At 66.8% G+C, this 55,609-nt stretch carries 56 protein-coding genes (2 of these 56 running past the window's edge); 39 read left to right on the forward strand and 17 right to left on the reverse strand.

Annotation, left to right across the window (positions count from 1 at the left end):
• A protein-coding gene (locus tag U5798_RS12865) for a pyridoxamine 5'-phosphate oxidase family protein (RefSeq protein ID WP_322082229.1) crosses the window boundary here: on the forward strand, window positions 1-38 show its final stretch. 556 nt of this gene lie to the left of the window's left edge; 38 of the gene's 594 nt are visible here — the last part of the coding sequence; its start codon lies off the left edge, out of view; its stop codon occupies window positions 36-38.
• A gap of 130 nt (window positions 39-168) precedes the next feature.
• Here the strand turns inward: U5798_RS12865 and U5798_RS12870 are convergent, their stop codons facing one another.
• The gene (locus tag U5798_RS12870; RefSeq protein ID WP_322082230.1) at window positions 169-1,062 is read right to left on the reverse strand and encodes a LysR family transcriptional regulator; all 894 of its coding nucleotides are present in this window, start codon (window positions 1,060-1,062) and stop codon (window positions 169-171) included.
• Window positions 1,063-1,271: 209 nt separating this feature from the next.
• Between U5798_RS12870 and U5798_RS12875 the strand changes: the two genes are divergently transcribed.
• Window positions 1,272-1,544 (forward strand): DUF4148 domain-containing protein, encoded by a 273-nt coding sequence (locus U5798_RS12875; protein ID WP_322082231.1) that lies wholly within the window; start codon window positions 1,272-1,274, stop codon window positions 1,542-1,544.
• Between the two features lie 134 nt (window positions 1,545-1,678).
• Window positions 1,679-2,845, forward strand: coding sequence for an MFS transporter (locus U5798_RS12880; RefSeq protein ID WP_322082232.1), 1,167 nt, complete (start codon window positions 1,679-1,681; stop codon window positions 2,843-2,845).
• A gap of 94 nt (window positions 2,846-2,939) precedes the next feature.
• Here the strand turns inward: U5798_RS12880 and U5798_RS12885 are convergent, their stop codons facing one another.
• Window positions 2,940-3,842 carry a LysR family transcriptional regulator gene (locus U5798_RS12885; RefSeq protein ID WP_322082233.1) on the reverse strand — a complete coding sequence of 301 codons (903 nt, stop codon included), beginning with the start codon at window positions 3,840-3,842 and terminating at the stop codon, window positions 2,940-2,942.
• A gap of 127 nt (window positions 3,843-3,969) precedes the next feature.
• Here U5798_RS12885 and U5798_RS12890 point away from each other — a divergent pair, with 127 nt between their 5' ends.
• The 4 genes from U5798_RS12890 (at window position 3,970) to U5798_RS12905 (ending at window position 6,422) form a co-directional block, all read left to right on the forward strand.
• Window positions 3,970-4,380 carry a cupin domain-containing protein gene (locus U5798_RS12890; protein WP_322082234.1) on the forward strand — a complete coding sequence of 137 codons (411 nt, stop codon included), beginning with the start codon at window positions 3,970-3,972 and terminating at the stop codon, window positions 4,378-4,380.
• Window positions 4,381-4,463: 83 nt separating this feature from the next.
• Window positions 4,464-4,862: a cupin domain-containing protein gene (locus U5798_RS12895; protein ID WP_322082366.1), complete on the forward strand. Its 399-nt coding sequence runs from the start codon at window positions 4,464-4,466 to the stop codon at window positions 4,860-4,862.
• A 91-nt stretch (window positions 4,863-4,953) separates the two neighbouring features.
• Complete coding sequence (locus U5798_RS12900; RefSeq protein ID WP_322082235.1) at window positions 4,954-5,655, forward strand: carboxymuconolactone decarboxylase family protein; 702 nt, start codon at window positions 4,954-4,956, stop codon at window positions 5,653-5,655.
• Window positions 5,656-5,684: 29 nt separating this feature from the next.
• Window positions 5,685-6,422, forward strand: a complete 738-nt coding sequence (locus U5798_RS12905; RefSeq protein WP_322082236.1) for an SDR family oxidoreductase — start codon at window positions 5,685-5,687, stop codon at window positions 6,420-6,422.
• An 84-nt stretch (window positions 6,423-6,506) separates the two neighbouring features.
• Here the strand turns inward: U5798_RS12905 and gcvA are convergent, their stop codons facing one another.
• Window positions 6,507-7,400, reverse strand: a complete 894-nt coding sequence (gene gcvA / locus U5798_RS12910) for a transcriptional regulator GcvA (RefSeq protein ID WP_322082237.1) — start codon at window positions 7,398-7,400, stop codon at window positions 6,507-6,509.
• A gap of 134 nt (window positions 7,401-7,534) precedes the next feature.
• Here gcvA and U5798_RS12915 point away from each other — a divergent pair, with 134 nt between their 5' ends.
• Together U5798_RS12915 and U5798_RS12920 are read left to right on the forward strand one after the other, a co-directional pair.
• A complete protein-coding gene (locus U5798_RS12915) occupies window positions 7,535-8,239 on the forward strand; it encodes an SDR family oxidoreductase (RefSeq protein ID WP_124451476.1) in 705 nt (234 codons plus the stop codon).
• Window positions 8,240-8,441: 202 nt separating this feature from the next.
• A complete protein-coding gene (locus U5798_RS12920; protein ID WP_124451474.1) occupies window positions 8,442-9,719 on the forward strand; it encodes an epoxide hydrolase family protein in 1,278 nt (425 codons plus the stop codon).
• A gap of 105 nt (window positions 9,720-9,824) precedes the next feature.
• Here the strand turns inward: U5798_RS12920 and U5798_RS12925 are convergent, their stop codons facing one another.
• Window positions 9,825-10,658, reverse strand: coding sequence for an alpha/beta fold hydrolase (locus U5798_RS12925; protein WP_322082238.1), 834 nt, complete (start codon window positions 10,656-10,658; stop codon window positions 9,825-9,827).
• A gap of 108 nt (window positions 10,659-10,766) precedes the next feature.
• Between U5798_RS12925 and U5798_RS12930 the strand changes: the two genes are divergently transcribed.
• From U5798_RS12930 to U5798_RS12975, 10 genes are all read left to right on the forward strand, one after another.
• On the forward strand, window positions 10,767-11,303 hold the full coding sequence (locus U5798_RS12930; RefSeq protein ID WP_322082239.1) for a MarR family transcriptional regulator: 537 nt from the start codon (window positions 10,767-10,769) through the stop codon (window positions 11,301-11,303).
• A gap of 91 nt (window positions 11,304-11,394) precedes the next feature.
• Window positions 11,395-12,348 (forward strand): LysR family transcriptional regulator, encoded by a 954-nt coding sequence (locus U5798_RS12935; RefSeq protein WP_124451468.1) that lies wholly within the window; start codon window positions 11,395-11,397, stop codon window positions 12,346-12,348.
• A gap of 208 nt (window positions 12,349-12,556) precedes the next feature.
• Entirely contained in the window at window positions 12,557-13,486 is a 930-nt protein-coding gene (locus U5798_RS12940) for a TauD/TfdA family dioxygenase (protein WP_124451466.1), read from the forward strand.
• Entirely contained in the window at window positions 13,483-14,958 is a 1,476-nt protein-coding gene (locus U5798_RS12945; protein WP_322082240.1) for an AMP-binding protein, read from the forward strand. Before U5798_RS12940 ends, U5798_RS12945 begins: the two co-directional genes overlap by 4 nt.
• Window positions 14,959-14,971: 13 nt before the next feature.
• Window positions 14,972-15,598, forward strand: coding sequence for a thermostable hemolysin (locus U5798_RS12950; protein WP_322082241.1), 627 nt, complete (start codon window positions 14,972-14,974; stop codon window positions 15,596-15,598).
• A gap of 57 nt (window positions 15,599-15,655) precedes the next feature.
• Entirely contained in the window at window positions 15,656-16,846 is a 1,191-nt protein-coding gene (locus U5798_RS12955) for a multidrug effflux MFS transporter (RefSeq protein WP_124451459.1), read from the forward strand.
• On the forward strand, window positions 16,843-17,277 hold the full coding sequence (locus tag U5798_RS12960) for a DoxX family membrane protein (protein ID WP_322082242.1): 435 nt from the start codon (window positions 16,843-16,845) through the stop codon (window positions 17,275-17,277). The genes U5798_RS12955 and U5798_RS12960 overlap by 4 nt, the downstream gene beginning before the upstream one ends.
• 166 nt (window positions 17,278-17,443) lie before the next feature.
• Window positions 17,444-18,541, forward strand: coding sequence for an efflux RND transporter periplasmic adaptor subunit (locus tag U5798_RS12965; protein ID WP_415859494.1), 1,098 nt, complete (start codon window positions 17,444-17,446; stop codon window positions 18,539-18,541).
• Entirely contained in the window at window positions 18,538-21,624 is a 3,087-nt protein-coding gene (locus U5798_RS12970; RefSeq protein ID WP_322082244.1) for an efflux RND transporter permease subunit, read from the forward strand. The genes U5798_RS12965 and U5798_RS12970 overlap by 4 nt, the downstream gene beginning before the upstream one ends.
• Window positions 21,625-21,671: 47 nt before the next feature.
• Window positions 21,672-23,153, forward strand: coding sequence for an efflux transporter outer membrane subunit (locus U5798_RS12975; RefSeq protein WP_322082245.1), 1,482 nt, complete (start codon window positions 21,672-21,674; stop codon window positions 23,151-23,153).
• A gap of 72 nt (window positions 23,154-23,225) precedes the next feature.
• Here U5798_RS12975 and U5798_RS12980 read toward each other — a convergent pair whose 3' ends face one another.
• On the reverse strand, window positions 23,226-23,420 hold the full coding sequence (locus U5798_RS12980) for a hypothetical protein (RefSeq protein ID WP_322082246.1): 195 nt from the start codon (window positions 23,418-23,420) through the stop codon (window positions 23,226-23,228).
• Window positions 23,421-23,502: 82 nt separating this feature from the next.
• Between U5798_RS12980 and fabI the strand changes: the two genes are divergently transcribed.
• From fabI to U5798_RS13055, 15 genes are all read left to right on the forward strand, one after another.
• Window positions 23,503-24,312, forward strand: coding sequence for an enoyl-ACP reductase FabI (gene fabI, locus U5798_RS12985; protein WP_322082247.1), 810 nt, complete (start codon window positions 23,503-23,505; stop codon window positions 24,310-24,312).
• A gap of 61 nt (window positions 24,313-24,373) precedes the next feature.
• Complete coding sequence (locus U5798_RS12990) at window positions 24,374-26,722, forward strand: DUF3141 domain-containing protein (protein ID WP_322082248.1); 2,349 nt, start codon at window positions 24,374-24,376, stop codon at window positions 26,720-26,722.
• Window positions 26,723-26,741: 19 nt separating this feature from the next.
• Window positions 26,742-27,680 (forward strand): phosphate acetyltransferase, encoded by a 939-nt coding sequence (locus tag U5798_RS12995; protein ID WP_322082249.1) that lies wholly within the window; start codon window positions 26,742-26,744, stop codon window positions 27,678-27,680.
• A 4-nt stretch (window positions 27,681-27,684) separates the two neighbouring features.
• The gene (locus U5798_RS13000; RefSeq protein ID WP_322082250.1) at window positions 27,685-28,863 is read left to right on the forward strand and encodes an acetate/propionate family kinase; all 1,179 of its coding nucleotides are present in this window, start codon (window positions 27,685-27,687) and stop codon (window positions 28,861-28,863) included.
• Between the two features lie 33 nt (window positions 28,864-28,896).
• Window positions 28,897-29,151: an RNA-binding protein gene (locus tag U5798_RS13005; protein WP_185658158.1), complete on the forward strand. Its 255-nt coding sequence runs from the start codon at window positions 28,897-28,899 to the stop codon at window positions 29,149-29,151.
• A 279-nt stretch (window positions 29,152-29,430) separates the two neighbouring features.
• Entirely contained in the window at window positions 29,431-30,474 is a 1,044-nt protein-coding gene (locus U5798_RS13010) for an alpha/beta hydrolase (RefSeq protein ID WP_322082251.1), read from the forward strand.
• Complete coding sequence (locus U5798_RS13015) at window positions 30,474-31,016, forward strand: cytochrome P460 family protein (RefSeq protein WP_322082252.1); 543 nt, start codon at window positions 30,474-30,476, stop codon at window positions 31,014-31,016. The genes U5798_RS13010 and U5798_RS13015 overlap by 1 nt, the downstream gene beginning before the upstream one ends.
• Window positions 31,017-31,295: 279 nt before the next feature.
• Entirely contained in the window at window positions 31,296-31,643 is a 348-nt protein-coding gene (locus U5798_RS13020; RefSeq protein ID WP_124451432.1) for a DUF4148 domain-containing protein, read from the forward strand.
• 89 nt (window positions 31,644-31,732) lie between these two features.
• The gene (locus tag U5798_RS13025) at window positions 31,733-32,524 is read left to right on the forward strand and encodes an alpha/beta hydrolase (RefSeq protein ID WP_322082253.1); all 792 of its coding nucleotides are present in this window, start codon (window positions 31,733-31,735) and stop codon (window positions 32,522-32,524) included.
• 76 nt (window positions 32,525-32,600) lie between these two features.
• Window positions 32,601-34,001 (forward strand): amidase family protein, encoded by a 1,401-nt coding sequence (locus tag U5798_RS13030; RefSeq protein WP_322082254.1) that lies wholly within the window; start codon window positions 32,601-32,603, stop codon window positions 33,999-34,001.
• A 378-nt stretch (window positions 34,002-34,379) separates the two neighbouring features.
• Window positions 34,380-34,850, forward strand: coding sequence for a rhodanese-like domain-containing protein (locus U5798_RS13035; protein ID WP_322082255.1), 471 nt, complete (start codon window positions 34,380-34,382; stop codon window positions 34,848-34,850).
• Window positions 34,851-34,879: 29 nt separating this feature from the next.
• Window positions 34,880-35,821, forward strand: coding sequence for a serine O-acetyltransferase EpsC (epsC, locus tag U5798_RS13040; protein ID WP_124451424.1), 942 nt, complete (start codon window positions 34,880-34,882; stop codon window positions 35,819-35,821).
• Window positions 35,822-35,829: 8 nt separating this feature from the next.
• Window positions 35,830-36,051 carry a helix-turn-helix domain-containing protein gene (locus U5798_RS13045; protein WP_011356215.1) on the forward strand — a complete coding sequence of 74 codons (222 nt, stop codon included), beginning with the start codon at window positions 35,830-35,832 and terminating at the stop codon, window positions 36,049-36,051.
• Window positions 36,052-36,187: 136 nt separating this feature from the next.
• On the forward strand, window positions 36,188-37,120 hold the full coding sequence (locus tag U5798_RS13050) for a family 2A encapsulin nanocompartment shell protein (protein ID WP_006479760.1): 933 nt from the start codon (window positions 36,188-36,190) through the stop codon (window positions 37,118-37,120).
• Window positions 37,095-39,104 carry a family 2A encapsulin nanocompartment cargo protein cysteine desulfurase gene (locus U5798_RS13055; RefSeq protein ID WP_124451422.1) on the forward strand — a complete coding sequence of 670 codons (2,010 nt, stop codon included), beginning with the start codon at window positions 37,095-37,097 and terminating at the stop codon, window positions 39,102-39,104. Before U5798_RS13050 ends, U5798_RS13055 begins: the two co-directional genes overlap by 26 nt.
• Window positions 39,105-39,167: 63 nt before the next feature.
• Here U5798_RS13055 and U5798_RS13060 read toward each other — a convergent pair whose 3' ends face one another.
• The 8 genes from U5798_RS13060 to U5798_RS13095 form a co-directional block, all read right to left on the reverse strand.
• Window positions 39,168-40,061: an acetylglutamate kinase gene (locus U5798_RS13060; protein ID WP_322082256.1), complete on the reverse strand. Its 894-nt coding sequence runs from the start codon at window positions 40,059-40,061 to the stop codon at window positions 39,168-39,170.
• 48 nt (window positions 40,062-40,109) lie between these two features.
• Window positions 40,110-40,631 (reverse strand): PTS sugar transporter subunit IIA, encoded by a 522-nt coding sequence (locus U5798_RS13065; protein ID WP_322082257.1) that lies wholly within the window; start codon window positions 40,629-40,631, stop codon window positions 40,110-40,112.
• Between the two features lie 132 nt (window positions 40,632-40,763).
• Complete coding sequence (locus tag U5798_RS13070; protein ID WP_322082258.1) at window positions 40,764-40,982, reverse strand: hypothetical protein; 219 nt, start codon at window positions 40,980-40,982, stop codon at window positions 40,764-40,766.
• A 58-nt stretch (window positions 40,983-41,040) separates the two neighbouring features.
• Window positions 41,041-41,412: a DUF6697 family protein gene (locus U5798_RS13075; protein WP_322082259.1), complete on the reverse strand. Its 372-nt coding sequence runs from the start codon at window positions 41,410-41,412 to the stop codon at window positions 41,041-41,043.
• A gap of 546 nt (window positions 41,413-41,958) precedes the next feature.
• Entirely contained in the window at window positions 41,959-42,573 is a 615-nt protein-coding gene (locus U5798_RS13080) for a LysE family translocator (RefSeq protein ID WP_124451414.1), read from the reverse strand.
• 168 nt (window positions 42,574-42,741) lie between these two features.
• Window positions 42,742-44,382, reverse strand: coding sequence for a chaperonin GroEL (gene groL, locus U5798_RS13085; protein ID WP_322082260.1), 1,641 nt, complete (start codon window positions 44,380-44,382; stop codon window positions 42,742-42,744).
• A 12-nt stretch (window positions 44,383-44,394) separates the two neighbouring features.
• Window positions 44,395-44,685: a co-chaperone GroES gene (locus tag U5798_RS13090; protein ID WP_011356207.1), complete on the reverse strand. Its 291-nt coding sequence runs from the start codon at window positions 44,683-44,685 to the stop codon at window positions 44,395-44,397.
• Window positions 44,686-44,827: 142 nt separating this feature from the next.
• Window positions 44,828-46,111 carry a lipase family protein gene (locus U5798_RS13095; protein WP_322082261.1) on the reverse strand — a complete coding sequence of 428 codons (1,284 nt, stop codon included), beginning with the start codon at window positions 46,109-46,111 and terminating at the stop codon, window positions 44,828-44,830.
• Between the two features lie 378 nt (window positions 46,112-46,489).
• On the opposite strand from U5798_RS13095, the gene U5798_RS13100 reads away from it, so the two are divergent.
• Complete coding sequence (locus U5798_RS13100) at window positions 46,490-47,170, forward strand: class II aldolase/adducin family protein (protein ID WP_322082262.1); 681 nt, start codon at window positions 46,490-46,492, stop codon at window positions 47,168-47,170.
• Window positions 47,171-47,290: 120 nt separating this feature from the next.
• Window positions 47,291-48,409 (forward strand): sigma-54 interaction domain-containing protein, encoded by a 1,119-nt coding sequence (locus tag U5798_RS13105; RefSeq protein ID WP_322082263.1) that lies wholly within the window; start codon window positions 47,291-47,293, stop codon window positions 48,407-48,409.
• Here U5798_RS13105 and U5798_RS13110 read toward each other — a convergent pair.
• Genes U5798_RS13110 through U5798_RS13125 form a run of 4 tightly spaced genes read right to left on the reverse strand, consistent with a single transcriptional unit; the run spans window position 48,400 to window position 52,240 of the window.
• Entirely contained in the window at window positions 48,400-49,188 is a 789-nt protein-coding gene (locus U5798_RS13110; protein WP_322082264.1) for an ABC transporter permease, read from the reverse strand. The genes U5798_RS13105 and U5798_RS13110 overlap by 10 nt on opposite strands.
• 22 nt (window positions 49,189-49,210) lie before the next feature.
• Window positions 49,211-50,026, reverse strand: a complete 816-nt coding sequence (locus U5798_RS13115) for an ABC transporter permease (RefSeq protein WP_322082265.1) — start codon at window positions 50,024-50,026, stop codon at window positions 49,211-49,213.
• The gene (locus tag U5798_RS13120) at window positions 50,026-51,132 is read right to left on the reverse strand and encodes a PhnD/SsuA/transferrin family substrate-binding protein (RefSeq protein WP_322082266.1); all 1,107 of its coding nucleotides are present in this window, start codon (window positions 51,130-51,132) and stop codon (window positions 50,026-50,028) included. The genes U5798_RS13115 and U5798_RS13120 overlap by 1 nt, the downstream gene beginning before the upstream one ends.
• Before the next feature lie 31 nt (window positions 51,133-51,163).
• Window positions 51,164-52,240, reverse strand: a complete 1,077-nt coding sequence (locus U5798_RS13125) for an ABC transporter substrate-binding protein (RefSeq protein ID WP_322082267.1) — start codon at window positions 52,238-52,240, stop codon at window positions 51,164-51,166.
• A 440-nt stretch (window positions 52,241-52,680) separates the two neighbouring features.
• Here U5798_RS13125 and U5798_RS13130 point away from each other — a divergent pair, with 440 nt between their 5' ends.
• The 3 genes in view from U5798_RS13130 to U5798_RS13140 are tightly spaced (at most 50 nt apart) and all read left to right on the forward strand, a layout consistent with a single transcriptional unit that may run on beyond the window.
• A complete protein-coding gene (locus U5798_RS13130) occupies window positions 52,681-53,853 on the forward strand; it encodes an LLM class flavin-dependent oxidoreductase (RefSeq protein WP_322082268.1) in 1,173 nt (390 codons plus the stop codon).
• 50 nt (window positions 53,854-53,903) lie between these two features.
• The gene (locus U5798_RS13135) at window positions 53,904-54,950 is read left to right on the forward strand and encodes an ABC transporter substrate-binding protein (protein ID WP_322082269.1); all 1,047 of its coding nucleotides are present in this window, start codon (window positions 53,904-53,906) and stop codon (window positions 54,948-54,950) included.
• 33 nt (window positions 54,951-54,983) lie between these two features.
• Window positions 54,984-55,609, forward strand: partial view of a TonB family protein gene (locus tag U5798_RS13140; RefSeq protein ID WP_322082270.1) — the 5' portion only. It continues 208 nt past the right edge of the window; the window shows 626 of its 834 coding nt (coding positions 1-626); it begins with the start codon at window positions 54,984-54,986; its stop codon lies off the right edge, out of view.

Genomic DNA, 55,609 nt, shown 5'->3' on the forward strand with positions numbered 1-55,609 from the left:
GCGAAAGCGGCTACGAAGGCCGCTGGATTGCGCCCTGAACAGGGTGCTCGGGGTTGTCCGTGGCCGTCGTCCTTCATGCGTCGCGCTCGGTGAGATTGGCCGATTCTGCGGCGATTTTGCACCGTGGTGCGTTCTGCCGACAGGGTGACGAGTCAGCGGTAACGAGGGCTATGACCGATGCTTCAAGGCATCCATGACAATGGAAAATGCACGCGAGGTCTGGCGGCGGCTCGGATAGTAGGCGTGGTAACCGGGAAACGTCGGGCACCAATCGTCGAGCATCGTGCGCAACATGCCGCTGCGAACATAGGGCAGCACCGCATCCTCCGGCAGGAACGCCAATCCGAATCCGTCGAGTGCGGCTTGCAACATCTGAGGCTGGGTATTGAAAGTCAGTTGACCGTCTATGCGCGCCTGGATTTCCCGCTTCCCCTTCTTGAGTTCCCACGCATAGACGCCTTTTGCCGAAGCAAGACGAAGCGTGATGCAATTGTGATCGACGAGATCAGGCGGTGTCTTCGGCATTGCCCGAAGATCGAGATATGAGGGCGCGCCGACAATTGCCATCGGAACATCCGGACTGATGCGCACGGCGATCATGTCTTTCGCGACCTGATCGCCGAATCGAATGCCGATGTCGTAGCGCTCTTCAACGATATCGGTCAGACCGTAGTCAACCGTCATCTCCACGCGGATATCCGGGTATTCGGCCAGAACCCCGCGCAACTTGGGCCACACGATCGTGTCGATCGGGTGATCCGTTGCCGTGATGCGAATGACGCCTGCAGGCTTGTCCCTGAAGTCGGACAACGACGCCAGTTTCGCTTCGATTTCCTCGATACGTGGCGCGAGGGTTCTCAGCAGTTCTTCGCCGGCATCCGTGGTCGACACACTGCGCGTGGTTCGGGCCAGCAGACGTACGCCCAGCCGAGCCTCCAGATCGCGAACGGTATGACTCAGCGCCGACTGGGATACGCCGAGTTTCGCGGCCGCGCGCGTGAAGCTCCGCTCACGCGCGACCGCGAGAAACCCAAGCAGGTCATTGAAATTTTCTCGAGCCATTCGATCCGTTGCCTCCAACGCAGGTGGCGACTCAGCACATGGGCCGTGTCCGGCATTCATGAATAGATTTGATAGGTTCTAACAAGTATAGCTACTTAATCGACTGATCGTGCGAACGTACACTGCGAAGCAATTCCGGGCGGTGCCGCAGGTCCGTCGCATCGGACTGCTCGCGCTCCGCACACTCTTCAAATTTTCAGGATTCGATGTTGAACATCATTCTTCGCGTTTTCGCGCTGGTGCTGGCGGTTTCCGGATCGGTGCCCGTGCTCGCTCAACCGGTTTCCCAGGGCATCACTCGCGCGCAGGTGCGTGACGAAATGCTTCGATACGAAGCAGCGGGTTTCAACCCGGCGCGCATGAATCCGCGCACCTGGGTCGACGACGCTCAGGCTGCCTCCGCCAAGGTCGCGCTCGTGCAGTCCGGTGCACCCACCGTGCGCGTGGCAGAGCGTGACGCCTCCGGCAAGTGCGGCCGATGACCGATGTCGCAGCGCCGACGGCCGGAATTCCACCCTGCGCGGCTTGTCGCTTTGACTCATCGGAGCCATCCTCCGCCGTGCTGGACACAGCCCAATCCCCTGTCGCCCCCGTCCACTCCGGAACAGAGGATCGAATGGCTGCGTGGGGCGCCGTTCTCGCCATGTCGCTCGGTGCATTCGCGCTGGTCGCGTCGGAGTTCATGCCGGTCAGTCTGCTGACGCCGATTGCTCGCGACCTGCGTATCAGCGAGGGGCAGGCGGGGCAGGCGATCTCCATCTCCGGCGCATTCGCGCTGATGACGAGTCTGTGCGTTTCGTCGCTGGCCGGCCGGCTCGACCGCAAGATCCTGCTTCTGCTGCTGACGCTGCTGATGATTGTGTCGGGAACGGTCGTCGCGCTCGCGCCAAACTACGTCGTCTTCATGGTTGGCCGGGCGCTTATCGGCGTCGCTATCGGCGGCTTCTGGTCGCTATCGGCGGCGACCGCCGTGCGTCTCGTGCCGAGCCGCAGCGTGCCGAGAGCGCTGGCGGTCATCAACGGCGGGAATGCGCTCGCAACCGTCGTTGCCGCGCCGCTCGGCAGCTTTCTCGGTACGCTGGTCGGCTGGAGGTGGGCATTCTTTTGTGTCGTCCCGATTGCGGCAATTGCCCTTGGATGGAAACTCGTCGCCCTGCCATCGATGAAGCCGGTGCGGCACGACGACACGGCAAACGCATTCGGACTGGTGAAACGCGCACCCGTTGCGCTGGGCATGGCGGCAGTCAGCGTGTTCTTCATGGGGCAGTTCGCACTGTTCACGTATCTCCGGCCATTTCTCGAAAACGTGACGCGCGTCGAGATCTCCACGTTGTCACTGATCTTGCTCGTCATCGGCGTGGCCGGGCTTCTGGGAACGATGCTGATCGGCATGCTCCTGAGACGCAACTTGAATGCAACGCTCGTTGCAATACCCGTGGTGATGGCGCTCGTCGCATTCGCACTCGTTGCGTTCGGTCGCTCGGCTGGCGCGGTGGTGTTTCTGCTCGCGATCTGGGGCTTGATCGGCACGGCAGCACCTGTCGGCTGGTGGACATGGCTGTCGAGTACGCTGCCGGAGGATGTGGAGGCCGGCGGCGGCCTGATGGTCGCGGTCGTCCAGCTCGCGATCATGCTGGGCGCGACGGTCGGCGGTTTCGTGTTCGACCGGAACGGCTATCGCGCGACCTTCGTCATGAGCGCTGTCTTGCTGATCGTTGCGAGCCTGCTCGCCGTCGCAGTCTCGCGTCGCTCCGAACACTCGATGCAGTCGGGCGATCTGTGAGGACGCGCATGGCATGCAAGGCGACCGAACCGTCGAGCGCCGGTGCTCCGCTGGATCGACAAGGGCCTGCGAAACCGGCTGTGCAAGGCATCTCTTACCGCGCACTGCCTTGAAAGCCGGATCTGAGGGCGTCCACGACGAGTTCTACGGCCCGCGACGACTTGCGCCGGCTCGGGTAGTAGACGTGATGTCCGACAAAGGTTGGAAACCATTCCTCCAGCACCCAGCAAAGACGGCCGGCTTCGACGTGTTGCTCGACCAGATCCTTGGGAACATAAGCCAGGCCGAACCCGGCAAGCGCCGCGTCGACCATCTGATAGACGTTGTTGAACGTCAGCTGACCGTCGACGCGCACCTGCAGCTCGCGTCGTCCCTTGCTCAACTCCCACGACAGCAACGCGTTTCTTGTCGGCAATCGAAGGTTGATGCAATTGTGCCGGGTCAGGTCTTGCGGCGTTTTCGTCGTGGGTCGAGACGCCAGATAGTTCGGGGAACCCACGATCGCCATGGTCATGTCCGGGGCGATACGCATCGCGATCATGTCCTTGGCGACCTGGTCGCCGAGCCTTACGCCAATGTCGTAGCGATCGGCGACGAGGTCGGTCAGCCCATAGTCGTTCACCAGTTCGATCCTGAGCGCGGGATATTGATGCAGCAGCGGTTGCAATCGCGGCCATACATAAGCGTTCGCCGCGTAGTCGGTTGCCGTGATCCGGACGTTGCCGGCCGGTTGATCCGTCGTCGCCCGCAGCGATTCCAGCTCGGCCTCGATTTCCTGGAAGCGCGGGCCTATCGATGCAAGCAGCCGCTCGCCAGCCTCGGTCGGCGACACGCTTCGGGTGGTACGTGTCAGCAGCGGTATGCCCATGCGCCCCTCGAGCGCGCGCACCGTGCGGCTCAACGCCGACTGGGATACCCCAAGCTGCGCGGCCGCCCGCGTGAAATTGCGTTCGCGCGCGACCGCCATGAACGCAACCAGATCGTTGAAGTCTTCCATGGATTTATGCACCTGTGCATAGGCCTATGCCGATTTTGCCATCTAGTCGCATGAATGGCGAGGGACTAGAGTTTCATCATCGCCAGCATGAACGATGCATGCGGCACTGTTTTGCGAGGACGACATCATGGAATTGAAGCGCGCAGGCTCGCAGCCGTCGATGACAGGCCCCGACGAGTGGTTCACGGGCACGGTGCGAATCGACCCGCTGAACGCACCGCCACCGCCCGCACGCGTGTCGTGCGCCAGTGTGACGTTCGAGCCGGGCGCACGCTCCGCGTGGCACACGCATCCGCTCGGGCAGACGCTGATCGTGACCGCCGGCTGCGGCTGGACGCAATGCGAAGGGGAGCCGCGCGTCGAAATCCGCGCGGGTGACGTGATCTGGTGCCCGCCCGGCCACAAGCACTGGCATGGCGCGACGTCTACCACCGCCATGACGCATATCGCCGTTCAGGAGGCGCTCGACGGTAAAAACGTCCACTGGCTGGAAAAGGTGACGGATGCGCAATACCTCGGCAGCGGCGAACCGCAATGAGGACACTGGCGTCCTGGGCTTTTGTCCTGACGCTGTCCTGCGCATCCTTGGCGGCAGCGGATGGCGGTGCCGAACCGGTGAGCATCGCGGTTGCAACCAGCGGCACGCAATCTTCAGTGCAAGGCGCCGCACAGCGCTTCACGGGCCGGGTGCGCATCGATCCGCTCTTTCAATCAATGCCACCTTCTCGCTTGTCGGGCGGCCAGGTCACTTTCGAGCCCGCTGCACGGACGGCATGGCACACGCATCCGCTCGGGCAGACACTGATCGTGACATCAGGGCGCGGCTGGGTTCAGGAATGGGGCCGGGAACGGCAGCCGATCGCAGTGGGCGACGTCGTGTCGATTCCCGCCGGCGTCAAGCACTGGCACGGTGCATCCGCCACGACGGGCATGACACATATCGCGCTTCAGGAGGCACTCGATGGAAACAACGTCAACTGGCTCGAACACGTCACCGATGCGCAGTACGCCAAGCCCTGACGAACGCATGCTTCGCGTGTGGCAGCTTGCCGCAACGATGGGGCTGGCACTTTTCGCCGCAGCGTGCGCCAACACACAAAGGACCGATACCATGCAAGAACCCCTATCCGTCACCGATCTGAAAGCCGTCGCCCCGGCTTTTGAGCGATACACGACTCGCACCGTGTTCGACGGGCTGTGGAAGCGACCGCAACTGTCTCCACGCGATCGCAGCATCGTGACGCTTTCGGTGCTGATAGCCCGTGGCCAGGCCATCGAGTTGCCGCGTCACCTCCGGCTCGCGCTGGATAACGGCGTGAAGCCCGCGGAAATATCGGAAATGATCGCGCACCTGGCCTTCTACTCGGGATGGGCCAACGCAACCTCCGCATCCGTCATCGCAAAGCATGTATTTGACGAACGCGGCATCGGTGCCGATCGGCTTCCGCCTGCCGACGTCACGCCGCTTCCGCTGAACGAGGCGGTCGAGAATCAGCGCGCGCAGACAGTCGCGGAGAACTTCGAAGCCGTCGCGCCAGGCGTGGTCGAGTACACGACCGACGCGCTGTTTCGTGACTTGTGGCTTCGCCCCGGGCTCTCGCCGCGTGATCGCAGCCTGGTGACGGTCAGTGCGCTCGTCGCCAATGGCCAGGTTGCGCAGATCCCGTATCACCTGAACCGCGCAATGGACAATGGACTCACGAAGGACGAGGCGTCCGAGACGTTGACGCAACTGGCGTTTTACGCGGGATGGCCGAACGTCTTTTCGGCAATGCCCGTGTTCAAGGACGTATTTTCCAGGCGCGCGGCGTGACGCATGCGCAAACTCGAGGGAGGAACATCATGACCGACAACATCGACGGCAAAGTCGTCGTCATTACCGGTGCGAGCAGCGGTCTCGGCGCAGAGACCGCGCGGCATCTGGCCAAACTCGGTGCAAAGCTGGTGCTCGGCGCGCGCCGCGTGGATCGGCTGGAGCAGCTCGCCAACGAGATTGGCACGGACCAGGAGTCGTTTCTCGAAACAGACGTCACCGAACGCGATGCAGTCCAGCGGCTGGTTGACCGTGCAGTCGATCTGCACGGTCGCATCGACGTCATGCTGAACAACGCGGGGCTCATGCCCAGTTCGATGCTCGAGCGTCTGCAAGTGGACGAATGGGACAGGATGGTCGACGTCAACATCAAGGGCGTGCTGTACGGCATTGCGGCCGCGCTGCCGCACATGATCGCGCAAAAGGGCGGACACATCATCAATGTGTCTTCCGTGGCCGGGCACAAGGTCGGTCCGGGCGGTACCGTGTATGCCGCGACCAAGCATGCCGTGCGGGTTATCTCCGAAGGTTTGCGGCAAGAGGTCAAGCCGCACAACATCCGAACGACGATCATCTCGCCGGGCGCCGTGGCAACCGAGCTGACGCAGACCATTACCGATCCGGACGTCGCCAAGGGCATGAACCAGGTGTATCAGCAGGCCATCCCGGCATCGGCATTCGCGCGCGCAGTGGAGTATGCGATGAGTCAGCCCGACGACGTCGACATCAACGAGGTGTTGTTCCGACCCACCAGTCAGGCGTATTGAGCGTGGTGTTACGCGCCACCGTCATAAGCGGCTACGAAGGCCGCTGGATTGCGCCCTGACGCTGACGAAGGACGCTCGAGCCGCTCACGGCCGCCCGTCCGCCACTGCCTGCCCGGTCATCCACTCGCGCATCACCACGATCGCATCGTCATCGCGGCGCTCGGCCGGATACACGAGATAGAACCCCACCGACAGCGGAAACGCGAAATCGAACGGCTTGCACAGCCGGCCGGCGGCGATGTCGCGCTCGACGAGCGGATCGGTCGCGAGCGCGATACCCTGGCCGGCGACGGCCGCATCGATCGCGAGCGACGTCTGGTTGAAGCGCAGCCCTTTGTGCGGATCGATGTCGACCGGTTCGGGCATCGCTTCGAGGAACTCGGGCCACAGGTCGTGCGCGTCATGCAACAGCACCTGGCCGGCGAGCGCACGCGGCGAAGCCGGCGCGGCCAGCACCGCCGGGCTGCACACCGCACACACGTCGAGCGGGAACAGCGCATGCGTGACGAGATGCTTGCCGAACGGCGGCTTGCCGTAGCGGATCGCGAGATCGACGCCGTCGTGGCGGAACGTCGCGATCTGCGGGTCGGCGATCACGCGCACGTCGTAGTCGGGATGCGCTTCGGTGAACAGCGCGAGCCGCGGGATCAGCCACTTCGACGCGAACGACGGCGTCGTGCTGATCGTCAGCGCGGCGCGGCGCTTCACGAGCTTGTCGGTCGCATCGGCGATCGAGTGCAGCGCACGCTGCACGTCGGAGAAATACGCAGCGCCGTCGTGCGTGAGCGCGAGGCCGCGCGGCAGGCGCTCGAACAGCTTCAGGCCGAGCACGTCCTCGAGGTGGCGCACCTGCTGCGCGACGGCGCCCTGCGTGACGCCGATCTCGTCGGCGGCGGCGCGGAAATTGAGGTGCCGTGCGGACACCTCGAACGCACGAAGTGCATTCAGCGGCGGCAGGCGGGAAGGGCGTGGCGGCATCGTCAGGCTGTAGAAAAACTATCGGCTGGCGGCAGAAATACTGGTTCGACAGCCGGAATCGATACGCCTACATTACCACCATGGCGCGCCGAATGGCGGCTGCGCGGCGGCAGAACCGGAACGAGGAGCACATCGTGACTGTAGAAAAAGTGGCGTTGATCACGGCGGCGGGCAAGGGCATGGGCGCGGCGATCGCGCGCGAACTGGCGGCGACGGGCTATCGCGTCGCGCTGATGTCGCCGTCGGGCAGCGCGGTGGCGCTCGGCGAGGAGCTGGGCGGCTTCGGCATCAAGGGCTCGGTGACGGAAGAAGCCGATATCGACAAGCTCGTACAGGAAACGGTCGCGCGCTACGGCCGGATCGACGCGGTCGTGAACAACACGGGCCATCCGCCGAAGGGCGATCTGCTGGCGATCACCGACGACAACTGGCATGCGGGGCTCGACCTGATCCTGTTGAACGTGGTGCGCGTGATGCGCCGCGTGACGCCGATCTTCCAGAAGCAGGGCGGCGGCGCGGTGGTCAACATCTCGAGCTTCGCGGCCGACGCGCCCGAGCAGCCGATGCCCGTGTCGTCGGCGCTGCGGGCGGCACTGAGCGCGTGGACGCGCCTGTACGCGGAACGCTATGCGGCCGAGAACATCCGGATGAACGCGGTGCTGCCGGGCTTCATCGACAGCTGGCCGGAAACGCCGGAGATCGTCGCGCGCATTCCGGCCGGCCGCTTCGGCAAGACGGGCGAGATCGCGAAGACGGTCGCGTTCCTGCTGTCGGACGGCGCGGGCTACATCACCGGGCAGAACATTCGCGTCGACGGCGCGATCGTCAAGGCGCTCTGAGCGTCTCGATCGACGAGCGAGCGGCGGCGCGGGCCGCTCGCCGGGCACGGCTACAAACGCGTACAAATCAGACAAATCCGGGATACATCAGACCTTTCAAATGGGCGACGCCGCGTGACGAGGGCGCGCCGGACGGAAAGCCTGGGCGCGATCCCGCGCGCGGCATGTTCACTTTCCACTTCACGAAAGGAGATGCCGAACGATGTCTTCCACACCGTTTTCCCCGATGCGTCGCCACCTGCTGGCCACTTCCGTGGCCGCCGGGGTCTCGGCGATGCTGCCCACCGCGCTGCACGCCGCATCCGGCGCGAGCGGCATACGCCCGTTCACCGCGCACATTCCCGATGAAGCCGTCGCCGACCTGCGCCGCCGCATTGCGGCGACACGCTGGCCGGGCCGCGAGACCGTCGCCGACGAATCGCAGGGCGTGCGGCTCGCGCGCATGCAGGCGCTGCTGCGCTACTGGGGCACCGACTACGACTGGCGCAAGGGCGAGGCGCGCCTGAACGGTTTCCCGATGTTCATCACGGAAATCGACGGGCTCGATATTCACTTCATCCACGTGCGTTCGCGGCACGAGAACGCGATGCCGATGATCATGACGCACGGCTGGCCCGGTTCGATCTTCGAGCTGCTGAAGGCGATCGGCCCGCTGACCGACCCGACCGCACACGGCGCGAGCGCGGACGATGCGTTCCATGTCGTCGTGCCGTCGCTGCCGGGCTTCGGTTTTTCGGGCCGGCCGACGAAGACCGGCTGGGGCTCGGACCACATCGCGCGTGCGTGGGGCGAGCTGATGGCGCGGCTCGGCTATACGCGCTTCGTGTCGCAGGGCGGCGACTGCGGCTCGGTGATCTCGCACCGGATGGCGATGCAGCGCGTGCAGGGGCTGGCCGGGATTCACGTGAACATGCCGGCGACGGTGCCGCCGGACATCGCGACGCTGCTCGCGACCGATGCGCCCGCGCCGGCTTCGCTGTCGCCGAAGGAAAAGGCCGCGTACGAGAAGCTCGCGACGTTCTATCGCGACAACTGCGGCTACTCGGCGATGATGGTCACGCGGCCGCAGACGGTCGGCTACGCGCTCGCGGATTCGCCGTCGGGGCAGGCCGCGTGGATGTATGACAAGATCTCGCAATGGACGTACAGCGGCGGCGTGCCGGAACGCTCGATTCCACGCGACGAGATCCTCGACGACATTTCGTTGTACTGGCTGACGAACACCGCGACGTCGGCTGCGCAGATCTACTGGGAGGACCACTCGAACAACTTCAACGCGGTGGATATCTCGTTGCCGGCCGCGATCACGGTGTTTCCGGGGGAGATCTATCAGGCGCCGCGCAGTTGGGCCGAGCGCAGTTATCACAACCTGATCTACTTCAACGAAGTCGACAAGGGTGGGCACTTCGCGGCATGGGAGGAGCCTGAACTGTTTGCGCGTGAGGTGCGTGCCGGGTTCCGGCCGCTGCGGCGCGTGTAAGCGCGAGACGGGCGTGCGAACGCAGGCTGGCGGTCATGCGGCCGGCGTTCGCTTTCGAGGGTGTGACGCGTGGTGTCGAGTATCGGATGGGCTCCGGCAATCTTCTCAATGAGATGCAACAGCGGCGGCATCCAGCTCATTGTGATCCGACAGGAAGCGCAAGAGCGTCCAGTTGAATGTCCTGGCGCTGTCGAGATTCGGATGATGCCCGCTTCCAGGCAGTGCACCGAATCGTGCCCCCGGGATCATGGCGGCAAGCCGTTGGCCCTCGATCGCCGGATGAACGCCATCGTCGTCGCTTTGCAGAACCAGCGTCTCGCTGCGGACGAGATTCAGTCTTCTCCGCACGTCGTAATTCGCGATTCCCGCGCAAAGTCGGGCGAGGAACGCCGGATCGGTTCCTGCCGCATGGGCATGGCCGATCTGATATGCGATCTCGCCATCTTCCGTTTGAGCGTAGTCGGCGCTCACCAATAGCGGCCACATTTCCTCGAACCAGCGTGTCGCGCCGTCGCCGCGCTGGAACCTTGCTTTCCAGAGCTCGAACCGGCGCGCGACATCGTCGGCAACCAGGCTCGAGAATCCGTTGCAGACAATCAGCTTGCCGACACGCGACGGCGCGTCGATCGCCACCGATAGTGCAATGGCTCCGCCGAGCGACAGGCCGACCAGGTTCGCGCTTTCGAGCCCGAGATGATCCAGCAGGCATTCCAGGCCGCCGGCGAACGCCTGAATGTCGAGCGTGCGATCCGGATAGGACGACGCGCCGTGACCGGGAAGGTCCGGCACGATCACGCGAAAACCGGCCTGACGCAGGAACGACATCTGGCGCGCCCATGCGCGCCCGCAACTGCCTAAATCGTGAATCAACACGACAGGCGTACCACTGCCGACATCAGCGTAGTAGAGATCATGGTCTCCGAATGATAGTTTTGTCATGGGTCTGCTCCGTAGTCGCGCCCAACATGCGCTCTCGCGATTATCTTAATATTGAGATATATTGATGACAAGCACTCACCGAGAACCCCTTCAAATGCGAGGACATTCATGATTGCGTGGGTCAAGGAGGATCATGTCGACCGTGTGGTGGCTCAATGGCGCCACGAACGCCCCGAGCTCGACGTCGCGTCGATGGAGATCTTCGGCCGGCTCGCGCGGCTGACGAAGCACTGCGAGAAGGCGCGGACGGAGGCGCTGTCGCCGTTTGGTTTCAAGGAAGGCGAATTCGACGTGCTGGCGACGCTTCGGCGTGCCGGCAAGCCTTACGAGCTGTCGCCGACGCAACTTTATCGCTCGCTCATGATCACGTCCGGCGCGATCACCAACCGGTTGATGCGCCTGGAGCAGGCCGACCTCGTCGAGCGTGTGCCGAATCCGCAGGATGGCCGCGGCCTTACCGTGCGGTTGACGCCGGCAGGCCTCGAGCTGATCGATCGGGCCGTGCACGTGCACGTGGATACGCAGAATCTGCTGCTCGGCGGGCTCGAGGCCGATGACCGGACGATGCTTGCGGCGCTCTTGAAGCAGGCGCTGCTCGCCTTGCCGGGAGAGGCGCTGCCGCAGGACGACGCCGACCAGGCGTGACGGAACAGGGCGATCGACGATCGCCGCGGCATGACCGGGGCATTGCGCGGTACCGGGAAACAGTCCAATGACAACAACAACGAGGAAAATCGTGCTCAACAGCAACGTATTGCGCCAACTCGATCTGCAAGACGTGATGGTGTTTCTGTGTCTGTACGAACACAAAAGCGCCCGCCGCACCGCCGAGGTCATGAGCATCAGCCAGCCCACCGTCAGCTATTGCCTGAAGCGGTTGCGCAATTGCTTCCACGACGTGCTCTTCGATGTCGATCACGGCAGCCTCGTCGCGACGGCCAAGGCCGAGGCGATCGAGCCCTATCTGCGAAACGTGATCGATGCGGTGAACCACTGCGCCGACATGGATGACGACCAGGTGGTCGCAACGACCCGCCGCGTGATGCGCGTCTGCGCGCCGGAGTACTTCGAGCTGCTGCTGCTGCCGGGCGTGCTCGAGTCGTTCATGAAGCGCGGCCGCGAAACCTCGCTGATCGTCGACCGCCTCGGCCGCGAACTGCCGGTAGAGCGGCTGCTGGCCGGAGAAATCGATTTCGCGATCGGCTTCGGTCCCGGCTATCACCGGCTGCATCCCGACCTGCAATGGGAATCGGTCCTTTCCGACACGTTTGTGTGTCTGACCGCGTCGCGCAAGCTCGCGCCGTCGACGCGCGTCTCGCTCGACGAATTCTGCGACATGGACCACGTGTTCCCGACGCCGTGGGTATCCGAGCGCAACATGATCGACGGCTGGCTCGAGAAGCTCGGCCGCTCGCGCAGTATCGTCGCGCGCGCCAACACATATCAGGCCTGCGTGAACATCGTCTCGCGGCTGCCGGTTGCCTTGACGTTGCCGCGGCGGCTGATCCCGTACCTGTCGATTCCGTCGACCGCGCAGATCTGCGAGGTGCCGCTCGGCTTCCCGACCTTCACGCTGGACGTGATCTGGGCGACGCCGATGGAAAAGAACCCCGACATCCGCACCATGCGCACGCTGTTCAAGGATCTCGCGAGCGCCAACGCGCTCGAGCCGGGGGAGTTGCCCGCATAGCCGCAATCGGCCCGCGCCGGCCGGCGATTGCCGCCGTCCGGTTTATTGCCGGTGAGGAAGCAAAGCCGGGTTTCCTTGCAGTACCCTAAACAAAATTTACATCCACCATTTAATTTTTAAAACGGTGTGCCCAGCCGTGTCGGTAGATTGGTCAGTGTTCGACGAAGCCGTGCTTCGAACGCAAAACTAACCACCCTGAGAGGCAACCATGATGGATGTTGTTGACGTAGTCACCGCGCAGGTTCAGCACAAACCGTTGCCGCGTTTCGGCTTCGAGTTGATCGAAAGCCTCGAGCCCGGTCAAAAGGCGATCGACCTTGTCGATACCGACCAGTTGTACGAGCAGCTCGCCCATTCGGGTGTCGTGATCTATCGCAATTTCGCGGATACGCTCGACGATTTCAACCGCTTCGTCAGCCAGCATTCGGCGCGCGTCACGTTCGATCCGGCGCGCAAGACCTCGACGGAAAACACCGCGGAAATCGATGCCGGCGAGCTCGAAATGGGCCTGCACCGTGAGAACGGCAACCTGCCGTTCACGCCCGACCTGCAATGGTTCTACTGCCTCGAGCCGGCTCGCGTCGGCTCCGAGACGACGATCTGCGACGGGCAGCGCGTGCTGCACGAACTGACGCCGGCCGTGCGTCGCCTGTTCGAGCAACGCCAGATCAAGTATTCGCGCCGTATTCCCTGGCCGAACGTGCAACGCTTCCTGAGCGTCGAGCTGCAGGTGCCGGCGCACGAGGTGAACGACTCGCATCTCGAGATCGTCAACCAGCGCGTGCGAGGCCAGCACTATCGCCGCCTCGACCCGTTTCTCGTGTCGTCCGAGCGCGTGACCGATGCGATCACCGCCAGCTGCTTCTCCGGCCGTCGCGCGTTCTGCAACTCGCTGCTCGGCCCGAGCGTGAACTACGAGCCGCCGCTGATCACGTGGGCCGACGGCACCGACATCGATTTCGAGGTGTGGGACGAAATCAAGGACGTGACCGCCCGTTATACGTATGACCTGTTCTGGAACAAGGGCGACATCGTCGCGATCGACAACAGCCGCGTGATGCACGGCCGCCGCCGTCTCGCGGACACGGGGCGCCGCATCTTCGGTGCACAAAGCTATCGCAAGGGAGCAATTGCATGATCAGCGCACTCATCGAACGTCATTTCGCCGAAGCACCGAACCGCATTGTCGTGCGGGAAATGGACGGCCGTGAATACTCGCTGGACGAACTGCGCGCGGACGTGACGCGGATCGCCGGCAAGCTGGAAGATGTATACGGCGATTGCAGCGGTCTCGTGTTCGGTATTGCCGCGCGCTCCAGCTACACGTGGGTGGCGACGATGCTCGCGATCTTCCGCGTGAAGGCCGTGTTGTTGCCGGTGCCGATCGAGTTCTCCGACGAGCAGATCGGCAGCCTGCTGCACAAGGCAACCGCGATTTTCGCGCAGGATGCGAAAACCGCCGCACGCATCGGTTCGATCCTGCCCGGCATCTCATGCATCAACGCCGCGAGCGAGCACGACGGATGGCCTGCGGCGGGTGCACCCACCGGCGAGCGGATCGAGCCGGGCATCTGCGGGATCATCCATACGTCCGGTACGACGTCGAAGCCGAAGGGCGTGAAGATCCGCGACGAGGCCGTCGGCCTGCTCGTGACGAACGTGCTGAAGCGTGTGCCGGCCGGCCCGCTCGACTACCTGTCGATCGTGCCGATGAGCCTGCTGATCGAACAGGTGCTCGGCGTGTTCCTGCCGGTGCTGTCCGGCGGCTCGCTGACGCTGATGCCCGCGAACTACGCCGAGTACGGCGCACGCAGCGGCAATGCGCGCGACTACCTGGACCTGATCGCCCGCGTCGATCCGAATTTCCTGTACCTGCCGCCGAAGCTGCTCGAGGAGGCCGACGCATTGCTGGAGTCGACCAGTACGACGCAACTGTTCGGCCGCCGCAATCCGCACATCATCACGGGCGGCGCGAAGATTCCGGCCACCGTGCTCGAATCGCTGGACAAGCACGGCGTGCAGGTCTACGAGGCCTACGGGCTCAGCGAGAACAGTTCGATCATCTCGCTGAACTATCCGGGGCAGCGCCGCATCGGCTCGGCCGGCACGCTGCTCGACGGGATCGTGCCGGTGATCGTCGACGGCGAGCTGCGCGTGCGCACGCCGACGCTCTGCGCGGGCTACTACAACTCGGACGATACGTCGTGCGAACTCACCGACGGCTACCTGCACACCGGCGACATCGCGGAGATCGTCGATGGTTTCCTGTACATCACCGGCCGCAAGAAGCACGTGATCATCCTGTCGACGGCGCGCAACATCTCGCCGGAATGGGTGGAGACGGTCTACAAGGAAAGCGCGCTGATCGACGACATCGTGGTGTTCGGCGAAGGGCGCGAGGAGCCTGCGGCGATCGTGCTGTCCGAGCACGGCGAAGCGGCGGTGCGCGACGAGATGGCGCGGCTCGAACCGCGGCTGGCGGATTTCGCGCGCGTGCGGCGGGTCCGGGTCGTGACGGACATCGAGCGTTTCCGCAAGGATTACTACACGGTTACCGGGCGGCCGCGCCGTCAGCTGATCGAGCGTGATCATGCGGCGTCGCTGTACTGACCGGGAGCCGAACGTGCACATCGTACGAAGCTTTCATCCGGGCCAGGGCGCCTATCGCGAGATGCAGCTCGCGGTCTCGCAGCACTACTACCAGGCGCACGGCGCGCGGCCGGAGCCTCGCCCGGACCAGTTCTGGTGCCTGACCGACCGCGCGATGACGTTGCCCGGCTACGCATGCCTGGGGCTCAGCTGGGGCGACAGCGCCCCGCTGTTCTCCGAGCACTACCTCGACGAATCGCTGACGAGCCTTTACGGGCTGTCGCGTGCGGAGCTGGTCGAGCTCGGGCAGTTCTCGTCGTTCGGCTCGAAGGGCGCGGGGCGCTACCTGATCGCGAACGTGTTCCGCACACTGGCCCAGCATCACTACCGGTACGTGCTGATGACGGCGACGGAGCGGGTGCGTCACATCGTGCAGTCGTTGCAGATCGCGTATGACGACCTCGGCCGCGCCTGCGTGAGCCGGGTACGTGACAGACATGTCGACTGGGGTACGTACTACGACAACGCACCGCGCGTCATCATGGTGAAGATCGACGACATGGCCAGGCGCAACGATTTGCCGATGTGGAGCCCGCTCGACGATCCGCCGCCGGCACGTATGCCGCTGAGGCAGGTTGAATGCACCGCAAACGGTCACTGATCCCGACGGGCCGCACGCACTCGCGTCGGCCTGTCCCGTCATTTCAGGAACGTCCCCATGTCCGACTCAAACAGATACGAAAACTTCCTCGTGTTCCTGGCGCCGCTGATCAACAGCGTCGGCGGGATCGCGATCGACCTCTATTCGCCGAGCATCCCGGCCATCGGTCGAGAACTCAACGTCATGCCGAGCATGATGCAGAACACGATCACGATCACGCTCGTGTTCTATGCGATCGGCCAGCTCGCATTCGGCATGCTGGCCGACTGGTGGGGCCGACGCCCGTCGGTACTCTTCGGCCTTGCGCTGTTCATCGCCGGTAGTGCGATCGCGGTCGTCGCGCCGTCGTTCGAGGTGCTGATGGCAGGACGCGCGATCCAGGGCTTCGCGATCGGCTCATGCCAGGTCGTCGCGCGCGCCGTGCTGGTCGACCGGCTCAAGGGCGACCGCTTCCGCGTCGCGATCGTCTACCTCAGCCTGGCGTTCGGGCTCGGCCCCGTGATCGCGCCGTATATCGGCGGACACGTTCAGGAGTGGGCCGGCTGGCGCTGGAACTTCGTCGTCTACTGCGGCTACGGGCTCGTCGTGCTGTCGTTCGCGTTCGCGGGCCTGCGCGAGACGCTGCGGCCGGAGTTGCGGCGCACGCCGCGGCAAACCATCGCGGGCTATCGCGAGATCCTGTCCGATCCGCAGTTCCAGTCGGCCGTCGCGTTGCTCGGGATGAGCTTCTCGGCGTTCCTGATGTGGAACGTGATCGGGCCGTACATCGTGCAGTTCCGCCTCGGGCATTCCGCGTCGTACTTCGGTTCGACCGCGCTCGGCGTCGGGCTGTGCTACCTCGGCGGCACGACGCTGAACCGCAGCCTGATCCGGCGCTACAGCGGCGAGCAGCTGATGCGCGGCGGCATTGCGACCTTTGCGCTCGGGGTGGCCTGCGTGGCGTCGAGCGGCGGTGAACTGATCCTGGTGACCGCACTCGGCGGGATCATGCTGATCGCGTTTGCGCAGGGCTTCATCTTCTCCAACGCGATGGCGCGCTCGATGGCCCTGTTCCCGGGCCGCGCGGGCGCCGCCGCGAGCCTGCAGGGGTGCCTGATGCTGGCGCTCGGCTCCATCGTGTCGGGGGTCGTCAGCGCACTGCCCATGGAGACGAACGCGGCGATTGCCATCATGTTCGCGTGTTTGCTGGGCGTGACCATGATCGGTTTCAGGCAGCTGCATCGCCTGCATCCGCAGGTGGCGCGATGAAGACCGCCGTCGCACTCGTGCTGCGGCTCGTACTGGGCGCGTTCTGGATCTGGGCCGGCCTGACGAAGATCGTCGGGCACTTCGATGCGGGGCCGTTCCTGACAGCTGCCGTCGCGCGATCCACGGCGGCGCCCGAAGCCGTGCGGCTCGCGCTGACCAGCGCGATCGGACACGTGGCGCTGCCGCACGTCGCCGCGGTCAACCTGGCCGTGCCCTGGCTCGAACTGGCGGCAGGGCTGTCGATCCTGCTCGGCATCGCAACCGCATGGGGGATTGCCGGCGCGGCGGCGATGTCGGTGCTGTTCCTGATGTGCGGGGCGGTCAGTACCAATCCATTGCTGCTGTTCGGTGCCGTCCTGTTGGCCATGTCACACCCGTATGCGCGCGCATGGACCCTTCATGCGTCGCGTTCGCCTGCCGCGACCATCTGACTTCGTGGCGGGTGTCTTTTCACCGCATGTCCCGTTCGTCCCGGGCATGCGGTTTTTTTTCGTGTCAGGCATGCGAAATATTTAAACAGGGATTCAAAAAATTGACATCCCGGCCGGGCCGCTCCACACAAACTGATGTCATGACTGATTCATCGGGGAGATATCAGTGAAACGCTCAATGTTTTTTACCGCAGGCGTGTTGATTGTCCTGTTCGGCGCGTTGTTCCTGTGGCGCACCGAACGTGTATCGGCCGCCGATCGGCCTGCACCGCCACCGGCGCCATTGCCGGTCGAGACCGTCGTCGTGAATCCGCAGGCGACGGCGCCGACGCTCGATGCGGTCGGCTCGCTCGAAGCGGTGCGGCAGGTGACGATCGCGCCGGAAGTCGCGGGCCGCATCGTCGGCATCCAGTTCGTCGCGGGCTCGCGCGTGAGTGCCGGGCAAACGCTCGTGCAGCTTTACGACGCGCCCGAACAGGCGAAGCTCGCCGGGCTGCAGGCGAAGGCCGACTATACGCGCCGGCAGTTCGCACGCGCCGAGCAGCTCGTGCCGAACGGGGCCGAGCCGAAGGCGGCATTCGACGCACGCCGCTACGAGCTCGACGCCGCGCGCGCCGATATCCGCGAGACCCAGGCGGTCATTACGCAGAAGTTGATCCGCGCGCCGTTTTCCGGCGTGATCGGCCTGCGCCGCGTCAACCTCGGGCAGTACCTGAACCCGGGCGATGCGATCGCGACGCTCACCGATCTCGACGAGTTGCACGCGAACTTCACGGTGCCGCAGAAGGCATTGAGCCGCGTGGCGCTCGGCCAGACCGTGCGCGTGACGGCGGATGCGTATCCGGGCCGGGCCTTCGAAGGGCGCGTGACCGCGATCGAGCCGCAGGTCGGCGACGAGACCCGCAACATCACCGTGCAGGCCACCGTGGCCAACACCGGCCAGTTGCTGCGCCCGGGGATGTATATCGACGCGCACCTGGCGCTGCCGGGGCGCGACGCGGTGATCAGCGTGCCGGATACCGCGGTGCAGACCTCGCAGGCGGGCGACACCGTGGTCGTGGTCGAGCAGCGCGACGGGCGCGGTGTCGGCATTGCGCGCGTGCGCCAGGTGCGGACCGGTGCGCGCGAGCGTGGCCGCATCGTCATCGACGACGGGCTGCGCGCGGGCGACGTGGTCGTGACGACGGGGCAGTTGCGCGTTGCGCCGGGCGCGAAGGTGCAGGTGCTGGCCGATGCGTCCACGCAACGGGAGACGGTGCGATGAGCCAGACCACGCAAGGCGCGCGTTTCACCGACATCTTCGTGCGGCGGCCGGTGCTGTCGCTCGTCTGCAGCCTGCTGATCCTGCTGGTGGGCCTGCGCTCGCTCGGCGCGCTGCCGGTGCGCCAGTATCCGATGCTGGAGAGCGCGACGATCAGCATCGAGACGGCCTATCCCGGTGCGTCGCAGGCGTTGATGCAGGGTTTCGTGACGACGCCGATCGCACAGTCGATCGCGACCGCGGACGGCATCGAGTATCTGACCTCCACGTCGACGCAGGGCAAGAGCGTCGTGAAGGCGCGGCTGCGCCTGAATGCGAACGCCGACCGCGCGATGACGGAAATCATGGCGAAGGTGCAGGAGGTCAAGTACAAGATGCCCGAGGGCGCGTACGACTCCGTGATCACCAAGCTGACCGACGCGCCGACGGCCGTCATGTATCTCGGCTTCTCGAGCGATACGTTGTCGATCCCCGAGATCACCGACTACGTGGTCCGGGTCGCGCAGCCGCTGGTCACCACGGTGCCGGGCGTCGCGTCGGCCGAAATCGTCGGCGGGCAGAATCTCGCGATGCGGGTCTGGCTCGACGCGTCGCGGCTCGCCGCGCACGGGCTGTCGGCCGCCGATGTCGCGGCCGCGCTGAAGGCGAACAACGTCCAGGCCGCACCGGGCCAGTTGAAGGGCGCGCTGACCGTTGCCGACATTTCCGCGAACACCGACCTGACCGACGTCGGTGCGTTCGGCAACCTCGTCGTGAAATCGGCTGCGAACGGCAGCTTCGTGCGCTTGCGCGACGTCGCGACGATCGAGCTGGGCGGCCAGCAATACAACGCGAGCGCGCTGATGAACGGGCACCGCGCCGTCAACATCGCGATCAACGCGACGCCGTCGGGCAACCCGCTCGACATCGTGCGCGGCGTCCAGGCGCTGCTGCCGACGATGGAGCGCAGCAAGCCGGCCAGCATCAGGATCGGCGACGTGTTCGACGTCGCGCGCTTCGTCAACGCGTCGATCGACGAGGTGCGCGAGACGATCATCGAGGCGATCGCGATCGTCGTGGTCGTGATCTTCCTGTTCCTCGGCTCGTTCCGCGCGGTCGTGATCCCGGTCGTGACGATTCCGCTCGCGCTCGTCGGCTCCGCCACGCTGATGCTGGCCGCGGGCTTCTCGCTGAACCTGCTCACGCTGCTCGCGATGGTGCTGGCGATCGGGCTGGTCGTCGACGACGCGATCGTCGTGGTCGAGAACATTCACCGGCACATCGAATCCGGCGAGCCGCCCGCGCGCGCGGCGCTGCTCGGCGCGCGCGAGATCGCGTCGCCGGTGATCGTGATGACCATCACGCTCATTGCGGTGTATGCGCCGATCGGGCTGATGGGCGGGCTGACCGGCTCGCTGTTCCGCGAATTCGCTTTCACGCTCGCAGGGGCGGTGTGCGTGTCCGCGGTGATCGCGCTGACGCTTTCGCCGATGCTGAGCTCGCTGCTGCTCGACAGCCGGATGTCGGAGGGCCGTGTCGCGCGGGCGATCGAACACACGCTGTCGCGCGTCACGCACGGGTACCGCCGCCTGCTGCACGCGAGCCTCGCGGCACGGCCGGCGGTGCTGGTGTTCGGCGCGGGCGTGCTGCTGGGTATCGGCGTGCTGTTCAGCGGCGTGAAGCGGGAACTGGCGCCGCAGGAGGACCAGGGCTCGATCATGCTGCAGGTGAAGGCGCCGCAGTATGCAAACCTCGACTACCTCGAACGCTACGCGCCGCAGGTCGAGAAGGTGTTCCGCTCGTTGCCCGAAGCGGATACGAGCTTCGTGCTGAACGGCGTCGGCGGGGCCAATCTCGGCTTTGCCGGCGTGAACCTCGTCGACTGGTCGAAGCGCACACGCGGTGCGGCCGACCTGCAGGCGCTCGTGCAGGCGCGCGCGAACGCGATCGCCGGCGACCAGGTGTTCACGTTCCTGCTGCCGTCGCTGCCCGCGTCGAGCGGCGGCCTGCCGATCCAGATGGTGCTGCGCGCGCCCGCAGACTTCAAGGACATCTTCGCGACGATGGACAAACTGAAGGCCGCCGCGTCGAAGAGCGGGCTGTTCGCGGTGGTCGACAGCGATCTGACGTTCGACAGCCGCGCGGTCGGCGTGACGATCGACCGCAACCAGGCGAATGCGCTCGGCGTGACGATGAAGGACATCGCCGATACGCTCGCGGTGCTCGTGGGCGAGAACTACGTGAACCGCTTCGACCACAACGGCCGCTCGTACGACGTGATTCCGCAGGTCGCGCGCGCGGAGCGCCTGTCGTCGGAGATGCTGAACCGCTACTACGTGAAAACGCGCGGCGGCAAGATGGTGGCGCTGTCGACCGTCGTGCGCGTGTCGAACGGCAGCCAGGCGAACGCACTCACGCAGTTCAACCAGTTGAACTCGGCGACCCTGTCGGCGGTGGCCGCGCCCGGCGTGACGATGGGACAAGCGGTCGAGTTTCTGCAGAAGCAGTCGCTGCCGGCCGGCTATGACATCGACTGGCTCGGTGAATCGCGGCAATACGTGCAGGAGGGCAATCGGCTGACGGTCACGTTCGTGTTCGCACTCGTCGTCATCTTTCTGGTGCTTGCCGCACAGTTCGAAAGCCTGCGCGATCCGCTGGTGATCCTCGTGTCGGTGCCGCTGTCGGTGTGCGGTGCGCTGGTGCCGCTGTACCTCGGCTTCGCGACGCTGAACATCTATACGCAGATCGGGCTCGTGACGCTGATCGGCCTGATTTCCAAGCACGGGATCCTGATGGTGAGCTTCGCGAACGAGCTGCAACGCACGCAGCACCTCGACCGGCGCGCGGCGATCGAGCACGCAGCCGCAGTACGGCTGCGGCCGATCCTGATGACGACGGCCGCGATGGTCGCCGGGCTCGTGCCGCTGATTTTCGCGCGCGGCGCGGGTGCGGCCAGCCGCTTCGCGATCGGGATCACGGTGTCGACCGGCATGCTGGTCGGTACGCTGTTCACGCTGTTCGTGCTGCCGACCGTGTACACGCTGATCGCGAAGCGTCATCGCGAGGCGGCGACCAGCGAGCGCGCTCGCGTGCTGGAGGCCGTATGAGCGTGCAATCTGAAACGCGTGCCGCGGCGGTGCGCAACGGGAGCAACATGAGTCGAATTCGCATGGCGGCGGTTGCGGCGGCCGCGCTCTTCGCCGCGGGCTGCACGATGGCGCCGCACTACACGCGGCCCGACGCACCCGTCGCGCAGGCGTACCCGGCCGGCGGCGTCTATGCGACGCAGCCGGGCGCCGCAGCGGGTGCACGCAGCGCGAACGGCCAGGCCGCGGCGGCCATCGGCTGGCGCGAATTCTTCGCCGATCCGCGCCTGCAGCGGCTGATCGAGATCGCGCTGTCGAACAATCGCGATCTGCGTGTGGCGGTGCTGAATATCGAGGCGGCGCGCGCGCAGTACCAGATCACGCGCGCGGCGCTGTTTCCGACGCTGGACGGTATGGCGACGGGAAACATTCAGCGCTATCCGCAGGGTGTCTCGCCGACCAGCCAGGCGATCATCTCGCGCACCTATGACGTCGGCCTTTCGGCGTCGTGGGAGCTCGACCTGTTCGGCCGCGTGCAGAGCCTGAAGGATCAAGCGCTTGCACAATACCTGTCGACTGCATACGCACGGCAGGCATCGGAAATCTCGCTGGTGTCGCAGGTGGCCGATCAATACCTGACACTGCTGTCGACCGACGATCTGCTGCAGGTCACGGAGAACACGCTGAAGACCGCGCGGGCATCGTATGGCCTGACGAAGCTGCAGTTCGACAACGGCACCGGCACGGAACTCGACTTGCGTCAGGCGCAGACGGTCGTCGAAACGGCGCTCGCGAACCAGCAGGCACAGGCGCGTGCACGCGCACAGGCGCTGAATGCGCTGGTGCAACTGGTCGGCGAACCGCTGCCGGAAGACTTGCCGCCGGGCTTGTCGCTCGATGCGCAGAACCTGCTCCCGGACGTGCCGGCCGGTTTGCCGTCGGACCTGCTGACGCGTCGTCCGGACGTGATGCAGGCCGAGCAGGCGCTGCTGGCCGCGAACGCGAACATCGGTGCGGCCCGCGCGGCGTTCTTCCCGAAGATCTCGCTGACGGCCGCGTTCGGCACCGCGAGCCCGACGTTGGGCGGTCTGTTCAAGGCCGGCACGGCGGCGTGGTCGTTTGCGCCGAGCATCGCGTTGCCGATCTTCGAAGGCGGCTCGAACATCGCGAACCTCGATCTCGCGCACGTGCAGAAGCGCATCGAGATCGCGAACTACGAGAAGGCGATCCAGTCGGCGTTCCGCGAAGTGGCGGATGGCCTGGCCGCACGCGGCACGTACGACCAGCAGATCGCGGCGCTCGAGCGCAACGAGCACGCGCAGCAGCGACGTTTCGACCTGTCGGACCTGCGCTACAAGAGCGGTGCCGACAGCTACCTGTCGGTGTTGACCGCACAAACCGACCTGTACGCGGCGCAGCAGTCGCTGATCAATGCGCGTCTGGCGCGCTGGACGAACCTGGTCGACCTGTACCGTGCGCTGGGGGGCGGATGGATCCAGCATCGTGGCGAGATGCCGCGTCCGGCAGATCAGCCGATCGCATTCAGATAGCCGGGGATGTCCGGGCGCGGCCCGGACGCAACCAGCCGGAGGCATGACATCGACGAACGCAGGCCCGCGCAGTCAGGCGGCGTGCGTTCGTTTCTGTTTTACGGCGAAAACAGCGGTGACATGAATGATCGCTGTCTGCGGAAGCACCACGCGCTTTCGCACACGATTGAATGACATATCGATGAAATGCGCCATCCTGCGTTGAAACATTTCACCGTAATTATCTGATTCAAAATCGATTTTGATAAAAATCAAAATATGTCGCATGAATGATCGGGCGTAATTAAACCCTCAATACAATGATTCGCGACGGAAAGCCCAATTCAAAAATACGACCCGAGGTTTCGCGATGACGAACAACGACGTGCGCGAATCGCGTGTGTCTTGCAATGGCACGCGGTTGCTTGAAGGCAAGAGGGGAATCGTCGTCGGACTGGCGAACGAGCAGAGTATCGCCTGGGGATGCGCGCGCGCCTTTCGCGCCGCGGGTGCCGAGCTGGCCGTGACCTGGCAATCCGACCGCGCGTTGCCGTACGTCGAGCCGCTGCTGGAACAACTGGAGCCGGCGATTGCGATGCCCGTCGACGTGAGTCGCGCCGACCAGATGCGCGAGGTCTTCGACACGATCGGCGAGCAGTGGGGCAGCCTCGATTTCCTGCTGCATGCCGTTGCTTATGCACCCAGGGCCGATCTGCACGCGCGGGTTGTCGACAGTTCGCCGGAAGGGTTCGCGCTCGCGATGGACACCTCCTGCCATTCGTTCATCAGGATGGCGAAACTTGCCGAGCCGTTGATGACCTCCGGCGGCAGCCTGATGGCGATGACCTACATCGGCGCCGACCAGGTGATCGCCGAGTACGGCGTGATGGGGCCGGTCAAGGCGGCGCTGGAAGCCGCCGTTCGCTACCTGGCCGTCGAGCTTGGGCCGGCAGGCATTCGCGTGCATGCGGTCTCGCCCGGCGCATTGCCCACGCGGGCGGCCTCCGGGCTGCCGAACTTCGATCGCCTGCTCGACGACACCGCCCGGCGTGCGCCATTGCGCCGGCCGCTCGACATCGACGATGTCGGCGCGTTGTGCACCTTTCTTGCCAGCGACGCCGCCCGCGCGATGACCGGCGGCGTTCACTACATCGACGTGGGGATGCACATGCTCGGCTGACGCGAGGCGGCCGCTCCCGGAATGCGTCGAGATTCACCTTGCCCCTCTGGAGAACAGTGTTATGGATGCTGCCACGCAACTGGCGCGCAGTCACGAGATCGCCGCGGAGATTGTCCATGTGCTGCAAAAGCGCACGCAGCACGCGATCGAACAGTACGGGAAGCGGCTGGGCGAAGCACTCGACGGCAGCGATCGCGACAGTCGCGACCCGAGTGCCGCTCTCGTCGGCACGCCTTTCTCGCCGCTGAGCGCATGGCATTACGCGGTCGACGCCGTGCAGCGCTCGCTGCTGTTCTGGGACACGCTGCGCGAGCGCGGCACGCAATACGTCGAGCGCACGGCCCGGGGGCTCACGCCGGTGCTGCATTTCGACTACGAGGTCGTGCTCGACGGCCGGCAGTTCGCGCAGCCCGTCAATTACGCGCTCGTTCACATCCAGCCGCCGGACGGCGTGATCGTCGATGCCGCGAAGCGGCCTTACCTGATCATCGATCCGCGCGCGGGGCACGGCCCCGGCATCGGCGGCTTCAAGGACGATTCGCAAGTGGGTGTGGCGTTGCGCGCGGGCCATCCCGTGTACTTCGTCGTGTTCTTCCAGGAGCCCGAGCCCGGCCAGACGTTGCTCGACGTGTGTGCGGCGGAACAGGCGTTCGTCCGGAAGGTGCGGGAACTGCATCCGGACAGCCTCAAGCCGGCGATCGTCGGCAACTGCCAGGGCGGCTGGGCCGCGATGATGCTCGCGAGCTCGTCGGCGGACGATACGGGCCCGATCGTGATCAACGGCGCCCCGATGTCGTACTGGAGCGGTGCGTGGAGCGAGGGGCCCGGCGACAATCCGATGCGCTATGCCGGCGGCCTGCTCGGCGGTACCTGGCTCGCATCGCTCGCGTCGGACTTGGGCAACGGCAAGTTCGACGGCGCCTATCTCGTGCAGAACTTCGAGAACCTGAACCCGGCGAACACGTTGTGGGACAAGTATTACCACGTGTACGACAACATCGACACCGAGCCGCCGCGCTTCCTCGAGTTCGAGCGCTGGTGGGGCGGTTACTACCTGATGAACCGCGAGGAGATCGAATGGATCACGCGCAACCTGTTCATCGGCAACAAGCTCTGGACCGGCGAGGTGCGCGACGGCACGGGCAAGGCGTTCGACCTTCGCGAGATCCGCTCGCCGATCATCCTGTTCGCGTCGATGGGCGACAACATCACGCCGCCGCAGCAGGCATTCAACTGGGTCGCGGACATCTACGGCAGCACCGAGGAGATCAAGTCGCGCGGGCAGGTCATCATCGGGTTGATGGAAGAGGACGTGGGGCATCTCGGCATCTTCGTGTCGGGCAAGGTCGCCAAGAAGGAGCACGCACAGATCGTCAGCGTGCTGGATGCGGTCGAGACGCTGCCGCCCGGCCTCTATGCGATGTCGATCGAGGAGGTGAAAGGCGCCGGCGGGAAGGTCGCCTACGACGTCACCTTCGCCGAGCACCGTCTCGAAGAGATCGCGCAGCACTTCAACCGCTTCGGGCGTAAGGACGAACATGCGTTCGAGGCCGTCGCCGAGCTGTCCGAATTCACGCAGCGCGCCTATGAACTGTTCTTGCAGCCGTTCGTGCAGCAGGCGTCGAACGAAACCACGGCTCGCCTGTTGCGCGATTTTCATCCGCTGCGCTTTCAGCGCTGGGCGTTTTCGGACCTGAATCCCTGGCTTGGCTGGCTGAAGCCGGCTGCCGACACGGTCAAGGCCCAGCGTCAGCCGGCCGACGATATCGAGCCGTGGCGCAAGCTCGAACGCCGCGGCTCGGACATCGTCAGCGCCTCGCTCGATTTTTTCCGCGCGATCCGCGATGCAAGTACCGAGTCGCTGTTCTTCTCGCTGTACACGCAGCCTTTCATGCTTCGTTTCGCGGAGCAGTATCACGATCGTCACGCGGCTTCGCCGGTCGTGACGGACCCTCGCGACCTGCCGTTCGTGAAGGATGCGCTCGCATCGATCGACCAGGGTGGCTACACCGAGGCGGTGGCGCGCGCGGCATTCCTGCTCGAACGCAGCGGCGAACCGCTTCCGCTGGCGCAGCTCGCGACCGAGCGTGAACTCGCCGAAGCCTACGCCGAGTATCTGCCGGACCTGCCGCCCGACCAGTGGCGGCGCATCTATGGCGAGCAGGAGCTCATCGCGACCTACGCGCCGCACCAGGCCGTCGCCACGCTGCCGGCGCTGCTGGCCCGGCCGGAGGATCGCCAGCGGCTGCTGACGTTGCTGGACAAGCTGCTGGGCGATCCGCGCGTGCAAAGCGCGTCGGTGAGCGAGCCACAGTGGGCGGCCCTGCAACGCATCCGCGCGGTGCTGGGTGCGCCTCCTGCAATACGGCCGGCCACGGGGCCGGTAGCAGCACTCGATCGTGTGCAGTGACGGACAGCAAGGAACCGCGATGGAAACCAGACACGAGAAATACCGCCGTCTCATCGAACACTGCGAGGCGCTGGCGCCGATGCCGACTGCCGTCGTCCACCCGTGCGATCGAAGCTCGCTCGAGGGGGCGCTGGAGGCGGCGCGCAAGCGGCTGATCGAACCGATCCTGGTCGGCCCGCGTGCACGGATCGAAGCGACCGCCGCGGAGTTCGGGCTGTCGATCAGCGATCGCGAGATCGTCGATGCGCCGTACAGCGAGGCATCGGCGGCGGCCGCGGTGCGGCTCGTCCGCGATGGCCGGGCTACCGCGCTGATGAAGGGCAGCCTGCACACCGACGAGCTCATGGCCGAAGTGGTGCGGCACGATGCCGGATTGCGCACCGGCCGGCGCATCAGCCATTGCTTCGTGATGGACGTGCCTGCGCACGCCGATCCGCTGATCGTGACCGACGCGGCGATCAATATCGCGCCGACGCTCGAGGAAAAAGCCGACATCCTGCAGAACGCGATCGATCTGGCACATGCGCTGGCATTTCCGCAGGTCTACGTGGCGATTCTCTCCGCCATGGAGACGGTCAACCCGAAAGTGCCGTCGACGCTCGAAGCCGCCGCGCTGTGCAAGATGGTGGATCGGCGGCAGATTACCGGCGCGCTCGTCGACGGCCCGCTCGCGCTCGACAACGCGATCGATCCCGAGGCCGCACGCATCAAGCAGATCGATTCGCCGGTGGCCGGGCACGCGAACGTGCTGATGGTGCCGGACCTCGAAGCGGGCAACATGCTCGCCAAGAGCCTGTCTTTCCTGGCCGGCGCGGACGCGGCCGGGATCGTGCTCGGCGCGCGCGTGCCGATCATCCTGACGAGTCGTGCCGATTCGTTGATTACCCGGCTCGCTTCATGCGCGGTCGCGATGCTTGTCGCGAACGGCCAGCGTGAAGCGGCCAGCCGCGCGGGGTGACGCCATGGCAGACGTGATCCTGGTGCTGAATGCCGGCTCGTCGAGCATCAAGTTTTCCGCGTTCGACGTGCAGCGCGATTCGCTCGGGCTGATCGTGCACGGTCAGGTCGATGGTCTCTATACGGCCACCGCGCACTTCAGCGCCGTCGACCATCACGCGGAGCGTCACGAGCACCAATGGGCCGGCGGCGACACGTTCGGCCATCAAGAGGGGCTCGCGCAGATCGCCGCGTTCCTGGAGGCCCACCAGGAAGGGCACCGGCTCGCGGCGGTGGGCCATCGTGTCGTGCATGGCGGGCAGCGCTTCAGCGGCCCGGTGCGCGTCACGCCCGAGATCGTGGCCGAGCTGGAAAAGCTCACGCCGCTCGCGCCGTTGCATCAACCGCACAACCTCACGCCGATTCGCATCCTCGAAGCGGTGCAGCCCGGTATCGAGCAGGTCGCCTGCTTCGACACGGCGTTCCACTGCACGCAGCCCGCGGTGTCCCAGGCGTTCGCGCTGCCCGAGTCGATCACCAGCCAGGGTGTGCGCCGCTACGGTTTCCACGGGCTCTCGTACGAGTACATCGCGAGCGTGCTGCCCGACGTCGCGCCACGGGCGGCGCGCGGGCGCACGGTCGTCGCGCACCTTGGCAACGGCGCGAGCATGTGTGCGCTCGTTGCAGGCAAGAGCGTCGCGAGCACGATGGGGTTCACGGCGGTCGACGGACTGCCGATGGGCACGCGGTGCGGCAACCTGGATCCGGGCGTCGTGCTCTTCCTGATGGAAGAACTCGGGATGGACGTGCGCGCGGTCGAGGATCTGCTTTATCGGCGCGCCGGACTGCTCGGCGTATCCGGCATTTCGAGCGACATGCGGACCTTGCTCGCGAGCGACGATCCGCATGCGCGCTTCGCGATCGAGCTGTACGTCTACCGCATCGCGCGCGAACTCGGGTCGCTTGCCGCCGCCATGGAGGGCATCGACGCCATCGTCTTCACGGCGGGGATCGGCGAGCATGCGCAGGCGATTCGCGAAGGCGCGATGCGCCGTGCGGCGTGGCTCGGCGTCGAGATCGACGTCGAAGCGAACAGCACGGGCGGGCCGCTCGTCACGACGGCGTCGAGCCGCGTACCGGCGTGGGTGATCCCGACCAACGAAGAACTGATGATCGCGCACCATACGCGCCGGTTGATCCGCTGACGGACGGACGAACACACAACGAAAGGAGCCGTCATGGCCGAACTGTTGCTGGTCAATGTCGAAGAACACGCACGCGACGACGAGGTCGGCGCGTTCCTGACGCGGCATGGATTCCCGCTGTTCGATTCGATCGAACGCGTGCCGGCCGGGATCGGCGACCCCATCGCGCTGCTCAGGTTCAGTACGCTGTCGTCGGTGGGGCTCTACACGCTGCGCGCGCGGATCGACCACATTTCGTGGCGGGGGCGATCGATTCGTGCGCATATCCTGCCGGATCGGAAGGCGTGAACGGATTCGCGCGTCGGTGTGGTTCGAGCGTCGATTGCGGGCCGACCGTCATGCGGCCCAACGCCGATACGCGTTTCCCGCACGATTTTTGAATCGCCGTGTGTCGTGTTCGCACCTGGATACGTTGGGATACAAAGCCTCCAGATGGTTCGGATATAAATCCGGTGAAGCGATTCACACGGCGGCGCGGTGCCATGCGCCGCCGCTGCGAACGGCGAAACCGGATTGCCCGCACGTGCGCGGGCCCCTTCCTTAGCGATCGACACTGGAGAACGAGTCATGCCTGATACCGTGAACACCCGCCGCCGCCTGATCCTGGGCTCGACGCTGGCGAGCCTGAGCCTTGCCGACCTTGGGTTCAGCGCGCTCGCGCATGCGCAGTCGGCCCCCGATGCCTCGACTGCGAAGCGCGCGGCCGGCGTCGCGTCGCTGGGCACGATCCACCAGATCGACGCGGGCGTGCTCAACGTCGGGTATGCCGATCTCGGCCCGAAGAAAGGCCCCGTCGTGTTCCTGCTGCACGGCTGGCCGTACGACATCCATAGCTACGCGGAAGTCGCGCCGCTGCTCGTCAAGGCAGGCTATCGCGTGATCGTGCCGTACCTGCGCGGCTACGGCTCGACGACGTTCCGCTCGGCCGACACGGTGCGCAACGGCCAGCAGGGCGTGACGGCCGTCGACATCGTCGCGCTGATGGATGCGCTGAAGATCGACAGCGCCGTGTTCGGCGGCTACGACTGGGGCGCGCGCACGGCCGACATCATCGCGGCGCTGTGGCCGCAGCGCGTGAAGGCGCTGGTGTCGGTGAGCGGCTACCTGATCGGCAGCCAGGCGGCAAACGCCAAGCCGCTGCCGCCGCAGGCCGAATTCCAGTGGTGGTATCAGTTCTACTTCACGACCGAGCGCGGCGAACTCGGCTACGCCGCGAACCGCGATGCGTTCAACAAGCTGATCTGGCAGCTCGCGTCGCCGAAGTGGCAGTTCTCCGACGAAACCTATGCGCGCTCGGCCGCGTCGTTCCAGAACCCCGATCACGTGGCCGTCGTGATCCACAACTATCGCTGGCGCCTCGGGCTCGCGAAGGGCGAGGCGCAGTACGACGACATCGAGCGGCGCCTGGCGGCCGGGCCCGCGATCACCGTGCCGACGATCACGATGGAAGGCGACGCGAACGGCGCGCCGCATCCGGAACCGGCCGCGTATGCGAAGAAGTTCACGGGCAAGTACCAGCACCGGACGATCTCCGGCGGCATTGGCCACAACCTGCCGCAGGAAGCGCCGCAGGCGTTCGCCGACGCGATCCTGCAAGTGGAGCATCTGTGATGCGGGCACGCATGGGGGTGTGGCGGCGCGGTGCGCGCCGTGCGCTCGTCGCAGGCGTGCTGCTGGGCGGCGCGTTGTCGGCCAGCGGCCCGGCCGCGTTTGCGGAGCAGCCGAAGCCGGCTGCAGCCGCATCGCCGATCTACGGCGTGACGATCCCGCCCGGCTACCGGAAGTGGGAAATGGTCGCGCCGGCCGAGGAAGCCGCGCCGCTGGATGAGTTGCGCGTGGTGCTCGGCAACCCCGTTGCGATTCGCGCGCTCGAACAGGCGACGCTGCCGTTCCCGGACGGCACGATCCTCGTGAAGCTCGCGTACAAACGCAAGCAGTCCGACGAGTTCGCGCCGGCGACGGTGCCCGGCCAGGCGACGACCGTGCAGGTGATGGTGAAGGACTCGCGCCGCTATGCAGCGACGGGCGGCTGGGGCTTCGGGCGTTTCATCAACGGCGTGCCGGCCGATATCGGCCAGCATCAGACGTGTTTTGCGTGTCACCAGGCGCGCGTGAAGAACCACGACTACGTGTTCACGCGGCTCGCGCCCTGACGCGCGAGGGCCATGTGAAGTGGAAGGAAAGGCGTGCCTTGCGAGGCACGCCTTTTTTCATGGTGCGTGGGGTGTGGCGAAACGCATCGGCAAGCGGGTTTGTATCGCACTGTATCTGCGGCCGTTCCTGAAAAACTGGCATGCAGAAAGCACCGGTTCCGGAAACATGCCGGATACGTGGGCGGGTTCTACTGTCGACATGCAGCAAACGTTCGGTGCCAGACGTTCGCACCGGATGCCAGGTGATCGATACCCCAACTTCCTTCCAGGAGAACTGTCATGAAAGCCGCTCGAATCCTCGCCGTTGCCGTCCTCGCCGTCGCTCCCGCGTTGTCGTTCGCCGATACCGGTCACGGCCTCACGCGTGCCGACGTGCGCGCAGAACTCGTCCGTCTCGAGAAGGCCGGCTACAGCCCGGCCGGCAGCGAGGCGCATTACCCGGACGATATCGCCGCCGCGCAGAACGCCGTCGCGGCCGCCGAGCAAGTTGCGCGTTCCGACCAGAACGGCCCGTCGAAGTCGCAAGGCGACAACGTGGCCGATGCGTCGACGCCGGCCGGCCATCGCGATGCCGCGCAATCGCGCGCCGCACGCAACGCCGCCGACGACCTGTACGCGCATTCGTGATTCCATGCCGCGCCGCGCCTGCCGCATGCAGGCGCGGCCGCCCAGGCAACACTTCACTTCAACGACACGATAAAGAAAGGAGCATGATGATGGCCGGTTTGATGAAACGCGTCCTGGTATCCGCCGTGGTGATCGGCGGACTGTTCGGTGCAGCCGCGGCGCAGGCCGCGCCGAAGGAAGACCTGAAGGGCACGAACGTCGTGCTCGTGCACGGCGCGTTCGCCGACGGGTCGAGCTGGAACCGCGTGATTCCGCTGCTCGAGGCGCGCGGGCTGCACGTGGTGTCGGTGCAGAATCCGCTGAGCTCGCTCGCCGACGATGCTGCCGCGACGAAGCGCACGATCGACGAGCAGAAGGGGCCGGTCGTGCTGGTTGGCCATTCGTGGGCCGGCGTCGTGATCAGCGATGCGGGCAACGACGACAAGGTGAAGTCGCTCGTGTACGTCGCGGCGTTCGCGCCCGACAACGGCCAGTCGATCGCCGACGTCACGCAAGGGCTGCCGGCGCCGGCCTGGGCCGGTGAACTGCGCAAGGACGCGGGCGGTTTCACGCGCCTGTCGGACAAGGCGATCGCGCAGGATTTCGCGCCGGACCTGCCGCCTGCGCAGCAGCGCCTCGTTGCGGCGACCCAGGGGCCGTGGTATGGCGGTTGCATCTCGGAGAAGGTCACGCAGGCCGCGTGGCACGCGAAGCCGTCGACGTTCGTCGTCGCGACGCAGGACAAGATGATCGACCCGAAGCTGCAGGAAGCGATGGCGAAGCGGATTGGCGCGACGGTTGCTCGCGTGAACAGCAGCCATGTCGCGATGCTGAGCCAGCCGAAGGCCGTGGCCGACGCGATTATCGCGGCGGCCGAACGCGCGAAGCGGGATACGCAGTGAGTGAATGCGGTGCCGTGGCTTCGCGAGGAAGCGCGGCGCCGTGAGCGTTTGTGATGCCTTTCCACCAGGAGAAGTCATGACCGAACTCTGGCAACTGTCGGCAACCGAACTCGCGAAACGCGTGCGTCAGCGTGACGTGTCTGCGCGCGACGTGGCGGACGCCGTGCTCGATCGTCTCGATGCGGTGAATCCGGCGATCAATGCAGTGGTCGAACACCGCCCCGACGACGTGCGGCGGCAGGCCGACGAAGTCGATCGCGCGATCGCGCGCGGCGACGATCCGGGGCCGCTCGCGGGCGTGCCCGTCACCGTGAAGATCAACATCGATCAGGCAGGATTCGCGACGACCAACGGCACGCGCCTGCAGGAAAACCTGATTGCGCACGCCGACAGCCCGGTGGTCGCCAACATCCGGAAGGCCGGCGGGGTCCTGCTCGGCCGTACCAATTCGCCGGCGTTCGCATTGCGCTGGTTCACGTCGAATCGCGTGCACGGCCGCACGCGCAATCCGCGCAACGCGTCGCTGACGCCGGGCGGATCGAGTGGCGGTGCGGCCGCCGCAGTGGCTGCCGGGATCGGCCCGCTTGCGGTCGGTACGGACATCGGCGGCTCGGTGCGTTACCCGGCTTATGCGTGCGGCGTGCACGGGATCCGGCCGTCGCTCGGCCGCGTGCCGGCGTTCAATGCGTCGTCGCCCGAGCGCGCGATCGGTGCGCAGCTGATGTCGACGGCGGGGCCGATCGCGCGCACGATCGACGATCTGTCGCTCGCGCTGCGCGCGTTCGCTGCGCCGGATCCGCGCGATCCATGGAACGCGGCCGTGCCGTTCGACGGCCGCGAGGTGCCGAAGCGCGCGGCGCTGTGCGTGCGCCCGCGCGGCCTGGAGGTCGTGCCCGAAGTCGAGGCCGCGTTGCGCGACGCCGCGCGCCGGCTGGTCGATGCAGGCTGGACCGTCGACGAGGTCGACGATACGCCGCCGATGCGGGAGGCCGCGCTGTTGCAGGAACAGCTGTGGCTCGGTGACGGGTTCGATGCGTTGGCGAATGCGGTCGAGCAGGATGGCGATCCGGGTGCGGCCGCGGTGATTGCCGCCGTGCGCGGCAAGGTGCGCGACCTGCCGGCCGACGTGATCAGCCGCGCGCTCGTTCGGCGCACGACGCTGACGCGGCAATGGCGACTGTTTCTCGACGAGTATCCGGTGTTGCTGCTGCCCGTTTCATCGGAATTGCCGTTCGCCGATGATCTCGACCGTCAAGGGCCGGACGGCTTCGACCGCGTGTGGGAAGCGCAGCTCACGTTGCGCGCGCTGCCGGCGATGGGGCTGCCGGGGCTGGCTGTCACGACGTCGCTCGCGAACGGCACGCCGGTGGGCGTGCAGGTGGTGGCCACGCATCATCGCGAGGATCTGTGTCTGCTCGCAGGGCGCGATATCGAGGCGCGTGGCGTGCCGATCGTGCCGGTCGATCCGGTGCCGTGACGGGCTGGCGGCGCGTGCATCGGCGATGCACGCGCTATTCGCACCTGCCCATGCCTGCCTGGACATTCCATTTCGGATTCCATGGCAACGCGGCTCGCGCCGGGGTGATCATCTCGCCCCCTTTCCTTTCAACTCCCTTCGATGCAAGCCATCGAACGGCCCCCTCCCGCCTTTCCCACCCGCCAGCGACCGCGCCCCAATAGCGCGCGTCTGCTATTGCATTCCCCGCGGCGCTGATTAGGAAATGAATTTTTATTGGTTCAGCTTCCCCGACCGCACTCGCATAGTGGTGCTGACGGCTATAGACAGCACGCAAGCTGCAACAGCCGCATTCCCGGTGTTTTTGTTCATACGAATCTACGAAAACAAGGAAGTGTCATGACGGTTGAACTGCAAGAACGAACTGCTGCACAGCAGGCGCTCGAAGACGCGCGCACGGCGGCAGCGGAGGCCGGTACGCCTTATGCGGGCGGCGTTGCGCCGGAAGCCGCGTGGGCGCTGTTCTCGGCGGGAGACGCATTGCTGGTGGACGTACGCACGGCGGAAGAACGGAAATTCGTCGGCCACGTGCCGGAGTCGCTGCACGTACCGTGGGCGACGGGCACGAGCCTGACGCGCAATCCGCGCTTCGTGCGCGAGCTGGAAGCGAAGACCGGCAAGGAGGCCGTCGTGCTGTTGCTGTGCCGCAGCGGCAACCGCTCGGCACAGGCGGCCGAGGCCGCGACGAAGGGCGGTTTCACGCAAGTATTCAACGTGCTCGAAGGGTTCGAGGGCGACCTCGACGAGCGGCAGCATCGCGGTGGCCAGAACGGTTGGCGCTTCCGCGGCCTGCCGTGGGCGCAGGACTGATTCACGGCCGTTACGGGGAGAACAGCAGCATGGCCGCATTCGACATCGACGACATCGTTCAATCGCTGCAGACGGTGCGCCGCGCATGGCGCGAGAAGCAGCGGCGCTCGCTCGAACCGGGCGGGCGCGACCTGCCGGCGCGCGAGGCGCTTGCGCAGATCATCGGTGCGCTGAAGGGCGTGCTGTTCCCGATGCGTCTCGGGCCGCCCGATTTGCGGCAGGAGAGCGAGAACTTCCACGTGGCCCATGCGCTCGACGCGGCGCTGAATGCGCTGCTCACGCAAGTGACGCTCGAGTTGCGCTATGCGGCGCGCCAGCGTAATGCCGACGGGCCGCCGCCCGACAACCTCGACGAAGTCGCGTCGAAAGCCGTGCAGGCCTTCGCCGCGCGGTTGCCCGAGATCCGCCGGCTGCTCGACAGCGACGTGCTGGCCGCGTTCCACGGCGATCCGGCGGCCGGCAGCGTCGACGAGGTGCTGCTGTGCTACCCGGGCATCCTCGCGATGATCCACCACCGGCTCGCGCACGAGCTGTACGGGCTCGGCCTGCCGTTGCTCGCGCGGATCATCGCCGAGCAGGCGCATGCGGAAACGGGCATCGACATTCATCCGGGCGCACGCATCGGCGCGGGTTTTTTCATCGACCACGGCACGGGCGTCGTGATCGGCGAGACGGCGATCATCGGCGAGCGCGTGCGCGTGTACCAGGCCGTCACGCTCGGCGCGAAGCGCTTCCCGCGCGATGCGGCCGGCCATCTGGAGAAAGGGCTCGCACGCCATCCGATCGTCGAGGACGACGTCGTGATCTATGCGGGCGCAACGATCCTCGGCCGCGTGACGATCGGGCGCGGCGCGGTGATCGGCGGCAACGTGTGGCTCACGCAGGACGTGCCGGCCGGCGAAAACGTCACGCAGGCCGTGCTGCGCAGCGAAGCGAACGCCGTGCCGCGTGCAGCGGCGCGCGTCGCCTAGGAGGCGCGATGAGCGACCTCATCCATCACTTCGGCGCCAACGTGCGCAAGCTGCGCGAAGCGCGCACGTGGTCGCAGGAGCAGCTGGCCGAGCATGCGGGGCTGAACCGCTCGTATGTCGGCGAGATCGAGCGCGGCGAGGCGATCGCGTCGATCGTCACGGCCGACAAGATCGCGCGCGCGTTCGACGTGTCGATCTCGACGCTGCTGCCGGGCGCGTACGTCACCTGAGGCCGCTTCGCGACATTTCCCTTTCGGTTGCATGACCTGACGGCTATAGCATGTTGAGCCGGCAGGCGCGTGCTTCCGATAATCACCCAGCGTCATAAGCAATCCCGTTTTTCATCTTAAGAACCCGGAGCCACACATGTCGACCGTTGCAAGCGGCACGGCCGCGCTGAGCGATCACGCCGCCCGCCAACTAGCGAACGCTACCAAGACCGTCCCCCAGCTTTCCACGATCACGCCGCGCTGGCTGACCCATCTGCTGCAGTGGGTGCCGGTCGAGGCCGGCATCTATCGGCTGAACCAGGTGAAGAACCCGGAAGCCGTGCGCGCCGCGTGCACGCAGCTCGAGGACGAAAGCGTGCTGCCGCAGACCTTCGTGCCGTACGAGGAACAGCCGCGCGAGTACTTCCTGAATGCGGTCAGCACGGTGCTCGACGTGCATACGCGGATCTCCGACCTGTACAGCAGTCCTCATGACCAGATCAAGGAACAGCTGCGCCTGACGATCGAGACGATCAAGGAGCTGCAGGAAAGCCAGCTGATCAACAACCCCGACTACGGCTTGCTCGCGAACGTGACCGACGAACAGCGGATCTTCCCGCTGACGGGCGCACCGACGCCGGACGATCTCGACGAACTGCTGACGAAGGTGTGGAAGGAGCCGGCATTCTTCCTCACGCATCCGCTCGCGATCGCCGCGTTCGGCCGCGAGTGCACGCGGCGCGGCGTGCCGCCGCCGACGGTCAGCCTGTTCGGCTCGCAGTTCCTCACGTGGCGCGGCATTCCGCTGATTCCGTCGGACAAGGTGCCCGTTGCGGACGGCAAGACCAAGATCCTGCTGCTGCGCGTCGGCGACAAGCGCCAGGGCGTCGTCGGCCTGTATCAGCCGGGCGTCGCGGGCGAGCAGGGGCCGGGCCTGTCGGTGCGCTTCATGGGGATCAACAACCAGGCGATCGCGTCGTACCTGATCTCGCTGTATTGCTCGCTCGCGGTCCATTCGCCGGATGCGCTGGCTGTCCTCGATGACGTCGAAATCGCCAAGTTCCATGACTATCCCGACACCTACCGTTAATCCCGGCCTGGCCGGCGGCGACGCACACGCGCTGCCGCACGCGCCGCTGCCGGCAGGGTTGCCGGACCCGGCGACGCTCGCGCGGCTCGCGTCCGAGTTCTTCGCGACGCCGCCCGGGCAGGCCACCGCGCCCGGGCTGTCGGCCGGCAGCGGCGCGGTCGGCGGCGTGCCGTCGGCATTGCCGGCGGCCGCGCCGATCCTCGCGTCGGTGAGTAACCCGGTGCCGGGCGGTTCGCCGCTCGCGGGCCCGGGCGGCGCGGGTACCGGCGTGCCGGGGCTCGCGCTGCCGCAGGGCAAGGTGCCCGGCGCGAACCTCGCGCCGTCCGCGCCGACGCACGTGCTGTCGCTCGGCAACCGCGCACCCGCGCTCGCGCCGCATGCGGCCGCGCAGAACGGGCTGCCCGACAACGCCGTGTCGATCGCGCCCGCGCTCGAACCGCGTGTCGGCGGCGCGGCGCTCGGCGTGCCGCAGGTGAATGCGCCGGCACCGGAAAGCGCGGCGAAGGCGTCGCCGTACTACTTCACCGACGGTTCGCTGCAAGGCTGGCAGGCGACGCCGCAGGACATCGTCGTGCCGTCGAACGGGCTGGCATCGCCGGAAGCGTTCGGGCTGCCGGGCGACGATGCGCTGCGCGAACTGCTCGCCGTGCATCGCGACGTGCCGGTGTCGCGCGCATCCGGCGCCGACGTGCCGCGCTACTTCATCGACGACTCGCACGCCACGCACGCAGCCGAGCCGCAAGGCCAGCTGTATCGCGGCGCGCACCCGCCGTTCGACGTCAATGCGATCCGCCGCGATTTCCCGATCCTGCAGGAGCGCGTGAACGGCAAGCAGCTCGTCTGGTTCGACAACGCGGCGACGACGCACAAGCCGCAGGCCGTGATCGATCGTCTCGCGTATTTCTATGCGCACGAGAACTCGAACATTCACCGCGCGGCGCACGCGTTGGCCGGCCGCGCGACGGATGCGTACGAGCATGCACGGGAAACGGTGCAGCGCTTCATCGGCGCATCGTCGCCGGACGAGATCGTGTTCGTGCGCGGCACGACCGAGGCGATCAACCTGATCGCGAAGTCGTGGGGCGTGCAGAACGTCGGCGAAGGCGACGAGATCATCGTGTCGAATCTCGAGCATCACGCGAACATCGTGCCGTGGCAGCAGCTTGCTGCGCTCAAAGGCGCGAAGCTGCGCGTGATTCCGGTCGACGATTCGGGGCAGGTTTTGCTCGACGAATACCGGAAGCTGCTGAACGACCGCACGAAGATCGTGTCGGTCACGCAGGTGTCGAATGCGCTCGGCACGGTCGTGCCGGTGAAGGAGATCGTCGATCTCGCGCATCGCGCGGGCGCGAAGGCGCTCGTCGACGGTGCGCAGTCGATCTCGCACATGCGCGTCGACGTGCAGGCGCTCGATGCGGATTTCTTCGTGTTCTCCGGGCACAAGATCTACGGGCCGACCGGGATCGGCGTCGTGTACGGCAAGCGCGCGATCCTCGACGACATGCCGCCCTGGCAGGGCGGCGGCAACATGATCGCGGACGTGACGTTCGAGCGCACGGTGTTCCAGCCGCCGCCGAACCGCTTCGAAGCCGGCACCGGCAACATTGCGGATGCCGTGGGGCTCGGCGCCGCGCTCGACTACGTGAACCGCGTCGGCATCGAGAACATCGCGCGCTACGAGCACGATCTGCTTGCGTATGCAACGAGCGTACTCGCGCCGGTGCCGGGCGTGCGGCTCGTCGGCACCGCGCGCGACAAGGCGAGCGTGCTGTCGTTCGTGCTGAAGGGCTATGAAACCGAGGAAGTCGGGCAGGCGCTGAACGAAGAGGGCATCGCGGTGCGCTCGGGGCATCACTGCGCGCAGCCGATCTTGCGGCGCTTCGGGCTCGAGGCCACGGTGCGGCCGTCGCTCGCGTTCTACAACACGTGTGACGAAGTCGATGCGCTGGTGCGTGTCGTGAAGCGGCTCGCCACGCGGCGTTGATGGCGATGTTGTCCGCTTGCGGCGGCCCTCGCGGGTCGCCGCAAGCGTTTTCCTGCTACCCGGTCAGAACCGCACGACCGGCTTCTTCTCGACGCTGAATCCGTCGCGCAGCACGCACGCGGAATCGGCGAAGTAGCGGCGCGTTTCCGACAGCAGGTCGGTGTTGCCGCGCCGGCAGAACACCACGCCGGATCCTTCCTCCGTCAGCAGTTCGTCGATCAGCGATTCGGGTTGCCCGAGATCGGCGAGGTGGACGTTCTGTACGCCGTGCGCGAGCGCATCGAGCGCTTCCCGCACGCAAGGCGCCGCATCGGCGGCCGGATGTTCGGCAAGCCATTGCTCGAGTTCCGTGATGCCGTACAACCCTGCAAGCTCGCCGAGTTCGTGCAGCAATGTGCTGTCGACCATCATCACCAGCGTGACGGCGCCCGTGCGTTGCGCCAACAGGCTGCCGACGCGTTCCGGGCGCAGCAGATGGTCGTGGCCCGCGTCGTCCGGTGCGACCGGCATCACGACGGGCACCAGTCCGTTTTCCAGAAATGCATTCAGCGCGGCGCCGTCGAATCGTGCGACCGCGCTCGTGTGGGTGCGGTCGGGTTCCGCGCTGGCGACCAGCAGGCCGCCGTCGTGACCGTCGATGCCGATCGCCTTGGCACCGTGACTGCCGATCAGGCGCACCAGTTCGTGATTGACGGCGGCCATCGCGGCGTGGGCGGTGTGAACCGATTGCGTATCGGACGCGGCCGGTCCGGCCTGCACGACGATCGGACGAACGCCGGTGAGTGCGAGCAGTGCGACATCCTGCGCGAAGGTTGAGCGGGTGCGCGCATCGTTCGCGGCGCCGCCGTCGACGATGACGACGGTCTGGCCGTGCAGCGCCTGCATGAACGGCAGCGAGCGGGCCAGGCCAGCGACGCGCCGCGACGTGAGAGTGGGACTGTCAGGGTCTGGGAACATGGGAATCCGAAAGGATGAAGGGAGTGCCTGCTGCCGCGCGGTGCGGCGTCAGTGCGTGCGTTGCATCAGCCGGTGAATCTCGTCGGGCGTGCGCGCATCGCGCGACGCCTGCCGGAACGGGCGTTCGCTGAAGCACCGCGCCGCGTCGGCGAGCAGTTCGAGATGCGCGCGGTCGTCCGCTTGCGGCAGGACCAGCACGATGAACTCGCGCACGGGCTTGCGGTCTGGCGCGTTGAACGCGAACGGGTACAGCGTGCGAACGAACAGCGCGACGGCCGTGTCGAGCCCGTCGACCCGCGCATGCGGAATCGCGACGCCCTGGCCGAGGCCGGTCGAGCCGAGTTGCTCGCGCTTCGTCAGTTCCGCGCTGATCCGTTCCGCGGATACACCGCTGCCGCGCTCGATATATCGCGCGACGAGATCGAACAGCTGGATCGCGCTTTCGACGGGCACGTCAAGCAGGATGTTGTCCGGCGGGCACGCGTCGGCCAGCCGGGTCGCGAACGGTGCACCGCCGCGTCGGTGAGGAAGGTCGGGTTGGCCGCCGACGGCGGCCTGCTGCGTTTGCATGCGGATCTCTCCGTGTCGGGATGACAGGGAAATCCTAGACAAAACCGCGTAAAGACGGTGTCAGAGACACGGGGGCCCGGTATTAAAATTTCGTATCGATCGTCGATGGAACCGGGCCCGACACGTGTGCCCTCAGGTACCCGACAGCACGAACGGCAGCGTCGTCAGCAGAAAGACCGAAATGCCGACGACCGGCGCACCGAACGCGATCGCCGCGAATGCTACCGCGGCGCTGGTCAATACGAGCGTTCTCGACACCCGGCGGTGCCGGTCGTGCGCGATCGTCCTGTTGTCGCGGTCTGCATCGGTTCGCGCACCGATCACATGTTTCCAGAACGTCAGGCCAAGCATGATTGCTCCTGTGTGAAAGAGGACCACGGCACGGCGCGTGCCGTGCCGTGCAAGCGTGTCAGGTGCGTTTGAGCTTGAGCACGCGCGAGATCTGCGCGGCCGTGAAGCCGCTGTTGCGCACGTAAGGTGCGCAGTCGAGCGGCGCCGTGAGCGATTCGCTGACGACGTACCGGCCGACGAAGCGGTAGGAATCGGTTGCCATCCTGATGAATACCGGAATCGCATCGCGTTGCGCGGCGAGCGTCCTGCCGGCCGAGCGCGCAGACGCGCTGCCGTCGCAGAGGATCACGTCGGGTGCGTGCGGGTTGAGGTCCGTGCGCAGGCAGGCGGCCACGACCTTGCCGTTCTTCGTCGGCAGGAATCCCTGCTTGCTCCCGCCGCAGGCGCTGTGGATGAATTCGCGTGTGTACTGCTTGTCGATCTCGAACATGACCGGGCTCCGGTATCGGAAATTTCCGTGAATGAAATCAGGTATGCAAAGTAAATGAATCGGGCAGGCGGATCGATGATGCGTCGTTGCACGGGATGTACCGCGCACACATGCTCGAACGCACGCGTCGCGATGCGCGGTTATCGCATCGACATCGTGTTCAGGCGTGCACGGGAATGACTACGGCGCGCACCGTCCGCCAGGTGGCAGGACGGTGGCTCGGGGAAAGCGAGACGCAGGCGTCCTGCCCGTCAGGCAGAGAAGCAACTCGGAGGACGAGGACTTCGGATGCGCATGTCGCGTGCTCGGTGGTGGATGGCGAACCCATTCTAGTGAGCGTATTCGCGGGCGCAAGTAAAAAGGTCGTAAAGGCGTGCGAATGGGCCGTTACGTGCACTGCCAGGGATGCGCGCTGGTGCGGCGGGGTGCGCACCGGAACGTGTAGCACCGCTGCCTCACGACGATCCTCCGTCGTCGACAATGGTTTGCACGGCTGGCTTGACGACGAGCGGAGAAGATTCGACGGAAGCGGGGGCGCGCGGCGGATCAACGTCCGGCCAGCATCCGACCGCCCACCCCCATCAGCAGCAGGCCGGCCGTGGTATCGAGCACGGCCTTGCGCCGGACCAGCAACCCACGCACGGAAGGATGCGACGCGAGCAGCGCCATCGCGCAATACCACGCGGCCGAGATCGAGACCGACAGTACGACGACCACGAGATCGAGCCACGCCGGCGCATGGGCTGGCACCATCAGCGCGAAGATACTGCCGTAGAACGCGACGGATTTCGGGTTCGTCATGCTGACGACGTAGCCCTTTTTCGCTGCGTTCCAGTCGGAAGCAGCAGCCGGCGCGGAAACGGGCAGCGGCTTGCGTGCGGTCACGATCATTTTCAGGCCGAGCCAGATCAGGTACGCAGCGCCTGCGAGCCGCAGCGCGGTGTGGACCCATGCGACGTGCGTCACGAGCAGGCTCAACCCGGCGATCGCGATCGCGGCCCAGGTGCCGGACGCGGCAGCGAGGCCGAGCCCCGTCATCACGCCCGCGCGGCGCGACACGACGGCGGTCGCCGTGACGATCACGAAGTTCGGGCCCGGGCTGGCAACGCTCAGCAGCAGGACGCCGGCGAGCGGAAGCAAGGTGTTGAGGGTGGTTGACATGGCGTGGCCGGCGGCGCGGGTGGACGGGCTTTCATCTTACCCGAGCGCGGTAACGGCCTCGCATACGGTCGATCCCAAAGAAAAACGCGTGACGACTTCCGTCGCCACGCGTTTCCTGTTCCAGCAAGACCGCATGCACACCGGCGAACCGGCGCGCGCAGGCCAACCTCAGAAATCGAACCCCGGCCCGCCTGCACCGGGGCCGCCCGGGCCGGCGACCGGCGCTGCATCCTTCGGCGCTTCGAACACGGTCGCATCGGTCGTCAGCAGCAGGCCGGCCACCGACGCCGCGTTCTGCAGCGCCGTGCGCGTGACCTTGGTCGGATCGAGCACGCCCGATTCGACGAGGTCGCCGTACTCGCCGGTCTGCGCGTTGTACCCGAAGTTGCCCGTGCCTTCCGCGACCTTCGCGACGACGACGCTCGCTTCCTCGCCCGCATTCGTGACGATCTGGCGCAGCGGTTCCTCGAGCGCGCGCAGCACGATCTTGATGCCTGCGTCCTGGTCGGCGTTCACGCCCTTCAGTTCGCGGATCGCTTGCCGCACGCGGATCAGCGCGACGCCGCCGCCCGGCACGATGCCTTCCTCGACGGCCGCGCGCGTGGCGTGCAGCGCGTCGTCGACGCGATCCTTCTTCTCCTTCACTTCGATCTCGGTCGCACCGCCGACCTTGATCACCGCGACGCCGCCCGCGAGCTTCGCGACGCGTTCCTGCAGCTTCTCGCGGTCATAGTCGGACGTGGCTTCTTCGATCTGCACGCGGATCTGCTTCACGCGCGCCTCGATGTTCTTCGCATCGCCCGCGCCGTCGATCACGGTCGTGTTTTCCTTGCCGACCTCGATGCGCTTCGCCTGGCCGAGCTCGGCGAGCGTCGCCTTCTCGAGCGTCAGGCCCGTTTCCTCGGCGATCACCTGGCCGCCGGTGAGGATCGCGATGTCCTCGAGCAGCGCCTTGCGGCGATCGCCGAAGCCCGGCGCCTTGACCGCGACCGTCTTCAGGATCCCGCGGATGTTGTTCACGACGAGCGTCGCGAGCGCTTCGCCTTCGACGTCTTCCGCGATGATCAGCAGCGGGCGGCCCGACTTCGCGACCTGTTCGAGCACCGGCAGCAGGTCGCGGATGTTCGAGATCTTCTTGTCGTGCAGCAGGATGTACGGGCTCTCGATCTCGGCGACCTGCTTGTCCGGATTGTTGATGAAGTACGGCGACAGGTAGCCGCGATCGAACTGCAGCCCTTCGACGACGTCGAGTTCATCCGCGAGCGACTTGCCGTCCTCGACGGTGATCACGCCTTCCTTGCCGACGCGGTCGATCGCTTCGGCGATACGCTGGCCGATCGATTCCTCGCCGTTCGCGGAGATCGTCGCGACCTGCGCGATTTCCTTGCTCGTGGTGGTCGGCTTGCTGATCTTCTTCAATTCGTCGACGGCCGCGGCGACGGCCTTGTCGATGCCGCGCTTCAGGTCGAGCGGGTTGAGCCCGGCCGCCACGTATTTCTGGCCTTCGCGGACGATCGCCTGCGCGAGCACGGTGGCCGTCGTCGTGCCGTCGCCGGCTGCGTCGCTGGTGCGCGACGCGACTTCCTTCACGAGCTGCGCGCCGATGTTCTGCAGCTTGTCCGCGAGTTCGATTTCCTTCGCGACCGATACGCCGTCCTTCGTGACGACGGGTGCGCCGAAGCTGCGTTCGAGCACGACGTTGCGGCCCTTCGGCCCGAGCGTGACCTTCACTGCGTTCGCGAGGATGTTCACGCCTTCGGTCAGCTTCGACCGTGCGATGTCGCTGAAAATGATTTCCTTGGCTGCCATGATTGCGCTCCGTTATTGATTGACGACCGCGACGATGTCTTCCTCGCGCAGCACGAGAAACTCGTTGCCGTCCACTTTGACGGCTTGGCCCGCGTATTTGCCGAACAGCACGCGCTCGCCGACCTGCAGGTCGGGCACGATGCGCTGGCCGTCCGCATCCTTGCGGCCGGGGCCGACGGCAATCACTTCGCCCTGGTCGGGCTTTTCGGCGGCGCTGTCGGGGATCACGATGCCCGACGCGGTGGTGGTTTCCTGGTCGAGACGCTTCACGATCACGCGGTCGTGCAAGGGGCGTAGGCTCATCTTTTCGTCCTGTACGGGTCTGCCGGAATTGGCTGGCACTCTTTAGAAGAGAGTGCTGACGAGTATAAAAATGCGCGGCGGCGCGATCCAATAACGGATTTGCACAAGCATTCGCGCCGTTGTGCAAAGCGCCGGAAGCCGGCTATTGCGACACGGCCTGCTGCGCGGCCGGCGAGCAGACCGGGCGGATCGTCTCGCCGGCCAGCACGCGCTTCACGAACGGAATCGAATTGGCGAGCGATGCGTTCACGGTGCCGTTGTGCTCGCGGCCGGCATACAGGTGTGCCTCGACGGTCGTGCCGGCCGCGCACGCATCCTTCGCGAGCGCGAGTTCGAGCGGCGCCAGCCCGTCGTCGGCGCCCGCGCCGATGAAGACGGGCGTGGCGATCTTCAGCGTCGGGTATTTCAGGAAGTCGTCCCACCATGCCTGCAGCCGCGCATCGCCGCCCGGCTTCACGGTGCTCGCGTGCGTGAGATGCGCGAGCGCCGCATCGTCCTCGAGCGACGCGAGGCAACTGATGCGCGCCTGTTCGAGGATCGGCAGCGCGCGCTCGGTCAGCACTTCGTCGGCGCGCACCGACGGGTCGACCTGCTGCGCGGACAGCACCGAATAGAACTGGTACGCGAGTGTCGGATCGACGCGCTCGGGATCGCGCCGGTACGCCGTCTCGAACTTCGGCAGCGACGCGAGCGTGGAGCGTGAAGCGTTGTAGATCGTCCCGGTCGCGACGGTCGCACGGATCGCGAGTTCGGGCGCATAGGCGGGCGCGTAGCCGGCTGCCGCGATCACGGCCGAGCCGCCTTGCGACTGGCCGACGAGCACGACTTCGTTCGCGAGGCCCGGCACGCCGCCGAGCACCGCGCGCACGCTGTCGAGCAACGTGTAGCTGTTCGAACGATTGTTGAGCTGCGGGTTCGGGCCGGGGGTGCCGAGGCCCTGGTAGTCGGTCGCCACGACCGCGAACCCTTGCTGAAGCCACGCATTCAGGTAGCGCACGTCGCGATACGATCGGCCGAACCAGGACGGCGCGCAGATGTCGGCCATCCCGAACGTGCCGTGCGCCCATGCGACGATCGGCCAGCCGCCGGCCGGCGGCGTGCCGCGCGGCACGAACAGCGCGCCCGACACGGCTATCGGCGTGTGGCCGCCGACACCGTCGGTCGATGCATACAGGATGCGCAGTTGCCGCGCGGCGCTCGCGAGCCCGAGCGTCGCGGGCAGCGGTTCGGAACGCAGCAGCACGCCGGGCGTGGCCGGAATGTCGCGATCCCATGTGTAGAACGCGGACACGCGGCCGTCGCCCTGCAACGGATCGGGTGCGGGAACACGGCCGGGTGAAGCCGCGTGCGAAACGACGGAAGGCACGGCGAGCGCCGATGCGAGCAGCGTGCGTGCGGCGAGGCCGCGCAGGGGAAGGAGCGTCATGGTCGGAAGGAGATCGGTGAGAGCGGATGAGCCAGCCATGCAGGGCCGGCGCGGGCCGACCACGATGCAAGTTTCGAACCAGCGTGCTCGTTGCGTACGCCGCGCATGGCGTGGCGGGCGATCGATCGGCGCTGCGCGGGGCATGCACGCGCACCGGCTGCGCGTCGTGCAGCAATCCCGACCGGCACGTTGTTGCTCCCGCAACAGACGCACGTGCCCGGACGGCTCCGCGCGTGTCGTCCGGGCGCGCCCGCGCTGCGTCGGCCGGCCTGTGCCGCCTGCATCGCCGGCTGGCACGATTGCTGCTGATCCGGTGGTCGTGCGTCGCTGCGTTGCGACGCGAGTCCATCCGTCCACCCGATCAAGGAAACCGTCTTCATGTCCGTCACCCAAGCCATCGACAGCGGCGAACTCGTGGCATTCGTCGAGCGCGCGACGCGCGAATTCACGCAGGCCGAGCGTGTGCTGAAGGAAACGCGCACGCTGTCCGCGACCAACACGTTCCAGGCGTTCCAGCGCGTGCCGGGCACGGAACTCGTCGTCGCGCTGTCCGCACCGAGCCCGTGGGCTGCGTCGCAGGAGATCCAGCCCGTCGTCGTGACGCTCGAAGGCGACGTACTGCACGGCGACGCGCGCGCGGGCGGCAACGGCCCGCGCTACGCGGGCGTGTTCCGCGAGGCGCCGGAAGTCGACGTCGTGATTCACGTCCACGGTCCGTACCTCGGCGCATGGGCGAGCGCGCATCGTCCGCTGCCGATCCGCTACGCGCCGACCGCGCGCTACACGCGGGCCCGCGAAATCCCGGTCTATGTCGATCGCCGTCCCGGCGAGCCGCGCTTCATCGTCGATACGATCCGGCGCGATCCCGACGTGCCGGCGATCATCGAGGCGAACGGCGGTGCGACGTTCTGGGGCAAGTCGATCCTCGACGTGTCGAAGTACATCCTGATCCTCGAGGAAGCCGCGTACTTCCAGGCGCTCGCCGAACCGCTCGGCGGCTCGCTCGACTTCGGGCCGGGCGCGCTCGAACAGCAATGGAAGATGACCGGGCTGGCATGACGCGGTGCGGCGGCCGGCGCAATCCGGCCGCCGTCATACCGATAGCTCGATGAATTGGTTCGTTGCCGGCGCGCGTCTTGCTATCGTCGAACCTTCCCCGTTCAACTCGCCGGTCGTGCCATGGCCATCTTCAGCTTGCCGGACCCGACTTCGCACGCGATCACGATCCGCGCGAAGGCACTGACGTTCGACGACCCCAAATCGCGCGTGCTGCTCGAACGCATCCAGCTCGTCGCACCGAGCGATGCGACGGTGCTCGTCACCGGCGAAAGCGGCACCGGCAAGGAGCTGATCGCGCGCCTCGTGCATTCGCTGAGCGAGCGCCGCGACGGACCGTTCGTCGCGGTCAACTGCGGCGCGTTCTCCGAGACGCTGATCGAAAGCGAGCTGTTCGGCCACGAACGCGGCGCGTTCACCGGCGCGATCAACAGCCAGCCCGGCTGGTTCGAATCCGCGAATCGCGGCACGCTCTTTCTCGATGAAGTGGGCGACCTGCCGCTGTCCGCACAGGTCAAGCTGCTGCGCGTGCTGCAGGAGCGCGAGGTGACGCCGGTCGGCTCGCGCAAGACCGTGAAGATCGACGTGCGGCTGGTCGCGGCGACCAACGTGAATCTCGAAGCCGCGGTGCGCGCGGGCAATTTCCGCGAGGACCTGTACTACCGGCTCAACGTCGTGAAGCTGAGCCTGCTGCCGCTGCGCGAGCGGCCCGGCGACATCGCGCCGCTGATCGAACATTTCATCGACACCTACGCGAAGCGGCTGCGCGTGACCGCGCCGACACTGACCGGCGCCGCGCGTGCCCGGCTGCACGCGCACGCGTGGCCCGGCAACATTCGAGAACTCGAGAACGTGATCCACCACGCGGTGCTGATCTGCGCGGGCGGTGCGATCGACGTCGGCGACCTGCAGTTCTCGGCGCTGTCGCTTGCGCCCGACATGGCTGATTCGCCAGGCGCGGCCGCCGCACCGCCGCGTCGTGCGCGCGACGTCGCGGAAGCGACCGACGCGCTGCGTCACGCGGTGATCGAGCTGCTGGATCTCGGCACGCCGGCGCTGTGGCAGCACATCGAGGACACCGTCTACCGCAGCGTGTTCGACTACAGCGAGCACAACCAGCTGCGCATGTCGCGCCTGCTCGACCAGTCGCGCAACATCGTGCGCGCACGGCTCGCGCAACTCGGCATCCTGAAGCCGCGCGATGCGGGCGACGCCGACGCGCGGCTGCGCCGTCAGGCGTGATCGCGCCAGCGCAGCGCACGCTGCGCGACCCGCTCGCATAACGCGCTCATCCCGACGGCCAGCGCCGTCACACCCAGCACACACACCAGCAGCACGTCGGCGCGCGCGCCGGCCTGCGCGTTCTGCATCAGGCTGCCGACGCCGGCCCCCGTGTTGAACAGCAGCTCGCTGCTGGTCGCGGTGATCCACGCGAACGGCACGGCCTGCAGCACGCCCGCGAACAGGTCGGGCAACGCGCCCGGAATCAGCACGTCGCGCCACAGGCCGGCACGCGTCAGCCGATACGACTGCGCGAGTTCGACATAGCGCGGATCGACGCGGCGCAGCCCGTCGAAGCTGGCGGTGGTCATCGGGTAGAACGCGGCGAGCGCGATGATGAACACCTTCGCGAATTCGCCGGTGCCGGCCCACAGGCTCAGTAGCGGAATCAGCCCGAGCAGCGGCACGTAGCGCAGCGCCTGGAACGCCGGTTCGGCGAGCTTGCGTGCGAGCGTCGAACGCGCCATCGCCGCGCCGAACACGAGCCCGGACGCGACGCCGAAGCCGAGCCCGAGCGTCGTGCGGCGCAGGCTCGCGCCGAGATCGGTCATGAGTTCGCCGCTGCGGGCGAGTTCGACGAGCGCCGCGCCGACCTGCTGCAGCGGCACGAATGCGTATTGATGGGCCGCGTCGCCGGACGACGCGACTTGCCAAGCGGCAACCAGCAAGGCCGGCACGACGAGGCCGCGTGCGCGACGGCGCAGCGGGGCGAGCGAGAAAGCGCGGGGTGCGAAGGTCATGCCGAAGCGGTTCCAGTCAGGGTCAGCGCGAGGGTGTCTGCCAGCGCAATGCATAGCGCTGCACGAGCGCGATCGATCGGTCGAGTGCGAAGCCGATCAGCCCGATCACCGCGACGTCGACGAGCACCACGTCGAGCCGCAGCATCTGCCGCGCGAGTTCCATCATCTGGCCGATCCCGCTGTCGGCACTGAGCAGCTCGACCGCGACGAGCGCGAGCCACGCGCGCGCGAGCGCGATCCGCACGCCCGTCAGCAGCGGCGGCAGCGCGGCCGGCAGCAGCACGTCGCGCAACAGCGCGAAACGGCCGAGCCCGTAGTGACGTGCCATTTCGACGAGATCGCGCGGCGCATCGTGCACGCCGGTGTACGCGGCCAGCGCGACCGGAAAGAACACGGCCTTGCCGACGACGACGAGCTTCAGCGGCTCGTCGACGCCGATCAGCAGGATCAGCAGCGGGATCAGCGTGAGCGTCGGCACTTGCCGCAGCAGGTCGAACGTCGGCCGCAGATAGTCGGCGAACAGCCGGCTGCGCGCGAGCAGGATGCCGAACGTGGCGCCGCCGGTTGCGCCGATGGCGAAACCGAGCACGAGGCGATGCAGCGTGATCAGCAGGTTGTCGCGCAGTTCGCCGGTGTCGAGCAGCGTGCGCAACGTCGTCGCGAGGCGCTCGGGCGGCACGACGAGCTGCGGCGGAAACCAGCGCTGCGCGCTCGCGAGCCACCACAGCGCGGCGAATGCGACGGGCGTGATCCACCACAGCGCGTGCTCGCCGAGCCGCGCGACGCCAGGCAGGCGGACTGCGCGCGAGCCGTTCGGCGTGATGGTGCGTGCCGGCATCAGCGGCTCGCGACGCGCGCGGCGTCGGCGCGCCAGTAGCCGTCGAGGCCGAGCTGCTTGAGCGCGGTCGACACGAAGGTCGGCGCGAGCAGCGCGTTCACGTCGACCGGCGCGGACGTCAGGCCGGCCTGGCGGCTGTACGCGACGACGTCGCGGTAGTGGCCGGTCAGCGCCGGCGTGAAGAGCGGCGTCCATTGCTCTTTCCACGGCGTCGATTCGTCCGCGTATTCGCGGCGCACGACGCTTTCGGGCTGGCCCGACGCGCTCAGGATCTTCACGTACGCATCGCGGTTCTGCGGCTGCGAGATCCAGTGCGCGGCGCGCACGTAGGCGGTCGCGACGAGCTGCGTGATGTCGGGGTAGCGCCGCACGAAATCGTCGGACGCCCACAGCTCCGCGCGCATCTTCCAGTCGTCGGGCGCCGTCTTGGTCGACCAGATGATCTTGCCGACCTGCTTGTCGACGAGCGAGTACGCATCGGACAGCGTGAAGAAGCCGTCGACGCGACCGGCCGCGACGGCCGCCGCGCCGGCCTGCGGATCGAGGTTGTAGATCTTGAAGTCGGACAGCTTCAGCCCGTTCTCGGCGAGCAGCTTGCCGAACGTGACTTCCCACGGCCGGCCGCGATTGAGCGCGATGCGCTTGCCTTTCAGGTCGACGATCGATTTCGCGGTCGAGCCGGCCGGCACGACGAGATACGTGTTGCTGCCGACGCCGCCCGGCACGATCAGGCGCGTGTGCGTGCCCGACGCGTTGACGACGACCGACGGCAGGTCGCCGTAGCCCGCGAAATCGATGCTGCCGTTCGTGAATGCCTCGTTGACGAGCGTGCCGACCGCCGCGGTCGACACGGGCACCCATTGCAGCTGCACGTGTCTTGCGGCGAGCGCTTTTTCGAGCGACTTGTCGGCGTCGATCAGCGCGGAGGCACCCGCGTATTGCGTCTTGCCGCCGCTCGAATACGCGACGACGGCGATGCGCACGACCTTGGGTGCGTCCTGCGCATGGACGGCCGGTGCCGCGAGCGACGCGGCGGCCAGCGGCAGCGCGGCGAGCAGCGCGCGCAGCGGGCGGGGCAGCGAGGCGAGGGAGAGCGTGTGTTTCATGATGGTCCCGGGCAGTGAACGGTAAATGGGCTCACGCGCGCTTCTGCAGCGACGGCCGCAGCACGTCGGCTAGCGGGCGCGGGTCGATCCAGTCGGCGACGTCGAAGTCGGCTTTCAGGAAGCCGTGGTCGTGCAGGAACGTCTTGAACTCGTCGAGCGCGGCGACCGATTCGTCATCCAGATTGACGCCGAGGTGGCGATGCAGCTGGTTGCCGTACGCGGCGCGGACCCAGTCGATCGACGATGCGGTTTCGCCGGCCACGTAGTGCGCGGTTTCGTCGGGATGCGTGCTCGCCCATTCGCCGGCGGCGACCACGAGCTTCAGGAAGCCGGCGACGATGTCCGGGTGGTTCGCGAGCACGTTCGCGTTGACCGTCAGCGGGCGCGGCGTGCCGTTGTTGTTGCGGATCGAGCGCTCCGGATGGAAGCCGATGTCGATCACGACGTGCGCGCCGATCAACTGCGCGATCTCGAGGCCTGTCGAGCCCTTCACGTAGATCGCGTCGACTTCGCCGCGCAGCAGCGCACCGGCCTCGGCTGCGTACAGCGCGCGGCTCGAAAAGCCATGCGGCGACGCGAACAGGTCTGCCGCGCGTGCGGGCCCGACGGCCTGCAGCGTGCGTGCGCGCACGTCGACGAGCTCGACGTCGCGCGTGGTCAGTCCGTCGAGGCTCAATGCGTTGACGAAGCCGCGCAGCGCCGATGCGCGAAAGATGTCGATGCGGTCGTCGGGGCGGCTCGGGATCGCGATCCGGCGCCCGCGCAACGCCTTCACCGAGCGGATGCCCGACTCGGGCCGTGCGAGGATCAGTTGCGATTCGTCGACCCACGACAGCCCGATCACGCGCGTGTTCGCGTCGCTCGAGCGTGCCCACATCGCGGGGATGCTGCCGCCCTGGCGAAATGACTGCGCGAGCGTGTGATCGCTTATCGACGACACGTCGTGCCGCGTGGCGCCGCGCGGCGAGCGGATCGCGACGCCGTCGGCCGACGTCTCGCCGTTGAGCCAGCCGAGGTGCACGGCGATGCCGAGCGGCGTCGGCACGGGCGATCGGGCGTACCAGAACGTCTGCTGTTTGTCCGATGACGAATCGGGCCTGTCTGTCATGTGTGTGATTCCCCTGTCTGGGTAAGCATGGTCGATGCGCGGTGTCGCCCGCGCGGGCCGTTCCACGTTGCAAGTTCCGGGCCAGTGAGCGGAAACGGCCGTGCGGCATGCGGCGCGGGCATCGTGCGAGATGCGTGGCGCATCGGCCGGCGTGTCGGCTGTTGCATGAGCAACAGTCGCATCGGGTGCTGTTGCACGGGCAGCACCGGTGCGCTCGGTGCAGCAGCACGGCGACAGTTCGCTTTCGCGATGTCGGCATCGCCCGACGCGTGTGCGTCGATGGCCGTCGACGCCCGGCCCGCAAGGCGCCGCGCGTACCGGCCGGCGGTTGAGCACGCGCGGCGGCGAGCGAGGTGGCACACCGCGTGCTTTACAGCGCTGCATACGCGCGGCACGGCGGTGCCGCACGCAATCCGAACGGGCCGACAAGGAGAATCCCGATGGCTGTTGAATTTCTGTGGCGCCTGCCGATGCACGGCGACGGGCGGCGCGCACACGACCTGCATACGCGCGGCGAATGGAACCGCCAGCGCGCGTCGCGCGTCGCGCCGAAAATCGACGACGACGATTTCGGCTACATCGACTATCTGTCGCAGGTCGCCCGCGCGGCCGACATCGCCGGCTTCCACGGCGCACTGATTCCGATCTTCCGCTTCACCGAGGAGCCGTGGGTCGTCGCGGCCGCGCTGGCGCGCGAGACGCGCCGGCTGCGGCTCCTGATCGCGCTGCAGCCGCATTTCGTGCATCCCGTCTATGCGGCGCAGATGGCCGCGAGCCTGCAGCGGATCAGTCGCGGCCGCGTCGAGTGGAACGTCGTCACGGGCGGCGGCGGGCCCGACCAGTGCGCGTACGGCGACTTCATCGACCACGACAGCCGCTACGCGCGCACCGACGAATTCCTCGATGTCGTGAAGGGCGTCGCGGCCGGCGCGCCGTTCACGTTCGACGGCCGCTTCTATCGCGTCGAGGAGGGCGGGCTACTGCCGCCGCTGAGCGGGCAGAAGCCGCCGCGGATCTATCTGGCCGGCGCGAGCGACGCGGCGCTCGCGGTTGCCGCGAAGCATGGTGACGTACACCTGAGCTGGGGCGAGCCGCTCGCGAAGCAGAAGGAAGTGATCGATGCGGCGCGCCGCGCGCTCGACCGGCAGAACGCCGAGCGCGACCTGCGCTTCGGCATGCGCATCGACATCCTCGCGCGCGAAACCGAGGAGCAGGCGTGGGCCGAACTGCGGCAGATGTTCGCAACCGTGGGCGACACGACGCGCAACGGCTTCGGCGGGCGCGGCGGAGCGTCGGAATCGGTCGGCGCGAAACGCCAGTTCGCGCTGCACCAGGGCAACACGCAGCACTTCGACGACCTGATCGTCGGCCCGAACCTGTGGGCCGGGATGTCGCAGATTCGCGGCGGCCCCGGCTGCGTGATCGTCGGCAGCCACGAGCAGGTGGCCGAGCGACTCGCGGAATACGTCGACATCGGCGTGTCGACGTTCATCCTCGCGAGCAACCCGCATCTCGAAGAGGCGTACCGCGTGGGCGAGGAAGTGCTGCCGCTCGTCGACGGCGCGCTGAATGCACGCGGCACGCAGGCGGCGCTGCGCGTGGCCGGCGCTTGAGCGCGGCTTCTTCCCCGCGCGTCACAACGACATCGACAAGGACACTCACCATGACGACACTCGCTGCGCAGGCCACGGCCTGCGACGCACTCTGGTACACGCGCTGCCCGGTGCCGACCGCGCTCGGCATTGCCGTGCATCGCGGCTGGTTCGACGAAGAGTTCGGGCCGGAAGGCATCGTGCTGAATTCGCTGCAGGAGACGGCCGATGCCGACAAGCGCGAATCACACTTCGATCACAGCCTGCCGCACTCGTTCCGGCAGGGCGGCAACATTCCCGCGCTGTGGGCGCGGGCACGCGGTGCCGATACGCGCGTGATCGGCCTGTCGTGGACCAACGAATTCCAGGCGATCGTCACGCTGCCGGAGCGCGGCATTCGCACCGCGCGCGATCTGCGCGGCCGGCGGCTCGGGTTGCCGAGCCATTCGATCAGCATCGACTTCTGGCGGGCCGCCGCGCTGAAGGGCTTCCTGAGCGCGCTCGAGCTGGAAGGGCTCGGCCACGGCGACGCCGAATGGGTCGACCTGCCCGACACGCGCGAGCGCCGCACCGGGCCCGCGTCGTTCACGCGCGGCCCGCACGAGTATGGAATCGAGATCGCGGCACTCGTGCGCGGCGACGTCGACGCAGTGTTCGTGAAGGGCGTGGCCGGGCTGGAAACCGTGCACCTGATCGACGCGCAGGTCGTCATCGATCTCGGCGCGCATCCCGATCCGCTGGTGCGGATCGGCAACGGCACGCCGCGCACGCTGACCGTCGATCGCGCGCTGATTGACTCGCGCCCCGATCTCGTGAGCCGCTTCCTGTCGGTCGTAGTCGGCGCGGGCGACTGGGCCGCGCGCCATCCGGCGGAGACGGTCGCCTACATCGGCCGCGAAACGCGTGCGTCCGACGAATGGGTGCGCTACGCGTACGGTGCGGACGTGCACCGCCATCTGGAGACGGGGCTCGCGCCGACGTCGATCGACGGCCTGATCGCGTTCAAGGATTTCCTCGTCGAGTGGGGGTTTCTCGAACGCGACTTCGATGCGCGCGCGTGGATCGATCCGGCGCCGTTCACGCAGATCGACCGGCACCGCCATGCGTGGGTCGCGTAGCGCGCCGCGGCGCGTCATTGCAAGGAGGCGAACATGACAGGGCTGACGATCGAATACGGCGTGCCGCCGGCGCGCCGGCATGCGGCGCGTGCTGCGCCGCGCGCGGCGGCGGTGGCGGTGGCGGATGCGGCTGCGGCTGCTGCGGTTGCGCGGCCACCTTCGGTGGCGCCGACTGTGCAAGCGGACGCACGGCCGGTACCGGCAAGCGGATGGCGCGGCGCGGGCGCGATCGCGCTCGCCGTCGCGGCGCTGCATGCAGGCGTCGTGCTGCTGGTTGCGCGCGCACCCGCCGCATCGCCCGTGCAGCCGCCACGGCCGCTGCCCATGACGGTGGAGCTGACGCGGCCGCCCGAGCCGCTGCCGCAAGCCGCGCATCCGCCGCCGCCGGTCGTGCCGCCGAAGCCGTTGAAGCAGGCGCCGAGTCCGCCGAAGCCGCTGACGCCGCGCGCGGCCGTTCCGCGTCCGGCGCCCGCACCGGCCGCCGCGCCGCAAGCGTCGCGCGACACCGCACCCGCGCCGACGGCGCCGGCCGTCGCCGCCCCGGCGGCCCAGGCTCCGGCGCCCGCGCCAGCCGCACCCGTGCGCGAGACCGCACCGATCGGCGACGCGGCGTACCTGCGCAACCCGGCGCCCGACTATCCGGCATTCGCGCAGGACCA

Origin of the sequence: Burkholderia sp. BCC1972 (assembly GCF_905339605.1) — a bacterium.
In the GTDB taxonomy this organism is placed as follows: domain Bacteria; phylum Pseudomonadota; class Gammaproteobacteria; order Burkholderiales; family Burkholderiaceae; genus Burkholderia.

Bases quoted from the DNA above. Each gene is read 5' to 3' on its own strand.
- U5798_RS12870 (WP_322082230.1), bottom strand. From the start codon at position 1,062: ATGGCTCGAGAAAATTTCAATGACCTGCTTGGGTTTCTCGCGGTCGCG.
- U5798_RS12880 (WP_322082232.1), top strand. From the start codon at position 1,679: ATGGCTGCGTGGGGCGCCGTTCTCGCCATGTCGCTCGGTGCATTCGCG.
- U5798_RS12885 (WP_322082233.1), bottom strand. From the start codon at position 3,842: ATGGAAGACTTCAACGATCTGGTTGCGTTCATGGCGGTCGCGCGCGAA.
- U5798_RS12890 (WP_322082234.1), top strand. From the start codon at position 3,970: ATGGAATTGAAGCGCGCAGGCTCGCAGCCGTCGATGACAGGCCCCGAC.
- U5798_RS12900 (WP_322082235.1), top strand. From the start codon at position 4,954: ATGCAAGAACCCCTATCCGTCACCGATCTGAAAGCCGTCGCCCCGGCT.
- U5798_RS12905 (WP_322082236.1), top strand. From the start codon at position 5,685: ATGACCGACAACATCGACGGCAAAGTCGTCGTCATTACCGGTGCGAGC.
- gcvA (WP_322082237.1), bottom strand. From the start codon at position 7,400: ATGCCGCCACGCCCTTCCCGCCTGCCGCCGCTGAATGCACTTCGTGCG.
- U5798_RS12920 (WP_124451474.1), top strand. From the start codon at position 8,442: ATGTCTTCCACACCGTTTTCCCCGATGCGTCGCCACCTGCTGGCCACT.
- U5798_RS12925 (WP_322082238.1), bottom strand. From the start codon at position 10,658: ATGACAAAACTATCATTCGGAGACCATGATCTCTACTACGCTGATGTC.
- U5798_RS12930 (WP_322082239.1), top strand. From the start codon at position 10,767: ATGATTGCGTGGGTCAAGGAGGATCATGTCGACCGTGTGGTGGCTCAA.
- U5798_RS12940 (WP_124451466.1), top strand. From the start codon at position 12,557: ATGATGGATGTTGTTGACGTAGTCACCGCGCAGGTTCAGCACAAACCG.
- U5798_RS12945 (WP_322082240.1), top strand. From the start codon at position 13,483: ATGATCAGCGCACTCATCGAACGTCATTTCGCCGAAGCACCGAACCGC.
- U5798_RS12955 (WP_124451459.1), top strand. From the start codon at position 15,656: ATGTCCGACTCAAACAGATACGAAAACTTCCTCGTGTTCCTGGCGCCG.
- U5798_RS12960 (WP_322082242.1), top strand. From the start codon at position 16,843: ATGAAGACCGCCGTCGCACTCGTGCTGCGGCTCGTACTGGGCGCGTTC.
- U5798_RS12970 (WP_322082244.1), top strand. From the start codon at position 18,538: ATGAGCCAGACCACGCAAGGCGCGCGTTTCACCGACATCTTCGTGCGG.
- U5798_RS12975 (WP_322082245.1), top strand. From the start codon at position 21,672: ATGAGTCGAATTCGCATGGCGGCGGTTGCGGCGGCCGCGCTCTTCGCC.
- U5798_RS12980 (WP_322082246.1), bottom strand. From the start codon at position 23,420: ATGCGACATATTTTGATTTTTATCAAAATCGATTTTGAATCAGATAAT.
- fabI (WP_322082247.1), top strand. From the start codon at position 23,503: ATGACGAACAACGACGTGCGCGAATCGCGTGTGTCTTGCAATGGCACG.
- U5798_RS12990 (WP_322082248.1), top strand. From the start codon at position 24,374: ATGGATGCTGCCACGCAACTGGCGCGCAGTCACGAGATCGCCGCGGAG.
- U5798_RS12995 (WP_322082249.1), top strand. From the start codon at position 26,742: ATGGAAACCAGACACGAGAAATACCGCCGTCTCATCGAACACTGCGAG.
- U5798_RS13000 (WP_322082250.1), top strand. From the start codon at position 27,685: ATGGCAGACGTGATCCTGGTGCTGAATGCCGGCTCGTCGAGCATCAAG.
- U5798_RS13005 (WP_185658158.1), top strand. From the start codon at position 28,897: ATGGCCGAACTGTTGCTGGTCAATGTCGAAGAACACGCACGCGACGAC.
- U5798_RS13010 (WP_322082251.1), top strand. From the start codon at position 29,431: ATGCCTGATACCGTGAACACCCGCCGCCGCCTGATCCTGGGCTCGACG.
- U5798_RS13015 (WP_322082252.1), top strand. From the start codon at position 30,474: ATGCGGGCACGCATGGGGGTGTGGCGGCGCGGTGCGCGCCGTGCGCTC.
- U5798_RS13020 (WP_124451432.1), top strand. From the start codon at position 31,296: ATGAAAGCCGCTCGAATCCTCGCCGTTGCCGTCCTCGCCGTCGCTCCC.
- U5798_RS13025 (WP_322082253.1), top strand. From the start codon at position 31,733: ATGGCCGGTTTGATGAAACGCGTCCTGGTATCCGCCGTGGTGATCGGC.
- U5798_RS13030 (WP_322082254.1), top strand. From the start codon at position 32,601: ATGACCGAACTCTGGCAACTGTCGGCAACCGAACTCGCGAAACGCGTG.
- U5798_RS13035 (WP_322082255.1), top strand. From the start codon at position 34,380: ATGACGGTTGAACTGCAAGAACGAACTGCTGCACAGCAGGCGCTCGAA.
- epsC (WP_124451424.1), top strand. From the start codon at position 34,880: ATGGCCGCATTCGACATCGACGACATCGTTCAATCGCTGCAGACGGTG.
- U5798_RS13045 (WP_011356215.1), top strand. From the start codon at position 35,830: ATGAGCGACCTCATCCATCACTTCGGCGCCAACGTGCGCAAGCTGCGC.
- U5798_RS13050 (WP_006479760.1), top strand. From the start codon at position 36,188: ATGTCGACCGTTGCAAGCGGCACGGCCGCGCTGAGCGATCACGCCGCC.
- U5798_RS13055 (WP_124451422.1), top strand. From the start codon at position 37,095: ATGACTATCCCGACACCTACCGTTAATCCCGGCCTGGCCGGCGGCGAC.
- U5798_RS13060 (WP_322082256.1), bottom strand. From the start codon at position 40,061: ATGTTCCCAGACCCTGACAGTCCCACTCTCACGTCGCGGCGCGTCGCT.
- U5798_RS13065 (WP_322082257.1), bottom strand. From the start codon at position 40,631: ATGCAAACGCAGCAGGCCGCCGTCGGCGGCCAACCCGACCTTCCTCAC.
- U5798_RS13070 (WP_322082258.1), bottom strand. From the start codon at position 40,982: ATGCTTGGCCTGACGTTCTGGAAACATGTGATCGGTGCGCGAACCGAT.
- U5798_RS13075 (WP_322082259.1), bottom strand. From the start codon at position 41,412: ATGTTCGAGATCGACAAGCAGTACACACGCGAATTCATCCACAGCGCC.
- U5798_RS13080 (WP_124451414.1), bottom strand. From the start codon at position 42,573: ATGTCAACCACCCTCAACACCTTGCTTCCGCTCGCCGGCGTCCTGCTG.
- groL (WP_322082260.1), bottom strand. From the start codon at position 44,382: ATGGCAGCCAAGGAAATCATTTTCAGCGACATCGCACGGTCGAAGCTG.
- U5798_RS13090 (WP_011356207.1), bottom strand. From the start codon at position 44,685: ATGAGCCTACGCCCCTTGCACGACCGCGTGATCGTGAAGCGTCTCGAC.
- U5798_RS13095 (WP_322082261.1), bottom strand. From the start codon at position 46,111: ATGACGCTCCTTCCCCTGCGCGGCCTCGCCGCACGCACGCTGCTCGCA.
- U5798_RS13100 (WP_322082262.1), top strand. From the start codon at position 46,490: ATGTCCGTCACCCAAGCCATCGACAGCGGCGAACTCGTGGCATTCGTC.
- U5798_RS13105 (WP_322082263.1), top strand. From the start codon at position 47,291: ATGGCCATCTTCAGCTTGCCGGACCCGACTTCGCACGCGATCACGATC.
- U5798_RS13110 (WP_322082264.1), bottom strand. From the start codon at position 49,188: ATGACCTTCGCACCCCGCGCTTTCTCGCTCGCCCCGCTGCGCCGTCGC.
- U5798_RS13115 (WP_322082265.1), bottom strand. From the start codon at position 50,026: ATGCCGGCACGCACCATCACGCCGAACGGCTCGCGCGCAGTCCGCCTG.
- U5798_RS13120 (WP_322082266.1), bottom strand. From the start codon at position 51,132: ATGAAACACACGCTCTCCCTCGCCTCGCTGCCCCGCCCGCTGCGCGCG.
- U5798_RS13125 (WP_322082267.1), bottom strand. From the start codon at position 52,240: ATGACAGACAGGCCCGATTCGTCATCGGACAAACAGCAGACGTTCTGG.
- U5798_RS13130 (WP_322082268.1), top strand. From the start codon at position 52,681: ATGGCTGTTGAATTTCTGTGGCGCCTGCCGATGCACGGCGACGGGCGG.
- U5798_RS13135 (WP_322082269.1), top strand. From the start codon at position 53,904: ATGACGACACTCGCTGCGCAGGCCACGGCCTGCGACGCACTCTGGTAC.